53 protein-coding genes, 1 tRNA gene and 3 pseudogenes are annotated in these 55,088 nt (G+C 37.3%); 27 read left to right on the forward strand and 30 right to left on the reverse strand.

From position 1 onward, the window contains the following. Positions 1 to 78: 78 nt before the first annotated feature. Positions 79 to 1,707, reverse strand: coding sequence for a peptide chain release factor 3 (locus FJR06_RS03725; protein ID WP_015078671.1), 1,629 nt, complete (start codon positions 1,705 to 1,707; stop codon positions 79 to 81). 515 nt (positions 1,708 to 2,222) lie between these two features. Between FJR06_RS03725 and FJR06_RS03730 the strand changes: the two genes are divergently transcribed. The 3 genes from FJR06_RS03730 to FJR06_RS03740 all read left to right on the forward strand — a co-directional run bounded on the left by FJR06_RS03730 (position 2,223) and on the right by FJR06_RS03740 (position 8,089). Then, complete coding sequence (locus FJR06_RS03730) at positions 2,223 to 2,855, forward strand: DUF1361 domain-containing protein (RefSeq protein ID WP_015078670.1); 633 nt, start codon at positions 2,223 to 2,225, stop codon at positions 2,853 to 2,855. A gap of 163 nt (positions 2,856 to 3,018) precedes the next feature. Next, positions 3,019 to 3,837, forward strand: a complete 819-nt coding sequence (locus FJR06_RS03735) for a TlyA family RNA methyltransferase (protein ID WP_041458218.1) — start codon at positions 3,019 to 3,021, stop codon at positions 3,835 to 3,837. Positions 3,838 to 4,051: 214 nt separating this feature from the next. Next, a complete protein-coding gene (locus FJR06_RS03740) occupies positions 4,052 to 8,089 on the forward strand; it encodes a hypothetical protein (protein WP_254434386.1) in 4,038 nt (1,345 codons plus the stop codon). 76 nt (positions 8,090 to 8,165) lie between these two features. On the opposite strand, the gene FJR06_RS03745 is transcribed toward FJR06_RS03740, so the two are convergent. The 6 genes from FJR06_RS03745 to FJR06_RS03770 all read right to left on the reverse strand — a co-directional run bounded on the left by FJR06_RS03745 (position 8,166) and on the right by FJR06_RS03770 (position 12,963). Beyond that, positions 8,166 to 8,426 carry a Calvin cycle protein CP12 gene (locus FJR06_RS03745; protein WP_015078667.1) on the reverse strand — a complete coding sequence of 87 codons (261 nt, stop codon included), beginning with the start codon at positions 8,424 to 8,426 and terminating at the stop codon, positions 8,166 to 8,168. 243 nt (positions 8,427 to 8,669) lie between these two features. Then, positions 8,670 to 10,028, reverse strand: coding sequence for a GTP-binding protein (locus FJR06_RS03750; RefSeq protein ID WP_015078666.1), 1,359 nt, complete (start codon positions 10,026 to 10,028; stop codon positions 8,670 to 8,672). A gap of 54 nt (positions 10,029 to 10,082) precedes the next feature. Further along, positions 10,083 to 10,295, reverse strand: coding sequence for a type II toxin-antitoxin system HicB family antitoxin (locus FJR06_RS03755; protein WP_041458216.1), 213 nt, complete (start codon positions 10,293 to 10,295; stop codon positions 10,083 to 10,085). Between the two features lie 34 nt (positions 10,296 to 10,329). Then, positions 10,330 to 11,115 (reverse strand): ABC transporter ATP-binding protein, encoded by a 786-nt coding sequence (locus tag FJR06_RS03760; RefSeq protein ID WP_015078664.1) that lies wholly within the window; start codon positions 11,113 to 11,115, stop codon positions 10,330 to 10,332. A gap of 88 nt (positions 11,116 to 11,203) precedes the next feature. Continuing rightward, positions 11,204 to 11,773, reverse strand: coding sequence for a Uma2 family endonuclease (locus tag FJR06_RS03765; RefSeq protein ID WP_015078663.1), 570 nt, complete (start codon positions 11,771 to 11,773; stop codon positions 11,204 to 11,206). A 56-nt stretch (positions 11,774 to 11,829) separates the two neighbouring features. Continuing rightward, positions 11,830 to 12,963, reverse strand: a complete 1,134-nt coding sequence (locus FJR06_RS03770) for a branched-chain amino acid ABC transporter permease (protein ID WP_015078662.1) — start codon at positions 12,961 to 12,963, stop codon at positions 11,830 to 11,832. 163 nt (positions 12,964 to 13,126) lie between these two features. Between FJR06_RS03770 and FJR06_RS24215 the strand changes: the two are divergent. After that, positions 13,127 to 13,372: pseudogene (locus FJR06_RS24215) on the forward strand (cytotoxic translational repressor of toxin-antitoxin stability system). Here FJR06_RS24215 and FJR06_RS03780 read toward each other — a convergent pair. Next, on the reverse strand, positions 13,369 to 14,634 hold the full coding sequence (locus FJR06_RS03780; RefSeq protein WP_015078660.1) for a nitric oxide synthase oxygenase: 1,266 nt from the start codon (positions 14,632 to 14,634) through the stop codon (positions 13,369 to 13,371). The pseudogene FJR06_RS24215 and the gene FJR06_RS03780 overlap by 4 nt on opposite strands. Positions 14,635 to 15,125: 491 nt before the next feature. Here FJR06_RS03780 and FJR06_RS03785 point away from each other — a divergent pair, with 491 nt between their 5' ends. Continuing rightward, positions 15,126 to 16,712, forward strand: coding sequence for a glucose-6-phosphate isomerase (locus tag FJR06_RS03785; protein ID WP_015078659.1), 1,587 nt, complete (start codon positions 15,126 to 15,128; stop codon positions 16,710 to 16,712). Positions 16,713 to 16,921: 209 nt separating this feature from the next. Further along, the gene (locus tag FJR06_RS03790) at positions 16,922 to 17,710 is read left to right on the forward strand and encodes a peptidylprolyl isomerase (RefSeq protein ID WP_168650834.1); all 789 of its coding nucleotides are present in this window, start codon (positions 16,922 to 16,924) and stop codon (positions 17,708 to 17,710) included. Positions 17,711 to 17,766: 56 nt separating this feature from the next. Here the strand turns inward: FJR06_RS03790 and FJR06_RS03795 are convergent, their stop codons facing one another. From FJR06_RS03795 to FJR06_RS03820, 5 genes are all read right to left on the reverse strand, one after another. Beyond that, positions 17,767 to 18,849: a T3SS effector HopA1 family protein gene (locus tag FJR06_RS03795; protein WP_168650836.1), complete on the reverse strand. Its 1,083-nt coding sequence runs from the start codon at positions 18,847 to 18,849 to the stop codon at positions 17,767 to 17,769. A 15-nt stretch (positions 18,850 to 18,864) separates the two neighbouring features. Continuing rightward, the gene (locus tag FJR06_RS03800; protein ID WP_174783413.1) at positions 18,865 to 20,028 is read right to left on the reverse strand and encodes a phosphotransferase; all 1,164 of its coding nucleotides are present in this window, start codon (positions 20,026 to 20,028) and stop codon (positions 18,865 to 18,867) included. Between the two features lie 460 nt (positions 20,029 to 20,488). Continuing rightward, complete coding sequence (locus FJR06_RS03810) at positions 20,489 to 20,740, reverse strand: hypothetical protein (RefSeq protein ID WP_148763421.1); 252 nt, start codon at positions 20,738 to 20,740, stop codon at positions 20,489 to 20,491. 271 nt (positions 20,741 to 21,011) lie between these two features. Next, positions 21,012 to 21,263, reverse strand: a complete 252-nt coding sequence (locus FJR06_RS03815) for a hypothetical protein (protein WP_015078653.1) — start codon at positions 21,261 to 21,263, stop codon at positions 21,012 to 21,014. A 252-nt stretch (positions 21,264 to 21,515) separates the two neighbouring features. After that, a complete protein-coding gene (locus tag FJR06_RS03820) occupies positions 21,516 to 22,088 on the reverse strand; it encodes a peroxiredoxin (protein WP_015078652.1) in 573 nt (190 codons plus the stop codon). Between the two features lie 213 nt (positions 22,089 to 22,301). Between FJR06_RS03820 and FJR06_RS03825 the strand changes: the two genes are divergently transcribed. The 11 genes from FJR06_RS03825 to FJR06_RS03870 all read left to right on the forward strand — a co-directional run bounded on the left by FJR06_RS03825 (position 22,302) and on the right by FJR06_RS03870 (position 27,122). Then, positions 22,302 to 22,727, forward strand: coding sequence for a Fur family transcriptional regulator (locus tag FJR06_RS03825; protein ID WP_015078651.1), 426 nt, complete (start codon positions 22,302 to 22,304; stop codon positions 22,725 to 22,727). Between the two features lie 35 nt (positions 22,728 to 22,762). Then, on the forward strand, positions 22,763 to 23,122 hold the full coding sequence (locus FJR06_RS03830; RefSeq protein ID WP_168650840.1) for a DUF4870 domain-containing protein: 360 nt from the start codon (positions 22,763 to 22,765) through the stop codon (positions 23,120 to 23,122). A gap of 281 nt (positions 23,123 to 23,403) precedes the next feature. Further along, positions 23,404 to 24,381 (forward strand): porphobilinogen synthase, encoded by a 978-nt coding sequence (gene hemB, locus FJR06_RS03835; RefSeq protein WP_015078649.1) that lies wholly within the window; start codon positions 23,404 to 23,406, stop codon positions 24,379 to 24,381. A 110-nt stretch (positions 24,382 to 24,491) separates the two neighbouring features. Next, complete coding sequence (locus FJR06_RS24650; RefSeq protein ID WP_256369479.1) at positions 24,492 to 24,623, forward strand: hypothetical protein; 132 nt, start codon at positions 24,492 to 24,494, stop codon at positions 24,621 to 24,623. Positions 24,624 to 24,834: 211 nt separating this feature from the next. Then, positions 24,835 to 25,122, forward strand: coding sequence for a type II toxin-antitoxin system Phd/YefM family antitoxin (locus FJR06_RS03840; RefSeq protein ID WP_041457626.1), 288 nt, complete (start codon positions 24,835 to 24,837; stop codon positions 25,120 to 25,122). Next, a complete protein-coding gene (locus FJR06_RS03845) occupies positions 25,106 to 25,456 on the forward strand; it encodes a type II toxin-antitoxin system RelE/ParE family toxin (RefSeq protein ID WP_015078646.1) in 351 nt (116 codons plus the stop codon). The genes FJR06_RS03840 and FJR06_RS03845 overlap by 17 nt, the downstream gene beginning before the upstream one ends. A 113-nt stretch (positions 25,457 to 25,569) precedes the next feature. After that, entirely contained in the window at positions 25,570 to 25,791 is a 222-nt protein-coding gene (locus FJR06_RS03850) for a hypothetical protein (RefSeq protein WP_015078645.1), read from the forward strand. Further along, the gene (locus FJR06_RS03855; protein WP_015078644.1) at positions 25,779 to 26,222 is read left to right on the forward strand and encodes a PIN domain-containing protein; all 444 of its coding nucleotides are present in this window, start codon (positions 25,779 to 25,781) and stop codon (positions 26,220 to 26,222) included. Before FJR06_RS03850 ends, FJR06_RS03855 begins: the two co-directional genes overlap by 13 nt. A gap of 99 nt (positions 26,223 to 26,321) precedes the next feature. Beyond that, a complete protein-coding gene (locus tag FJR06_RS03860; RefSeq protein ID WP_041458214.1) occupies positions 26,322 to 26,537 on the forward strand; it encodes a hypothetical protein in 216 nt (71 codons plus the stop codon). Further along, entirely contained in the window at positions 26,538 to 26,795 is a 258-nt protein-coding gene (locus FJR06_RS03865) for a type II toxin-antitoxin system RelE/ParE family toxin (RefSeq protein ID WP_015078642.1), read from the forward strand. A 108-nt stretch (positions 26,796 to 26,903) separates the two neighbouring features. After that, entirely contained in the window at positions 26,904 to 27,122 is a 219-nt protein-coding gene (locus tag FJR06_RS03870; RefSeq protein WP_015078641.1) for a hypothetical protein, read from the forward strand. Between the two features lie 339 nt (positions 27,123 to 27,461). Here FJR06_RS03870 and FJR06_RS03875 read toward each other — a convergent pair whose 3' ends face one another. The 4 genes and pseudogenes from FJR06_RS03875 to FJR06_RS03890 form a co-directional block, all read right to left on the reverse strand. Continuing rightward, a complete protein-coding gene (locus tag FJR06_RS03875) occupies positions 27,462 to 28,037 on the reverse strand; it encodes a Uma2 family endonuclease (protein WP_015078639.1) in 576 nt (191 codons plus the stop codon). A 295-nt stretch (positions 28,038 to 28,332) separates the two neighbouring features. Continuing rightward, entirely contained in the window at positions 28,333 to 28,518 is a 186-nt protein-coding gene (locus tag FJR06_RS03880; RefSeq protein ID WP_015078638.1) for a hypothetical protein, read from the reverse strand. Positions 28,519 to 28,521: 3 nt separating this feature from the next. Continuing rightward, positions 28,522 to 28,857, reverse strand: a complete 336-nt coding sequence (locus tag FJR06_RS03885; RefSeq protein WP_015078637.1) for a type II toxin-antitoxin system VapC family toxin — start codon at positions 28,855 to 28,857, stop codon at positions 28,522 to 28,524. A 37-nt stretch (positions 28,858 to 28,894) separates the two neighbouring features. Beyond that, positions 28,895 to 29,241, reverse strand: a pseudogene (locus FJR06_RS03890) (papain fold toxin domain-containing protein). A gap of 26 nt (positions 29,242 to 29,267) precedes the next feature. Between FJR06_RS03890 and FJR06_RS03895 the strand changes: the two are divergent. After that, positions 29,268 to 31,649, forward strand: a complete 2,382-nt coding sequence (locus FJR06_RS03895) for an N-6 DNA methylase (protein WP_015078636.1) — start codon at positions 29,268 to 29,270, stop codon at positions 31,647 to 31,649. Between the two features lie 17 nt (positions 31,650 to 31,666). Here the strand turns inward: FJR06_RS03895 and FJR06_RS03900 are convergent, their stop codons facing one another. From FJR06_RS03900 to FJR06_RS03910, 3 genes are all read right to left on the reverse strand, one after another. Further along, positions 31,667 to 32,809, reverse strand: a complete 1,143-nt coding sequence (locus tag FJR06_RS03900) for a hypothetical protein (RefSeq protein ID WP_015078635.1) — start codon at positions 32,807 to 32,809, stop codon at positions 31,667 to 31,669. Then, positions 32,802 to 33,044: a helix-turn-helix domain-containing protein gene (locus FJR06_RS03905; protein ID WP_015078634.1), complete on the reverse strand. Its 243-nt coding sequence runs from the start codon at positions 33,042 to 33,044 to the stop codon at positions 32,802 to 32,804. The genes FJR06_RS03900 and FJR06_RS03905 overlap by 8 nt, the downstream gene beginning before the upstream one ends. Positions 33,045 to 33,198: 154 nt before the next feature. After that, a complete protein-coding gene (locus FJR06_RS03910) occupies positions 33,199 to 37,185 on the reverse strand; it encodes a magnesium chelatase subunit H (protein ID WP_168650842.1) in 3,987 nt (1,328 codons plus the stop codon). A gap of 403 nt (positions 37,186 to 37,588) precedes the next feature. Here FJR06_RS03910 and FJR06_RS03915 point away from each other — a divergent pair, with 403 nt between their 5' ends. The 6 genes and pseudogenes from FJR06_RS03915 to FJR06_RS24220 all read left to right on the forward strand — a co-directional run bounded on the left by FJR06_RS03915 (position 37,589) and on the right by FJR06_RS24220 (position 40,987). Further along, the gene (locus tag FJR06_RS03915) at positions 37,589 to 38,155 is read left to right on the forward strand and encodes a TIR domain-containing protein (protein WP_168650844.1); all 567 of its coding nucleotides are present in this window, start codon (positions 37,589 to 37,591) and stop codon (positions 38,153 to 38,155) included. Positions 38,156 to 38,201: 46 nt separating this feature from the next. Further along, positions 38,202 to 39,044 carry a macro domain-containing protein gene (locus FJR06_RS03920; protein ID WP_371723372.1) on the forward strand — a complete coding sequence of 281 codons (843 nt, stop codon included), beginning with the start codon at positions 38,202 to 38,204 and terminating at the stop codon, positions 39,042 to 39,044. 603 nt (positions 39,045 to 39,647) lie between these two features. After that, complete coding sequence (locus FJR06_RS03925) at positions 39,648 to 39,944, forward strand: hypothetical protein (RefSeq protein ID WP_127055268.1); 297 nt, start codon at positions 39,648 to 39,650, stop codon at positions 39,942 to 39,944. A 4-nt stretch (positions 39,945 to 39,948) separates the two neighbouring features. Further along, positions 39,949 to 40,348: pseudogene (locus FJR06_RS03930) on the forward strand (type II toxin-antitoxin system VapC family toxin). A gap of 339 nt (positions 40,349 to 40,687) precedes the next feature. Beyond that, entirely contained in the window at positions 40,688 to 40,891 is a 204-nt protein-coding gene (locus FJR06_RS03935; RefSeq protein WP_027402758.1) for a type II toxin-antitoxin system HicB family antitoxin, read from the forward strand. 15 nt (positions 40,892 to 40,906) lie between these two features. After that, positions 40,907 to 40,987 carry a type II toxin-antitoxin system HicA family toxin gene (locus FJR06_RS24220; protein ID WP_228036483.1) on the forward strand — a complete coding sequence of 27 codons (81 nt, stop codon included), beginning with the start codon at positions 40,907 to 40,909 and terminating at the stop codon, positions 40,985 to 40,987. A 155-nt stretch (positions 40,988 to 41,142) separates the two neighbouring features. On the opposite strand, the gene FJR06_RS03945 is transcribed toward FJR06_RS24220, so the two are convergent. Beyond that, positions 41,143 to 41,301, reverse strand: coding sequence for a hypothetical protein (locus tag FJR06_RS03945; protein WP_168650848.1), 159 nt, complete (start codon positions 41,299 to 41,301; stop codon positions 41,143 to 41,145). A gap of 131 nt (positions 41,302 to 41,432) precedes the next feature. On the opposite strand from FJR06_RS03945, the gene FJR06_RS03950 reads away from it, so the two are divergent. Continuing rightward, positions 41,433 to 41,723 (forward strand): BrnT family toxin, encoded by a 291-nt coding sequence (locus FJR06_RS03950; RefSeq protein WP_015078625.1) that lies wholly within the window; start codon positions 41,433 to 41,435, stop codon positions 41,721 to 41,723. Then, positions 41,720 to 41,935, forward strand: coding sequence for a hypothetical protein (locus FJR06_RS03955; RefSeq protein ID WP_015078624.1), 216 nt, complete (start codon positions 41,720 to 41,722; stop codon positions 41,933 to 41,935). The genes FJR06_RS03950 and FJR06_RS03955 overlap by 4 nt, the downstream gene beginning before the upstream one ends. Before the next feature lie 244 nt (positions 41,936 to 42,179). Here FJR06_RS03955 and FJR06_RS03960 read toward each other — a convergent pair whose 3' ends face one another. From FJR06_RS03960 to FJR06_RS03970, 3 genes are all read right to left on the reverse strand, one after another. After that, on the reverse strand, positions 42,180 to 43,121 hold the full coding sequence (locus tag FJR06_RS03960; protein WP_148761471.1) for a LysR family transcriptional regulator: 942 nt from the start codon (positions 43,119 to 43,121) through the stop codon (positions 42,180 to 42,182). 142 nt (positions 43,122 to 43,263) lie between these two features. Further along, complete coding sequence (locus FJR06_RS03965) at positions 43,264 to 44,046, reverse strand: RNA methyltransferase (protein WP_168650850.1); 783 nt, start codon at positions 44,044 to 44,046, stop codon at positions 43,264 to 43,266. A 55-nt stretch (positions 44,047 to 44,101) separates the two neighbouring features. Next, a tRNA-Leu gene (locus tag FJR06_RS03970) sits at positions 44,102 to 44,185 on the reverse strand. 255 nt (positions 44,186 to 44,440) lie between these two features. Here FJR06_RS03970 and murA point away from each other — a divergent pair. Further along, the gene (gene murA / locus FJR06_RS03975; protein ID WP_168650860.1) at positions 44,441 to 45,820 is read left to right on the forward strand and encodes a UDP-N-acetylglucosamine 1-carboxyvinyltransferase; all 1,380 of its coding nucleotides are present in this window, start codon (positions 44,441 to 44,443) and stop codon (positions 45,818 to 45,820) included. A 160-nt stretch (positions 45,821 to 45,980) separates the two neighbouring features. Here the strand turns inward: murA and recN are convergent, their stop codons facing one another. The 6 genes from recN to FJR06_RS04005 form a co-directional block, all read right to left on the reverse strand. After that, a complete protein-coding gene (gene recN / locus FJR06_RS03980) occupies positions 45,981 to 47,711 on the reverse strand; it encodes a DNA repair protein RecN (protein WP_168650852.1) in 1,731 nt (576 codons plus the stop codon). A 192-nt stretch (positions 47,712 to 47,903) separates the two neighbouring features. Beyond that, on the reverse strand, positions 47,904 to 50,015 hold the full coding sequence (locus FJR06_RS03985; protein WP_168650854.1) for a WD40 repeat domain-containing protein: 2,112 nt from the start codon (positions 50,013 to 50,015) through the stop codon (positions 47,904 to 47,906). A 605-nt stretch (positions 50,016 to 50,620) separates the two neighbouring features. Next, positions 50,621 to 51,727 carry a Gfo/Idh/MocA family protein gene (locus FJR06_RS03990; RefSeq protein ID WP_015078618.1) on the reverse strand — a complete coding sequence of 369 codons (1,107 nt, stop codon included), beginning with the start codon at positions 51,725 to 51,727 and terminating at the stop codon, positions 50,621 to 50,623. 60 nt (positions 51,728 to 51,787) lie between these two features. Next, positions 51,788 to 52,669, reverse strand: a complete 882-nt coding sequence (locus FJR06_RS03995; protein ID WP_041457620.1) for an ABC transporter permease — start codon at positions 52,667 to 52,669, stop codon at positions 51,788 to 51,790. Between the two features lie 152 nt (positions 52,670 to 52,821). After that, positions 52,822 to 53,904, reverse strand: a complete 1,083-nt coding sequence (locus FJR06_RS04000; RefSeq protein ID WP_168650856.1) for a spermidine/putrescine ABC transporter substrate-binding protein — start codon at positions 53,902 to 53,904, stop codon at positions 52,822 to 52,824. Continuing rightward, positions 53,905 to 55,041: an ABC transporter ATP-binding protein gene (locus tag FJR06_RS04005; protein WP_015078615.1), complete on the reverse strand. Its 1,137-nt coding sequence runs from the start codon at positions 55,039 to 55,041 to the stop codon at positions 53,905 to 53,907. Positions 55,042 to 55,088 lie beyond the last annotated feature (47 nt).

Here is a 55,088-nt window from a genome sequence, read left to right on the forward strand (position 1 = left end):
ATCTTCCAAATGCTTCGCCCCTACTGACAACGGACAACGGACAACGGACAACTGACCACTGACCACTGACCACTGCGTCTAACTTTCTGCTGATTGTTGATGGGAAAAGACGGGAGCGATGGCACTTAATTTCAACTCTGGATGATCACCCTCCAACTGTTGACAATTCCATTCATTGCGGAATAACAATACTGGTCGTCCCATGCTATCTTTAACAGTAGTGGTATTGAATAAACGTCCCACCTGCTTTAAAGCTTCCCAACCACCTTCAACCCAACGGGCGACACTATAAGGTAATAAATCGAGAATAGTTTCCACACCATACTCATTTTCTAAGCGGAACTGGACTACTTCAAACTGCAATTGACCAACCGCTGCTAAAATTGGCTCCCGCTTGGCTTCATCGGTGGAGTACATAATTTGGACAGCACCTTCTTCTCGCAATTCGGAAACGCCTTTTTGAAACTGCTTAAATTTCGATGGGTTGGGGTTTCTCAACGTGGCAAAAAGTTCAGGTGAGAAATAAGGAATTCCCTCATATTCTAATTTTTGTCCTGTGTAAATTGTATCACCAATTGCGAAAACACCTGGATTATTTAAACCAATCACGTCCCCTGGATAAGCGACATCAATAGATTCTCTTTCCTGGGCAAATAGTTTTTGCGGACGTGATAGACGGACAATTTTGCCCGTTCGAGCGTGATTTACTGTCATATCTTTTTCAAACTTGCCTGTGCAAACCCGGACGAAAGCCACCCTATCTCGATGTTTTGGGTCCATGTTGGCTTGCAGTTTGAAAATAAATCCGGTAAATTCTGGATAGGTAGGAGGAATATCGCCGACAGTGCTGCTATGTGTACCTGGTTTGAGGGCAAAGTCCAGGAAGTTCTTGAGGAATAATTCCACCCCAAAGTTAGTCATGGCACTACCAAAAAATACTGGGGTCATTTTGCCGGCGTGTACTAAGTCTAAATCTAGTTCTGGACAAACTCCTTCTAAGAGTTCTAACTCGTCTTTAAGTTGGTGGTATAGTTCTTTTTCTAGTAATTCTTCAAGTCGCTGATCACCTATATTGAGGATAGTTTCCTTTGCTTCTTTACTACCATGAGAACTGCGCTCAAATAAATGAATTTGCTGCTGTTGGCGGTCAAATACGCCTTTAAAGCGATCGCCCATGCCAATAGGCCAATTCACTGCATAAGTCTGTAATCCCAATTCTTTCTCAATTTCATCTAACAAATCTATGGGTTCTCTGCCCGGACGGTCGAGTTTATTCACAAAGGTAAAAATTGGGATACCCCGCATTTTACAGACTTCAAAGAGTTTCCGAGTTTGGGGTTCTAAACCTTTAGCCGCGTCTATTAGCATCACCGCATTATCGGCTGCTGCCAAAGTCCGATAGGTGTCCTCACTAAAATCTTGGTGTCCAGGAGTGTCGAGTAAATTAATTTGACAGTGACGATAGGCAAATTGTAATACCGTAGAAGTTACGGAAATTCCCCGTTGTTGTTCCATTGCCATCCAGTCAGAAGTGACTTTGCGCTGGTCTCTGCGGGCTTTTACTGCTCCAGCTTCGTGAATAGCACCCCCGTATAATAATAGTTTTTCTGTCAGTGTGGTTTTACCAGCATCAGGGTGAGAAATAATCGCAAAGTTGCGACGCTGTTCCACCGCTTGACCTAATTCTGCTTGCAGTTCAATGGACATATCTGTAATTTCTTTGTAACTTCACTAAATGTAATCTTTTTCAGGACGGGGGAACAAATTTATAAATTCTCTAGCAGCTTTCAGTAAAACCCTTTGAATATAACGCTCTGGGATTAAAATTAGGATCTGATTCAAGTGCATACTGCTATATTAATTCTTACCGTTAATTCAATCTTAATCTGGTTTATGTCAGACGACGCTATCAGAAATTTATGGGTGAGATAGTTGACAAATGCCGGACTTTCCTCTATTATAAGAGTATAGTGGAAATCTGTGCGCCCATATATATAGGGGTTGAATTTTTCCGAAAGTATTAATTTCTAAATTCACCGAACATCGGCAAAAACCTTGTGAATATGAACTGCTCCATGATAGAAATGTTGATAAATAACCATTTCATGCAGCAGTGATCTAAAATAGAGTTTCACAAACAATGTCTTGAGATTTTTAACAAATCTACAACTGCAAATTTTGTGTAACCAAAAGAACAAATTTATTCTAGCTATTGCAATTCCATGAAAGCAGAAGTGATTGAATTAATAACAACGGTTTTCCATGTTTTACAAGTTAATCTGCGGTGGATGACTTGGAATTTATTTTTGGCTTTTATTCCTTTAGCTTTGAGTGTTTGGCTATTTCGCCGTCAGCGCAGTGGTTCATGGGTTTGGTGGCTAGGATTTTTGAGTTTCTATGCTTTTTTACCAAATGCGCCTTATTTATTAACTGATGTCATTCATTTGATAGATGATATCCGGCGAGTTCAGTCAATATGGATGATTACATTAGTCTTAATTCCTGTGTATTTTGTCGTCATTTTTGGCGGATTTGAAGCTTATGTTATATCTTTAATAAATTTGGGTTACTATTTACATCGAACGGGTAAAAGTCAATGGATTTTTCCTGTTGAGTTAATCACTCACGCTCTTTCTGCTGTGGGTATTTATTGGGGACGATTTTTGAGATTTAACAGTTGGGATTTTATTACTCAACCAGATGCCATAATCACAAAAGGTGTAGAAGAAATTCTTGGTAAACAACCCTTGATAATTATTACTCTCACTTTTATAATCCTTTGGGGTTTGTATTGGTTTATGAAACGAATTACTTTGGGTTTTCTGAATAAGGGTGTTAATTCACAAATAAAATAAATGATCATCATATTCACAATATTAACTAATGACATTAAATTAAAATCAAATATCCCCGACTTTTCAAAGAAGTCGGGGATCTATTTTTTGAATATTTAAGATTAATCGTATAATTTAGGATTTAGAATAGGAAAGCAAATATAAACAGCTATAAAAAGTGAAATTGGTTAAACAGCGATTAGATACATTATTAGTAGATTTGGGATTATGTCCCTCCCGTCAGCAAGCACAACGGCTAATTCAAGCTGGAGAAGTGACTGTAAATCAACATAAGGTTGATAAAGTCGGGACTGAAGTTGATATTACCGCAGAAATTCAAGTTAAAGAACGTCCTCCTTTTGTTTCTCGTGGTGGTGAAAAACTGGCTAAGGCTTTAAAATTTTTTGAGATTTCTGTAACTGACAGGATTTGTTTAGACGGGGGAATTTCTACTGGTGGCTTTACTGATTGTTTATTACAAGCCGGTGCAAAACAAGTTTATGGTGTAGATGTTGGTTATGGACAAGTTGACTGGAAAATCAGAAATGATCAACGGGTAATTTTAAAAGAACGGACGAATTTACGTCAACTACAACCAGAGGAATTGTATGCTGAAAATGCCATATTTCCTAATTTGATAGTTGTGGATGTTTCCTTTATTTCTTTAACCAAAATTTTGCCGGCGGTATGGCAATTAACACAAGCTCCCAGAGAGGCTGTATTGCTGGTAAAACCACAATTTGAGGTTGGCAAGTCTCGGATAGGTAAAAAAGGCGTTGTCCGCGATTCTGATGACCAAGGAGATGCAATTTTTAATGTGATGAAAGGGGCGTTAGAATTAGGATGGAAATATAAAGGTTTAACTTGGTCGCCAATCACAGGACCTGCGGGAAATATTGAATATCTTTTATGGTTGGGAATGGACAGCGAAATTATCCCTCCAACTTTAGCAGCAATTCAAGAAATTACTAAACAAGTCATGCAGGAGTTTGGGAAAAAATGATGATTAATCAAGGTTATACTCAACACGGCTTAATAATTTGATTTTGTGGGTAGGGGTTTAGCAGTGCTAAACCCCTACAAATCTAGGTTTTTCGTAATTTTGTAAAAGTCCATGTCTCAACCGTGTTTAGTATAAAAGTGATTTTTTAGCAGCTTGACAGATAAATGTGTTTGATGGTATAAACAGTAAGGATTCGTTATACCAGATTTTGTTTATGCTTGATAAGGTTATTGACGCATTAATTGGGGAAACAGTACATGAATTCTTGGATGAATTAAAGTATAGTGAAATACGATTACAATTGTTAAATAAATTTGGTTTAAAACCAGATACACCACCAAATGATTTTGAGGGAGTTTATGTTTATACTTTAATTGAGTATGGAGTCGGGAAACCAAAAATTATTTTACAGTTATTTAAAGAAAAAGAAATTAAAGAAGAGTTTCAGAAAGCATTTACTCAAAATAAAAGTTTTAATATTCAAACATTAGATGGTTTTATTCAAAGTTCTGATATTGGCGATAAAATCACAGAGCAAAATATTGATTATCGTCGAGAATTGGCTGAATTTGCCCGGTTATTTGTGGAAATTGCCAAACGAGCTAGAACAGCAACGGAAATTTTACAAGACCATAAATTAGAGAGTTTACAAAATAGTTTAAATCCTTTACCAGAAATTCAAAAACAAATTACCCAATTAGCACAAAGTCAACAGCAATTATTATCACCTGGGGAAATTCCCAGAGAAACAGAATTAGCTAAACAATTAAAAAAATGGTTTGAAACACTGGGTTATAAATTTGAAAATTACGAAGTCTTAGAAAAAGAATATTTTGAATGGATTATTAATATTCCCCATCCACTAGGAGGATATTACCGCATTTTAATTCACGGAGTAGAAGCAGAAGCAGGAATTAATGATATTAATGCAGTTAAAACAATCGTAGAAACTCAAAAAGTTGATCAAGGTTGGATTGTTGCACCGCGTCGAGTTAGTAAAGCAGCTAGAGAGACAGTTGAAAAATCAGAAAAAAAACAGATTTTTTGTTATACCTTTGATGAATTAATCGAAAAAAATGCTGATTTTAATGGTTATTTTAATTGGTTAGAAACAGAAGTTAAAAGCCGAGGAATTGATAAATATTATGTTCCCTTGGCTTGTACTAAAGAAGAAATTGATTTAGTAACTAAACGTCATATTGGCGTTAGTCATTATGGTAAAGAAGACGATTGGATTGAGGGTTATATTAATCAATGGTTAGATGACCCAGTTAAAGAACATTTATCGGTTTTAGGGGAATTCGGTACAGGTAAAACTTGGGTTGCTTTCCATTATGCTTGGTTGGCTTTACAGGAATATTTAAAAGCAAAAAAGAAAGGTACTCAAAGACCGCGTATTCCTTTAGTGATTCCTTTAAGAGATTATGCTAAAGCCGTGAGTATTGAATCTCTATTTTCTGAGTTCTTTTTTCGTAAACATCAAATCGGTTTACCTGGATATTCTGCCTTTGAACAACTTAACCGCATGGGGAAATTATTATTAATTTTTGATGGCTTTGACGAAATGGCCGCACGGGTAGACCGTCAAGCAATGATTAATAATTTCTGGGAATTAGCAAAAGTTGTGGGAACACCAGGAACAAAAGCAATTTTAACCTGTCGGACAGAACATTTCCCCGAAGCATTAGAAGGACGCAGCCTGTTAAATGCAGAATTACAAGCATCTACTTCTAATCTCACAGGAGAACCACCCCAATTTGAAGTTTTAGAATTAGAAAAATTTGATGATCAACAAATCAAACAGGTACTTAATTTTAAAGCCACACCAGAAACCGTTGATAGTATCATTAATAATGAACAATTATTAGATTTGGCACGTCGTCCGGTAATGATTGATTTAATTATCGAAGCATTACCGGATATTGAAGCTGGTAAACCTGTGGATATTTCCCGTGTTTATCTCTATGCAGTGCGTCAGAAAATGGCACGGGATATTAAAGCTGACCGCACTTTTACCTCAATGGCAGATAAATTATATTTCTTGTGTGAATTATCCTGGGAAATGCTGTCAAATGATAAAATGAGTTTAAATTATAAAGAATTTCCAGATTTAATTCGTAGTTATTTTGGTGAAACTGTACAGGAACAAAAAGATTTAGACCATTGGCATCATGACATGATGGGGCAAACCATGTTAATTAGAAATGCTGATGGTGATTATTATCCTGCCCATCGGTCATTATTGGAGTTTTTTGTATCCTATAAATTGGGACGAGAATTAGGCATTTTAGCAGCAGATTTTCAGGAAGTTGTGGAGGTTCTTCCCTACGACCAAGGAAAAATAGATTTAAGTCAAACTTTTGGGAAAACTCTGTTAGCCAAAGCCGTGTTAGATTTGATGTTTCCTATGTTGTCAACAACAGCAAATCAACGGTTATTAGCAGAGGTTAAAGCCACGAAAGGTAAAACTGAAACAATCACAGGTTACTGTGGTAGTAATGCGGTGCAGTTGTTACTTAAAGGGAGTCGGTTGGCTTTAGAAAAACAGGATTTAAGTGAGACAGTTATACCTGGTGTGAATTTTGGGTTGGCTAGTTTGTATAATGTCAACCTAAATGGGGCAAATTTAACAGAGACTTTTTTTGCTAAGGCATTAGGATCAGTTTATTCCATTGCTTTTAGTCCAGATGGGAAATACCTGGTTACAGGAGATAGTGACGGTAGAGTTCAAATTTGGAATGCTGTAACAGGACGGGAAATATTGGCACTTTTAGGTCATAGTGATTGGGTTTACTCAGTAGCCTGGAGTGGAGATGGTCTGACCCTGGCTAGTAGTAGTCATGATAAGACGGTGAAACTGTGGGATGTGCAGACTGGGGACTGTGTGCGAACCCTAGAGGGTCATAGCCATTTTGTTGTGTCAGTAGCCTGGAGTGGAGATGGTCTGACCTTGGCTAGTGGTAGTGGTGATAATACGGTGAAACTGTGGGATGTGCAGACTGGGGACTGTGTGCGATCTCTAGAGGGTCATAGCGATTGGGTTTACTCGGTAGCCTGGAGTAGAGATGGTCTGACCTTGGCTAGTGGTAGTGATGATAATACGGTGAAATTGTGGGATGTCCAGTCTGGGGACTGTATCGCTACCTTTGAAGGTCATAGCAGTGGGGTTATCTCAGTAGTGTGGAGTGGAGATGGTCTAACCTTGGCTAGTGGTAGTTATGATAATACGGTGAAATTGTGGGATGTGCAGACTGGGGACTGTGTGCGATCTCTAGAGGGTCATAGCAGTGAGGTTAGGTCAGTAGCCTGGAGTGGAAATGGTCTAACCTTGGCTAGTGGTAGTCGTGATAATACCGTGAAACTGTGGGATGTGCAAACCGGAGAATATATCGCCACTTTTGAGGGTCATAGCAATTGGGTAAACTCAGTAGCCTGGAGTGGAGATGGTTTGACCTTGGCTAGTGGTAGTCATGATAAGACGGTGAAACTGTGGGATGTGCAAACTGGGGAATATATCGCCACCTTTGAGGGTCATAGCAATTGGGTTTACTCAGTAGCCTGGAGTGGAGATGGTCTGATGTTGGCTAGTGGTAGTCATGATAAGACGGTGAAACTGTGGGATGTGCAGACAGGAGACTGTGTGCGAACCCTAGAAGGTCATAGCAGTGAGGTTAACTCAGTAGCCTGGAGTGAAGGTGGTCTGACCTTGGCTAGTGGTAGTAAAGATAAAACGGTAAAACTGTGGAATGTGCAGACTGGGGACTGTGTGCAAACCCTAGAGGGTCATAGCGATTGGGTTCGCTCAGTAGCCTGGAGTGGAGATGGTCTGACCTTGGCTAGTGGTAGTAATGATAATACGGTGAAACTGTGGGATGTGCAGACTGGGGACTGTGGGCGAACCCTAGAGGGTCATAGCGATTGGGTTAACTCAGTAGCCTGGAGTGGAGATGGTCTGACCTTGGCTAGTGGTAGTAATGATAATACGGTGAAACTGTGGAATGTGCAGTCTGGGGACTGTGTGCGAACCCTAGAGGGTCATAGCCATTTTGTTAGGTCAGTAGCCTGGAGTGGAGATGGTCTGATCTTGGCTAGTGGTAGTAATGATAATACGGTGAAACTGTGGGATGTCCAGTCTGGGGACTGTATCGCTACCTTTAACCATCAGTTATATGCAGGGTTGAAGATTCAGGGGGTGAAGGGGTTAAGCCGGGCGGAAATATTAACTTTGAAGGCGTTGGGGGCTGTGGAGTAGGGGGTTTTATATTTTTTGATCATAAATTGGGTAGGGGTAAAGCACAATGCTAAACCCTGATCTAAATTAAAGATAATTAAAGATCGTAAATCAAACACTCCAAAGCATCTGGATACATTTCACAGTAATCTTCCAAGGCTGTTTTGCGGTGTTTTGCTTGTTTTTGATGGGCTTTTTCTGCTTGCAATTCTTCGACAATATCCCAAGCTACTGCACAATTGGCGGAATTATTGCCATTTTCTGTACAGGTTGTCCGCGCTTCTGTAATGGCTTCAAGAATTGCTTCTTCAATGGGTTTTTTACCATTGATAACTTCGTTTAGGGATACCATGATCATGTTACCTTTGTTGAGGAAAATAAAGGTTAATTAGGAATTTTAAGGATTGCTAATGAAGAGAATTACTCATAGTTGGTAAACTCTTTTTCAGAGTAACAATTCAAATAATTATTTTTAGTTAATTTATATACTTTTTGATTCTATGATGGGATAACCATGACATGATACGTCAGGAGTCAGAAGTTAGGAGTTAGAAAGAAGGAAGGGTTTAGCAATGCTTTACCCCTACAATCTTGTGTAATTTCAAAATTCACCAAAAGTACTGCCTAATTCTTGCTGTAAGCGATACAAAATAGTATTTTTATCAACTTGTGACAAAATTTCCTGAATGACGGTGTTAGCACCCAATTGTCCCCAAGTACAGCCTTTTTCTAGATATAACTGGGCGGCTTTACCGACTGTATAAGCACCATAACCGGCAATTCCACCTTGGGCTAATGCACTCCCGAAAAAAGTAGTAATATTAAAGGGATTATCACCACTAGCTATGGCTGCGGCACTTTTACCTAAACCTAATATAAAACTACTGCCAATTTCACTTAATAATAAACCACCAGAACTAAATAAAATTGTTTTTAATAATTCACTAGCTTCATAGCTAGTCATGGGTAAACCATACAATTTAGCTAATGCCCGAATTAAGGCTAAATCGGTAATTAAACCACCTATTATATCTAAGAAAGCAATGGGATTTAAGCCAATGGCTAGGGCTTTATATTGGCTAAACCTCCAAATTATATCTTCTGCTTCTTTTTCGCGGATATGAACGGTTTTTTGGGCGATATTTTCTTCGGATTCTCTAGCTTGAATTAGTGCATTTAAAGCTAAAAGAGATCGTCCTTCTCGATTTAATATATTTAAGATTGTTTGCTTTAATTCATCTACTTGCGGTGGCGGTGTTTCCCATTCAGAAGTAACGCTTCCATCTGCATATTCTACTCTCACTTCCATTGGTGCAGGTTCAGCCGATATCATCACAATTTCATCAGGTAATAATGGCTGATTTTGGATATTTCCTGCCCCTAATTGTTGCAGATTTTTATAAATTGCATTTTTATCTGTATCGGGATATAAATCAATTTTATTAAATACCAAAATTAAAGGTTTTTGTGCTTGACGTAATTCTAATAATCCTTGATATTCAGTTCTCGTAATATCCCCAGAAACCACAAACAAGATTAAATCAGCTTGACGCGCTACGTCTCGTGCCATTTGCGCCCGTGAATCGCCTTCAATTTCATCTAAACCGGGAGTATCAATTAATTCGACTAATACCTTATCTCCTGGTTTCCAAGGTACAGAACGCGGCCATTGAGTGACACCATTTAGGGGTCCGGTTTGCAGAATTTTTTCTCCCAATAAAGAATTTAATACTGCTGATTTTCCCCGACTGACTAAACCAAAAGCGGCAATTCTGATAACATTGGCATCTAATTTATTGAGTGTGGCATTTAAGGTTTCTATTTCTGGTTTTAGCAAACTTGCTAACTCTGGATTTGCTGCCATTTGTCCCGATTTACGGAGATATCCATACCAAGATAATGCTTGTCTGAGACTAGCACGGGCGCGATTTAAATGAGTTTCTTGTAGGTTACGATTCATAGGATTTTTGATTGTGGATTTTCAGATCCCCGACTTCTTAAAGAAGTCGGGGATCTAATTAATGCCGATAATTTGCGGTTCGGGTATTGGTTGTCCGTCTTCTAAATAAGATGAAATCAGCATTTCTAAAACTTCTTGGGCATTTTTCAAAGCCTCTTCATAAGTGTCTCCATGAGTACAAGGTTGCATAATATCTGTAAAATCTGGTAATGAGACTACATAACATTTATCTTCATTTGACCATTGAATAACAATTGTATATTTCAGTTCTCTAATTTTTTTGGGCATATCTAATATAATATCATTGTCCTAAATATGCTTCTAAAACTTTGGTATTATTTTGGATTTCTGTAGGGCTACCAACGGCTAGATTTTGTCCTTCAGCTAATACCCAAACTCGATCACATAAGGACATAATTACGTCCATGTTATGTTCAATAATCAAAAATGTCATACCGTCGTGACGATTCCACGCTAGAATGCGATCGCATATGTCATCAATTAATCTGGGATTTACGCCAGCAGCAGGTTCATCTAGCAATATTAACTTAGGATTAGTCATCAATGCCCGACCGATTTCTAAAAGTTTCCGCTGTCCCCCAGATAAACCACCGGCATAATCAGCGGCTTTTTTTTCTAAACCTACTGACTCTAATAAAAACATTGCCCGTTCTTTTAGTTGCTTTTCTTCCTTAGCAACAATGTGGGGTTGAAATTGTACTTGCCAAAAGTTCTCCCCGGTTTGTTTTTGCGCTCCCAAAAGCATATTTTCTAATACTGATAACTTCGATAAAACCCGGGCAACTTGAAAGGTTCTCACTAATCCCTGTTGGGCAATTTGGTATGGTTGTAATTGATGAATGGGTTCACCATCAAAAATCACTCTACCCTTATCGGGACGAATAAAATTAGAGAGTAAATTAAATAAAGTGGTTTTACCAGCCCCATTTGGACCAATTAACCCAGTAATGCTACCTTTGATTACTTCAATATTAGCTTCCTGAACTGCTTTAATGCCGCCAAAATTTTTAGAAAGTCCAGTTGCAGCTAAAAGAGGTAGTTGGGGTGATGCGATATTATTTACCATTATAATTTTCTTCTCAACTTCATTTTTAGGTTTTTTGTTGGTTTTTAATTATTGTTATGAAATAAAAATTGTCGGAGTTCATCAAATTTTATCCCTGGAAAACCTCAGCCACAGTTAACTTTAAATCACTAAATAGAGGCGAACAAATCATATCATCTCCCCTATAAACCTGCTCCTCATAAAAACCCTCCACCCATTCTAAAACCGTCACTTTTTGCCCAATTGGATCAACAATCCAATACTCAGTAATTCCCCGCGCTGCATACTCAGAACGCTTATAACGATAATCACGATTTTCCTGATTTGGACTCACTACCTCAACCACCAACAGAGGCGGCGGCATATCCATTAAAATCAGCGAGCGTGTAGCCCCCTGCATCACCTGAGCTAATTCTTCAGAAAACACCACCAAATCAGGAACACGCACCCCCACTTGGCGACTATTCACAGCAATTTCTGTTTTCATACTCAAGCGGTAATAGGGAATACCCAATTTAGAAAAATAGATTAATAAAAATGTAGCTATTCGCCGATTTAGCTCACTTTCTAAAGGCATAGGAATTAATTCTCCATTATCTAATTCATATAAATTATCCGTCCCATCGTCAAACTGAAGAAATTCTTCCAAAGTCATCTTGTTAGCAGTTGCAACTATCATGGCTATTCCTCCCATAAACGGCTTGTATCAACTATTTTAACATCACAAATGCCCAATTATTTACCAAGAGTCAGTTCCTCCTTTTTCCCTAAAATCCCTTGAGGTCGCCAAATCATCAATACCATTAAAAGTAACCCAATAAACATGATCCGAAACGCACCAATCCGTTCTACATCTAGGGGAACAATTTTGGGTAAAAATTCTCTAGTGAGGGCATCATAGGTAAAGAAAATGACTGCACCTAAAATAGTTCCCAGATTGTTGCCAGAACCACCTAAAATTACCATAATCCAGGCATCAAAGGTAAGTTGGGGTTGGAAGTTATCGGGGTAAATTGCGCCTAGTTGCCAAGCAAAAAATGCTCCAGCAATGCCCGCAATTGCCCCACCTAACATTAATGATTGTAGTTTATAGGAGAAAACGTTTTTGCCTAAGGCTTTGGGAATTTCTTCATCTTCACGAATAGATTTTAGCACTCTTCCCCAAGGCGATCGCACTAAAATTTCTAACCGCCAAAAGACAAAAGCTAAAATTAACAATATGAACAACATTAACCCGGCTTTGGGATTATAATTATAGAGTCCAATCACACCAGAAATATAAATTGCAACAGCTAATAACCCTAAAGCAATTCCGACTATTAACCGAGAGGTAAATTCTTGTTTAAGACTACTATTTCTAACTATACTATTACTTGCAGAAATTTGAGCAGTCCGTACCCAACGCCATAGGGAAAATAATGTAATTCCTGCTAATAAAGTTAATACTCCAATCATTACCAAACGGAAAAATAAATTGGGAGTTGTTGATAAAGGGATAACATAACTTTGCACACCGAAAGATCCCGATATCCACGTATTACCTACAGGTAAATCCTGATTATTGACTATTAATCGAATTAATTCACCTGTACCAATGGTGACAATTGAAAGATAATCTTCGCGTAACCGCAAAGTTGCAAAGCCAATTACTAAACCTAGCATTGCGGCAACAATTGCCCCAATTCCCGCCGATAGCAGTAATGGTACGCCCTTGAGACTTAATAAAACCGTCGTATACGCACCCAAAGTCATAAAAGCAATATGACCAAAGTTAATTAAACCGGTAAAACCCCATTGGAGATTGAGTCCTAGTCCGAACAGGGCGAAGGTGGCGGTAGAAATAGCGAGAAAAATCAGGTATTCGATCATAAGCTGTCACGCATTTAAATTACTGGTTGGGAACAGGGAACAGAGAAGAGTTTGATGGCTTATTTTCTAACTTCACTAAATCAAATTTAGATGCGTTATAGCTTAATTTAGTTAGTTGTCAGTAATAATTATTTATTTGCTGCCCTGCTTCTTAGTGCCATAAATTGTAGTGTATTTTGAATCTTTTTTAGTGGACTTCAAAAGTTTAGAACCCACGTGCTATGAACGGGTGTATAATTTTGTCCTTATTGAATTAGCGGAAAAGTTACAATTCCATTACCTGCCAGAATTACGACAGTTGGACGAGGAGGGGATTTTCTTCCGCTTTAGATAATTATTTGATAGGTGTATAGAAATTAGGGGAGAAATAGTTAGGTTTCTGCGTGTTGTGCCAATGCCGGATGTTTAGGTAACGGGACACTTTAATTTGAGGTAAACATCAGATTGTTGCCAAGGGTCAGGTTGATAAAAGAAATTAGGTTTTAGCTCAATATTTTCATAAGTGCGATGAAAAACTGGAGTTGCAGACCCAGACATCGGAGGCACAATCCAAGACCAGTCTGCATAAGCACATCTTTTATTTAATTTTTCTTTATTTTCAAACTGGATAAAATGACGACTTTCTGTATGATGATCAACGATAGTTACGCCAGCTTTTTGAAATGAGTAAAGAACAGCGACATTTAATTCTACTAAAGCACGATCTCGCCATAATGTGTAGCTAGATCGAGGATTCAAACCTAATTTTTGTGCGACGATAAATAACAAGTTATAACGAGATTCATCTCCAAAATTACGAGATCCAATTTCAGTTCCCATATACCAACCATTAAAGGGAGCAGATGTATATTTAAGTCCACCAATATCTAACATCATATTGCTAATTAATGGTACTGCGTGCCACCTCAAACCCAATTCAGCAAACCAAGGATATTCAGGATGTTGAATTGATACTTCAAGAACTACATCAGGAGGTAACTCGAATAAATGAGGTTGCTGGTTAGGCATTTGAATGACAATTGGTAAAATATCAAAAGGAGTGCCTTTACTTCCTTTCCATCCCATTTGATGAACAATTTTTGTGAACTCTACATATTTTGGATCACCAATAATAGAACCATCAGATTGTTTATAACCTGCATAGCGAATAAGTTGTTCATTCCAGATTCGGATTCCTGGTTGATTGGGTTCTTGCGGTGCAAAAACAGTGATCAAAGGTTTAATTCGACCTTCATTAGTAGCCAACCTTAAATGTTCTACTAAAGCATCAAATATTTCATCTGGTTTATTTAAACTGCGGTAATCACTAACTGCCAATAAATCCCAATAGTTACGACCTATACATCTAGTGCTATTACGCCATGCCAATTTAGCACCATAAGCTAACTCATCATAAGTTTGCCAATATGTTCCTGTTGCTTTTATTTCATTTTTTATATCTGTGAATCTTTGAGTTTCAGATAAATATAACTGACATTCTTTTTGTAATAAAAATAAGAACTCTTGAACTTCACAAATTATTTGATCTGTTTGGTTACTTTTAGTTTTTGATGGATGGGATTTTAAGTTGATTTTTGGGAATTTAATATTTATTTTTTTAATTAAAGATAGCAAGTATTTTACTGTGTCTTTTTTGAAGCCTATCAACAAAAATAATATCTTATTTAGCATTTTATTAATCCTTAATCTTAGAGGATGTTTGAAAAGTATCAGAATTAATCGAGATCCCCCCAACCCCCCTTACAAAGGGGGGCTAAATTCCTCAAAGTCCCCCTTTTTAAGGGGGATTTAGGGGGATCTGCGGGTGTCAGATCCCACACGAGAAAGTTTTCAAACATCCTCTTAGATAAAAGTCGGGGGACTATTACAAAACAGCGGACACAGTGCTAATACGGTTAGATATTAGCACTGTGTTAGAGAATGAGTTAAGTGATTAAAGCTTTTAAGATTCACGTAGTTCACGTAGTGAAGAGTTGAACTGAAGCACAAAATTCCGAACTTCTTAGAGAAATCAGGGATCTGAATAATTACTGATGATATATTATATAGCACATTTTCCCTATGTTTCGGCAGATGATTACAAACTGTATAAGACAAAGCAGGGATCGCCAAAACCATACATTAAACTGGAGTTTGATCAATATATTTGAGAATTCCCTCTTATGGATGCTCAGGCACTTTGGCAACGATACCAAGATTGGTTATATTTACACGAGGGATTAGGACTGTATTTAGATATCAGTCGAATGCGTTTTGATGATGGGTTTGTGGCATCGTTACAACCTAAGTTCGAGAAAGCGTTTGCGGATATGGCAGAATTGGAAAAAGGGGCGATCGCCAATCCCGACGAAAACCGCATGGTAGGACATTACTGGTTGCGGAATCCAGATTTAGCCCCCACCCCCGAACTCACCCAAGAAATAGTTCAAACCTTAGAACAAATCGAAGCATTTGCCGACCAGGTACACACCGGGGCAATTCATCCCCCCAAGGAATGCCGCTTTACAGATATCATTTCCATTGGTATTGGTGGTTCAGCCTTGGGTCCACAATTTGTCACCCAAGCCCTATCCCCCGACCTACCACCCCTACAAATTCACTTTATAGACAATTCCGACCCCACCGGAATTGACCGGGTTCTTGCCCAACTTGGCGATAAACTAGCCACCACTTTGGTATTAGTCATTTCCAAATCTGGAGGCACACCCGAACCTCGCAACGGCATGATTGAGGTTAAACAAGCCTACACAGCCAAAAAATTAGACTTTGCTAAATATGCAGTTGCGATTACCGGACAAGATAGCAACCTGGATCAAGTCGCCAAAGCTGAAAATTGGTTAGCCCGGTTTTCCATGTACGATTGGGTAGGTGGACGTACCTCAGAAATGTCCGCTGTAGGGCTAGTACCTGCGGCATTACAGGGCATTGATATCCGTGCCATGCTGGATGGTGCAAAAGAAATGGATGATGCCACCCGCGTCCCCAATCTCAAAAACAACCCAGCCGCTTTATTAGCCCTTGCTTGGTATTTCTCAGGAAATGGCAAAGGTGAAAAAGATATGGTAGTCCTCCCGTACAAAGACAGCCTGTTGCTATTTAGCCGCTATTTGCAACAACTGATCATGGAATCCTTGGGTAAAGAAAAAGATTTAGATGGGAAGACTGTATTTCAAGGGATTGCAGTTTATGGTAACAAAGGTTCTACCGACCAACACGCCTATGTGCAACAGTTGCGCGAAGGTGTCCCCAATTTCTTTGCTACCTTAATTGAAGTTTTGGAAGATCGTCAAGGAAAATCCGTAGAAGTTGATCCTGGAGTCACTTCCGGTGATTATCTTTGTGGTTTCTTGTTAGGAACTCGTCAAGCATTGTATGAGAATCACCGCGATTCGATTACAGTCACTATTCCTCAAGTTAATGCTCGCACAGTTGGCGCGTTAATTGCATTGTATGAACGGGCTGTGAGTTTATATGCCAGTTTAATAAATGTCAATGCTTATCACCAACCAGGTGTGGAAGCTGGTAAAAAAGCCGCTGCTGTGATTCTGGATTTACAAAACCGAGTCTTAGAAGTGTTAAAAACTCAGAAAAAAGCACTTTCTATTTCTGAACTTGCAGATATGTCCGGCGCTGCTGAGGAAGTGGAAGCAATTTACAAAATTCTCCGTCATTTACACACCAATAATCGGGGTGTGGTGTTAACTGGTGATTTAGCTAAACCTGGAAGTTTAACTGTTTCTCTCGGTTAAAAATTTAGATCCCCTTAATTTAGATCCCCGACTTCTTTAAGAAGTCGGGGATCTTGTTTTGTGGCTATAAATTATCAAAAATATTAAAAGTATCATTAGATAGAGATAAAAAAATAACATATTAGGTAAATATGATAGATACGCTAATAACTTATTTAAGCCAGAAAAAAGAATTTTTAATAAATTCAGTAAATTCAGGAGATTAAATTATGTCCAATATTGTAAAAATATCCAAAGAAGATATTATTTATCACCTCAAAATATCTTGTCAAATCCCTAGTTTGTTAGAAGCGATCGCCACCAGAACAATTATTACAGAAACTGCTAAAAAAGAAAATATTACCATCGAAATAGCAGAATTACAACAATCCGCAGATAGTTTACGATTAGTTAATAATCTACTTAAAGCAGAGGACACATGGCAATGGTTACAAAAACATTATCTTTCCTTAGATAACTTTGAAGAAGTAGCAAATCTCAATCTCCTATCAGCAAAATTAGCTCATCATTTATTCGCTGAAAAAGTTGAACCATTCTTTTATGCTCACCAACTTGATTACAGCGGAGCAGTTACCTATGAAGTCATATTAGATGATGAAGATCTAGCTTTAGAAATATTTTATGCTCTTCAAGAAGGAGAAATTAGTTTTCAAGAAGTAGCTCGTCAATATATCGAAAATCCCGAAATTCGTCGCGCTGGAGGATATCAAGGTATCCGCAAACGTAGTGATTTTCGACCAGAAATTGCTGCCGCAGTTTTTGCAGCTAATCCCCCAGAAATTATTAAACCAGTCATTACACCTAAAGGAGTCCATATCATTATAGTTGAAGAAATTATTGCCCCCGAATTGAATGAACAAATGCGCGTAGCAATTCTCGGAGATTTATTTACCAATTGGTTAAAAGAGCAAATTAATAAATTAGAAATTTTTGCTACATTAGGAGATGAAATAAATTCTCCTCCTTCTCCCATAGAAATGTTTAGTGAAGCTAGTTAAAATTGAAAATAGTTAGATCCCCGACTTCTTAAAGAAGTCGGGGATCTGAGTGAGTATCATCCATCTAAAGTAGTATAAATATCTTTTGAATCGGGATTAAGATAAGGATATTGTAAATTAATTTTGTGCAATGCAAATTGTTCCAAAATAGCTTTCATACGACTTTCAGGATGATTATTCCCCCCTTGCCAAGCAGCAATTAAACCATTAGCAATCATTTGACAACGATTAGTCCCAAAACTTTCTTTTTCTGCCAGTTTATTAGTTGGTTCTTCAGCACAACCTAATCCCGGTGCTAGTTGCTTAGTAAATAACGGTACTTCTTGAGAAAAACTAGCTTGATTTTCTAAATATATCTTTTGTAAAATTGGGTAAATAGTTTTATATTCATGTTTACTAAAATAAAGCACTGCTGAATCATAACGTCTATATTCATCAGGAGCATATAGAGCTTTAAATGAGAAAGCAATGTGCATATTATTGAGTTCTCTAGTCACATTATCCATCACTGATACCGCCCCATCAGGTGATACATTAAAGTAGATTCTAACAATATCTTGATTATCTTGAGTGCCTAGATTAGATACTGCCATATAAAACCCATTTTGGACTAGATTTTTAGGCATTTTGATTGCCACCAAATCACCAACATTAGCTGATTTATCAATTTCTGATAAATATAGATCTCGCTCAATATGCAAAGTCAACCCATTTTTTTGGACTGCTAAACAACCATCTTCTTCTTCATTAACTACTAACCAATTTTTACTCCAATAACCTCCACCTGTATTACTCGTATGGAGTCTTTCATAAAATGCCAAATCCATGCCAAATAAGCTATTATTACTGAGGTTATTTATTTGATTGTCATCACCAAGAGAATCATGCCAAGAACCATTGTAATAAGCACTATAGAGAAAATTACGTAAGTGAATACGCAAATGCTTCTCTTGAATATCTAAGGATAGATTTTTAAACCGAGCGATTACTGATTCTGGCAATTCTAATAATTTGTAATCTGGATGCTTAATAGAATAAAATGATTTAATTTCCAGATGATCAACAATATTTTGCAGTGCTATTTGTAATTCTTTTTGAAGTTGAAAAAGTTGATTATAGATAGAATCTAATACTTGCATATAAGCCTTCCTTCTCTAAACAAGAGATAAATTTTTAGAAGTTATTGTTGAAAATTCCATTCCCAAAATTGTGGGAATAGATGCTTGAGGACGACATAATAAACTTTTAGCAACTTGGAGCATACAAATACCTGAATTATCAAAGGTTTTTTCATGTTGAAGTCTAGCTTGAATAGCTCTAATTAAAGCTAAACCGCTAAACTGCATCACTAATTGTAAGAAATCTGGACGCAATTCTAAAATCTCTGGAAAAGTAGTTAAATAAGCAGTAACTAATGTTGATAAAGAAGGTTGAATCATTGATAAGGGAATCGCAGCTAAACGCAAACATTCCTCAATTGGTATGGTTTTACTAGAGACTATGCTATATAACCAAACTTGCAGATAACTAGCAATTATTGTGCCTAAATCATTAGCAGGATCTCCCCAATTACCTTTTTCCCAATCAATTAGTCGGATGATATTTTTATTTTCAGGTAATTTATCTTCTATTTCTATTTCCCAGTTCAAAGATACAAGAATATTATTAAGTTTGAGATCATTATGGGTGAGACAAGCAGGAGTAAAAGCCTGATTTAATTGTGTAATTGCTTTTCCTAAATTATCGTAACGTTGATAGAGAGTAAAAAACTTTAAACCATCAGCCGGAAGTTGACCAAATATTTCTGGTGTAATTCTATCTAATCCTTTGTTAATATTTTGAGATTTTAAAGAATTTTCAAAGAACTTTTGATAGTTATTATTGTCTATTGTCATGCGATGAATAGCTGCAATAGTTGTGCCAACTACCTGAGCAATTTCCTCCGGAAATTCCTGATCTTTGGCGTAAAATTCAGCTAAGTCTTGATATTGATTTAGATAGTTAAAAACAATGATAGAGTTTTCTAAATCAAAATGAATTGCTTCTGACAAAGATGATCGTAAATGAGTTATTTCTGGGAATTTTTGCCAAAAATCATGAACTCTCCACTCATCTATAAATTCACCTAAAGTTTTACCATTTCGATCATAACGCTCTTGTTTTACTAATAGTTGACGACCATCTGATAAAGTGATTAATAGGTTAAAGTTTTTAGCAGATTTTAATTCGATTTTACTTAGGGACTCCTCTTGTGGCTGACAAATTTTGTTTTCAACAAGGTAATTGAAAACATTTGCAAAACTTATTAAGAATGGCATGATTTCAAATGATAATAATATATGTGTGTGAAATTGCTATTGCTGAGTTAATTTCAGTTTTAGTAAAATCATTAACTTGATAGGTTGGAAATTATTTATTTTCTAAATGTCTTCGTTAATAGTGAAATGGCATCTATAGCATAAATTACTAAGACAAATTCTAGAGCCTTAACGCCATAATTAAGTATTTGATTAGCATTATTATATTCACCTCCAAATACAGATACTGCGTCCAAATTACTTAAATTAATAATAAACTTTTTTTCATCAGTATTCTCTAGATTAGAAATCCTAATGTTTGCCATTTCTTACCTCTAGAAAGATTCGATTTTTGTGGATGCAATTTTATTAACTATCCAGGATTATTGGTAATCAATCTCATGCAAATAACATAGATTAGTTTTTACTTTTACTCCTGGATAGTTATATCGGCTTTGTAGTTAACTACAAAGCCAAGTAATTAGTGTCCGTAGTGAGAATCATTGCTGAAGGATTTAGCGATATGCTTAATACTAGCAATCGCATAGCCATCAACTAAGAATTCTAGATATTTAACACCAAAGTCACCATAAGCACTAAAACCGCTGAAATCGCCACCACCACCATTGATTGATACGGAAGCTGCATCATTCAATTCATTAAGATAGCTTTCAGAATCTGCAAATAATTCAGAACCAGTTGTATTTAGTTGAGAAAGGGTAATAGTTGCCATAATTTCCTCCAAGAAGATTTGTTTTTGTAAGTTAGAATTTGTGAGTCGGTTAAGTTGGTGTTTCCTTAACCGTTACTCCTATTTTTATTCATAAAAAATAGAAAAATCAAGGCTTTGAACCTAGTAAAAAAGACACAAATATCTGAATTCTGTCTTTTATAAAAACTGCAAACTATGGAATTAACCTCCATAAAAAATCGTGTATCTTCAGGTTAATAAATCTGAAAACACACGAAAATAAGTAAAATATTGAATTTTTTCACAGCAGATATTAAAAATCGAATTTGCTTCTTAGGCTATCTGTTGTATCTTTGAGGCTGATTTTCCACTTTTCCATACTACTGTCTAGTTCTTTGAATACTGTTGAAAGATCAGTTGTATTGGTTATATTGGTTGTTGGCGGATTTATTCTGTCTTTTCTCATCACGTAACCACCTTTAAGAGTCTTCATTTCCCAAGGTGTTAGTTGATCCAGAATCGGTTCTGCAAGCCTAATTTCTAATTCAGAAATTGTAATTCTCATTGTTGATTCACCTCCTTGAATGCTCCATTTATATGGAATCAGGCTATAAATTTATCCTGCTCTTATATTCTGGAATAGTATCTGACAAAATAAATGATTTGAAACTAATTTATTAGACAGAATCAAGGGTATTTTGTCTATCAAAACAAAAAAAGCAAAGGAAGTTTCATAAAAGTAACTTCCCTTGCCTTAGATGAATTAAAAACTATCTACCTCTATCAAAAGGTGGAAGTTTCTTTCTAGCTTTAGTAATTAACCAACAAATGCTAACCGAGGTGCAACCGCAGCAGGACGTTCTACACCTTTGAGGTAAGCAAGAACGGTATCAGCATCAGATACTTCAAAAGGATCACTACCACAGTTATCTTCAAAACCTGGTTCAATGAACATTTTTTCAATTTCGCCGTTATTAACAACCATTGCATAACGCCAAGAACGCATTCCAAAACCGATGTTAGATTTATCAACTAACATTCCCATTTTGCGGCTAAATTCTCCACTACCATCTGGTAACAAGAAAACATTTTTAGCGCCTTGTTGTTTGCCCCATTGGAACATTACAAATGCGTCATTAACTGACAAACAAATGATTTGATCAACACCTTGCGCTTTGAATTCTTCAAACAGTTCTTCATAGCGAGGCAAATGAGTAGAAGAACAGGTAGGAGTGAAAGCACCAGGAAGCGCAAATAATACTACTTTCTTACCGGCAAAAATTTCTTGTGTGGTGACATCTTTCCAAGTGTAAGGATTTGGTCCACCGATAGATTCATCCCGCACACGAGTCTTGAATACTACATTTGGAACGTGAGTAATAGCAGTCATAAATACCTCTTTTTTAGATGGAAGATTTTAACTCGTGTTGCTGCTTTTGCTTAGAGCATCAGTAGCTTATCTCATAAATCAGAATAATTCTGATTTAGGAATTAGTCAATAGTCATAAATACTTATTTTATAATGTATTTATTAAAAAATATTAGTTCTTAAAAATGAACGTTATAATAAGAGATTATATTTTTATATAGCTAAGTAAATCCTATGCAGCAAAAAGCTAATGATATTGTCAAAACCTTGAAAACTAGAGGGTTGCGAGTCACACCCCAGAGATTTGGCGTTTATGCCAACCTATTAGCCAGACGAGATCACCCGACGGTTGATCAAATTATGAGAGACTTGAATCATGAAGCACCCACTTCTTCTCAGGCAACCGTATATGCGGCACTTCAGGCACTGCGAGAGGTGGGTTTGGTGCGAGAAGTGCTATTAGAGGAAGGTGTCTCCCGTTATGATGCTAACGTTGCCCCCCACCATCATTTTCGCTGTAACTGCTGTGGTGCAATTGAAGATATCAACTGGAATACTTTCCCGGATATTGATGTCAGTCAATTGCGACAGGGGTTAAAAGTGGAACGGTATGAAGTGACAGTTGAGGGAGTGTGCGATGTTTGCAGCACCCATGTTTGATATAATAATTAACTAGAATTGCATAGGAGTAGACAATGTACGACAGCGATAAACGGAAACTCTTATCAGCATTGTGTCATGGAGCAATTTTTTTTAGTACCACAATTGTCTCCGTTGGCTTACCCATAGCCATACTATTTGTATCAGATGATCCTGTTGTCAAAGACAATGCCAAAGAATCTATCAATTTCCATTTTAACGTTTGGTTATATGGAGCAATTCTGGGAGCATTGTTTTTTCTGTTTGGTTGGTTGATTTTACCATTATTCATCTTGTTTCCACTCGCAGGTTTAGGTTATATCCTCCACTGGGGATTGACAATTTGGGCGCTAATTGGCGTTTTTAGTGATCCTAATCAACCTTGCCGTTATCCGTTTATTTTTCGAGTTTTTTAGCTCATATCAGGAAAGACATGGTAGGTTAATTAATCATAGACCTTTGATTAAACAACTTACCAAAATTAATTCCATGATTTTTTAAGATTGTTTTTTGCAAATTTGTTATAAGCAAATGTCTATCAAGTTGTAAAATATAAAATTGCCCCACAGCTTCATCAACAGTAGGGCAAAAGACAGTTACGCACTGCTTGTAGTTTGTCTGAATAGAGCAAGTTGAAAACTTGCTTTTGTGACGCTTTATTCTGTGTCCATTGTATTATTTTGTCTGCACAAAATTTATGTTTCCTATACATCGCCCTCGTCGTCTGCGTAGCCATACCCAATTGCGTCGGATGGTACGTGAAACCGTTTTAACTACTAACGATTTGATTTATCCATTGTTTGCAGTACCAGGAGAAGGTATTGCCAAGGAAGTCAAATCTATGCCCGGTGTTTATCAACTTTCAGTAGATAAGATTGTTGAAGAAGCTAAGGAAGTTTATGATTTAGGAATTCCGGCAATTATCTTATTTGGAATTCCGGCAGATAAAGACATAGATGCTACCGGGGCGTGGCATGATTGTGGCATTGTTCAAAAAGCAGCAACCGCAGTTAAAAATGCTGTTCCTGATTTAATTGTTATGGCTGATACTTGTTTATGTGAATATACAAGTCATGGTCATTGTGGTTATTTACAAGTTGGTGATTTAACTGGAAGGGTTTTAAATGATCCAACTTTGGAATTATTAAAGAAAACCGCAGTTTCTCAAGCTCAAGCTGGTGCAGATATTATCGCACCTTCGGGGATGATGGATGGTTTTGTGCAAGCTATTCGCGCAGGTTTGGATGAGGCGGGATTTGAAGATATTCCCATTATGTCCTATGCTGCTAAATATGCTTCGGCTTATTATGGGCCATTTAGAGATGCGGCGGACTCAACACCACAATTCGGGGATAGACGCACTTACCAAATGGACCCGGGTAACGCTAGGGAAGCGCTAAAAGAAATTGAGTTGGATATTGCTGAAGGTGCTGATATGCTCATGGTAAAACCAGCTTTGGCATATATGGATATTATTTGGCGCGTCAAGGAAGCTACTAATTTACCTGTGGCGGCTTACAATGTCTCTGGTGAGTATGCGATGGTGAAGGCTGCGGCTTTAAATGGTTGGATTGATGAGCAGCGCGTTGTTATGGAAACTCTGACTGGCTTTAAACGGGCTGGTGCTGATTTGATTTTGACTTACCACGCTAAGGATGCGGCTCGGTGGTTGTAAGTTAGGATATTATCTCACCCTCCAGGCGCAAAGAGTGTTTTTGTGTTTGGGCGTGAGATTTTTTGGTATATTTTAAACTAAACCCTTACTTTACAGCACATTCCATCTGCGTGAGTTACAGCATTAGCGAGCAAGATGCTCGCACTAAGGATTTTATTAATGACCCTAAAGGTGAAATTGTACGGTTATTGACGTGCGATAAAAGTATAACTGCTTCGGCTTTGGTTGCTATTGTTTGGTAGTTTGTAAATGAAGTCTATTTTAGCGATTCCTAGGTCGCGCACTGCTTGCAGCAGCGCAACGCTTACGCACATCCCTAAACCCCTAAACAGCGATTACTAGGTCGCGTTTCGCTATTGCTATCTCACACATCCCAAAACAGCTATATCTTCCCTTGACAAAATATTTTCATACAATTAACATGAAATTATCAAATAATTTGTTGAAATTATCATGTTTAGCCTAAGCGATATTCACCCCTTATCAGAATTTCAGCGTGGAGCAAAGATGTTTCTGGATAAGTTAAAAGAAACTAAATCTCCCATTGTGCTGACTGTGAATGGTAAAGCTGCTGCTGTGGTTCAAGATGCTGAAAGTTATCAAAAACTTATTGATAGACTGGAATTACTGGAATCTGTTGCTAAGATCCGTCAAAGTATAAATGAGTTTAAGCAAGGTGAGGGTATGCCCTTAAATCAAGCATTTGCAGAATTTAAGGAAAAATATGGCATACCGGATTGAGATTTCACCTAGTGCTATTGCTGATATTGAGAGTATTTTCCTGTGGATAAAAGAGGAGTCACAGGAACGAGCTTTTCGTTGGGTGCGGGGATGTTATGAAATTATGCTGACGTTGGAAAATTTTCCCCAACGTTGTTCTTTAGCTATAGAAAGTAGGTATATGGGAATTGATGTTCGACAACTTCTTTACCAAAAACAATTTTTGATTTTATTTACGGTTCAAAACCTTGGGGAAGAGGAAGGAGAGGAAGGAGTTGTATATATTCATCGTGTTCGTCATGGTTCTCAGCAGAGATTGGAAAATATACAGGATTTATTAGGAGATGAGTTATAAAATTTGAGACTCAAAAGCGATTCCTAGGTCGCGCTTCGCTATCGCACTCCTACACATCCCCAAAACAGCGTATAGTTAAATTAGGCTTAAAACTATAAATAAGCAAAAAATGTATGTCTAACTATCAAGAATTGTTACAACAGGCTAAAAATCTGACTCCAGAAGAACAACTTAAATTAGTCGAAAATTTATCTATCTTAATTCGTCAACAATTGAAAATGACATCAAAACCAAAACGTAGTATTTTAGAATTGCGTGGTTTAGGTAAGGAAATTTGGGGAAATATTGACGCTCAGAAATATGTTAATCAGGAGCGTGATTCATGGAATGGTTAAATAAATTACAGGGTAAAATTATAGGTTTAGATACTGCACCGCTAATTTATTTTATAGAAGAAAATCCTATTTATTTAGAAGTTACAGATACTTTTTTTACAGCCATGTATAGAGGTGATTTTAGTGTTGTTACGTCAGTTTTAACTATATCAGAAGTATTAGTTTATCCTTTACGTGCAGGAAATACAATATTGGCTCAACAATATCGTGATATTCTCTTCAATTCTCAAGGTTTAACAACTATTGAAGTTTTACCAGATATTGCTGAAAATGCAGCCAAATTAAGAGCAGATTACAATTTAAGAACACCGGATGCTATTCAAATGGCCACTGCTATTTATGGTGGTGCGTCTTTTTTCTTAACAAATGATATTCGTTTACCTTCTTTACCAGGGTTAACGGTTTTGGTTTTAAATCAGTTGATGAGTTGAGTGTTTTTGAATACAGCGATTCCTAGATCGCGCTTCGCTATCGCAATATTTTCTCTTAACTGGTATAATCATTCCTATAGTTCACTGTTTAAAGAAACTATGCAAATTAAAGAAATGACGGCGGAACAGTTACAAAACCTAATCCGTACTACTGTAGATGAAATGCTAGATGAATACTTCGGTGATCCTGATGAGGATAAGGAAATTAAAGAATCATTCAAGCAAAGTTTATTGGAAATCCGGCGTAAACGTCAAGAAGGAAGACCTACTATTCCTCTAGCCGAAGTTTATAAAAGGTACGGGATAGAACGTTAAATGAGTTATTCTGTAAGTTTTGAATCAGAGTCTATCACTGATTTAGATAATTTAGATCAGGTTGTGCGTCTGCGGATTCTGAATAAAATTCAATGGTTAAGTGTCAATTTTGAGCAGATAACTCCTCTATCTCTTACAGGTCAATGGTCAGGTTTTTATAAGTTAAGAGTGGGTGATTATCGAGTTATTTATGAGTTAGATATAGAAGAACAATTAATCATTATCATTAGAATTGGTCATCGTAGAGAAATTTATTAGATCAACATCCCCAAAAAGCGAACTGCTTGCAGCAGCGCAACGCTTACGCACACTGTCAAAATATAAAATTATGATATAATTCAGTGGTACTATTAAGCAAAAAAATGTATGTCTAATTATCAAGAATTGCTACAGCAAGCTAAAAATTTAACTGCTGAAGAACAACTTAAATTAGTAGCTGAATTAATATCAGTGGTTCGTAATCGCGTTATAGATAAATCAAAAAAGCGTAGTATCCTAGATTTAGAAGGTTTAGGTAAGGAAATTTGGCAAGGTATTGATGCTCAAGAATATGTTAATCAGGAACGTGGAAAATGCAATGGATAGAACAATTACAGGGACAAACTGTGGCTTTAGATACTGCACCTTTTGAATTTATCCAAACATTAAAACTAACAGAATATTTTTTAAAAGAGGTTTTACTACTATAGCCTGGATAACCTTCTTCTAGCTTTTTAACAGAAGTTAAAGGTGGAATTTTTGCATGATTTTGAGACCATTTAATTACTGTTTTTATACTTTGTTCTGGCAGTGCATAAGCTGGTAAGATTTTACAATTTAGCACAGCTAAACTTAAACTAAATGTTAATGCTAAGTAATGTTTTGATTTCATAATTATAGACACTATCTACATCTTAAAAATTTACTCTTGTTCTACGTGATAAACTACCAAATCATCCCCAAATTCAAAACAAAACCCTTTAAAACATCTTCCCCCGAAACCGTAACAGGAGAATCCAAAACCTCAACCTCTTTTCCTGGTCTATAAATCTCCACTTGACGAGATTTACGATTAATTAATATACCCAAACCCACTCCATTATCTATATATTCCCTCATCTTTTCCTGTGTAGTTTTCAAACTATCACTAGGAGAAAGTAACTCAATTACAAAATCAGGACAAATCGGGGGGAACTTTTGTTTTTCCTCATCAGTTAAAGCATCCCATCTTTCCAACTTTATCCAACAAGCATCAGGAGAACGATCTGCACCATTAGGTAACTTAAAACAAGTGGAAGAATCAAAAGCTATCCCAGTACCATCAACATCAGTCCAATTCATTACTTGTTGAGTAATTCTCGCATTTTTATTTCCCGTTTCTCCTCCCGTTGGTGGCATAATAATTAATTCCCCATTTGCAGTTCTTTCAAATCTCAATTCCCGGTTATTTTGACATAGCTGAAAAAACTGATCATCAGTCATATCTATCACTGATTTTAAACTCACAGTTAAAGCATTCATAGCCATATCCCACAATTACAAAAATTATCACTTTACTCAAATCATAAACCAATCTCTCTCTTTCTCCGCGCCTCTGCGCCTCTGCGTGCAAAAAAATCAAAAATAGGCAGGTTTTATACCTGCCTATATAACCCACATTCCGCACCCTCAATCCGATTTTCCACCTCCTGATACAACTCACGTAACCGGTCTAAATTCTCCTCGCTAGTCTCCCAATAACCGCGTCCATTCATTTCCAACAAAGTAGAAACAATCTTGCGGAAAGAATTAGGTTAGTTTTCGCTATCGCATTTATTTATGATTTTGTACCTTCCAATAATTTGTTAGACCTTAGTTTTGGTTGTAGTGTAACAACTTTATGTCCGCTTGAATTTTGCTTTTTTTGTAAGTCCAAAAATATGGCACGCAAATCATAGTTAAAGGACTTAGCGTAGGCTTCTCGAACGTGATGAATTTCTTCTACAATTTCATCTTCCCACATAATTTATCGCTCCATTAATTCGTAAGGTGTACAAATAGTTGGCATTTCATAGCCAAAGTCTAAACTGACTTGAGCCAATTTTTTCTGAATTTGTGCGTTAGCAATATGTTTACAATTCCATGTTAACAGATAATCGATACCATGAATTGTAGCTAGTGCAATATGTATTGCATCTGTGGCAGCTTTAGAAGGTAGGTTACTTTTATTAATAAATTGTTCTGCAAGATTTATAACAGTTTCGTTTATTGATAAAAGTTCAAAGTTTTCCAGCAATTCTAGCCGTTTATTAGCTATTTCTATATCTCCTGCGGCAACTTCATCTAAAACAGCTTGAGAAATGTTTTAACACCTAAAAAGTTTCTTCTGTGGTTTGGAACTACTGCCCGTTATACAGTTTATTATAAAACAGTAAGTTGGCTAACCATTGATTTCTAGTAATTCCATCAGGATGATGATTATCAAATATCATTTCTACTCCATCTATTATAATCATAATCCCTTGATGACGACCATTAATAGAGATTGCATCCCCAGAAACACTTTCATCATAGATATAACTATCGCGTCCTATTCCTGAACCTGTATAAAGTTTTAGCCGCTTTCCCGAAATTCTCTGTGATACCAAGTTTGGATAGCTTGAGCGCATTCAACACATTCCAGATTCTTATATTTGGCAATAATTTCTTTAACTTTGTAGATTTGCTTAATACTAACTGGAATCAAGTTTTCTCCTAAAGAGTCAAAGATAAGTGGTTATTTTATCACTAAAGCGATCGCTGCGGAGCATTTCGCTACACCCACAAAAAGCGAACTACTTGCAGCAGCACAACGCTTACGCACTCACACACATCCACAGCAGTGAACTGCTTGCAACAGCGCAACGCTTACGCACTCCCACACCCCCAAAAAGCGATTCCTACGGAGCGCAACGCTTACGCACTCCCACATCCCAAAAAGCGATTCCTACGGAGCGCAACGCTTACGCACTCCCACATCCACAACAGCGATTCCTACGGAGCGCAACGCTTACGCACTCCCCACATTCCCAAAAGCGATCGCACTCCCAACATCCCAAAAGCGATGACTATCATACAAACTCCTCCGTGTATCAAGAAAGTGAAAGAAAGGTGCTATGCTGGAAAAACGTCAAAAATAAAAACTTAAATTGTATGAAACAGAAAGTTAAACAAACTCATCAAAATGTTGCACAACTTTCTCTGGTATTAGATTACAAAGATGCACTACACCAAATCCGTAACTATTTAGCAGGCCAAATGATAGGCGCTACCCGTGATGAAACTTTACTAGAGGAAGTTATTAAGTGTTTATTTTGCAAGATTTATCTAAAAAAACACCAAAATATAGTAATTAACCCCGATACTAGATTAAGTATTCAACAACAATATCAAAAAACTTTTAGCGAAATTCAGATTCTATTACCTAACTTATTTAATTCTCAAGATAAATTACAGCTAGATAAAAATAGTTTAGAATTTGTTGATCAAAAATTAGAAATACTTGATATTCATCAATGGAGTTATGATCCTTTCGGAGATGCTTATGAAGTTTTTACTAGCTCTATTGTTAAGGGAAAAGAAGGACAGTTTTTTACCCCTCAAAATGCTATTGATTTATTAGTTGAATTAATTAATCCACAACCCGGTGAAACAATTATAGATCCTGCTTGTGGTGCTGGAGGTTTTTTAAACTCAGCAGCACGTCATCTTATTAATTTAGGAATTACATCTGAAGAGGTAAATCAATATGTTTTTGGTATAGATAAAGATAATTATTTAGTTCGGCTTGCCTCAGCTAGATTATCATTATTTACTAAAACATCAGCTAATATATTTTGTGGTGATTCTTTGGCTTGGGATGTAGATAAATCATTACAGGATAAACTTGGTACTTTTGATATTGTTTTAGCAAATCCACCTTTTGGGACTCGAATTGTTGCCGCTTCTAGTAACACTCAAAGAACTTTTGAATTAGGTTATAAATGGCATTTAGATAAAAAATCAGATAATTTTATTAAATCCAATGAACTGCAATCCTCTGTACCTCCACAAGTATTATTTATTGAAAGATGTCTTTCTTTAGTTAAACCTGGAGGACGTTTAGGTATAGTAGTTCCAGAAAGTCTAATTTCTAGTAAAACTTATCGCTATGTTATTAATTATATTGAAGAAAAAGCAGATATCAAAGCGGTTATAGGAATGCCAGAAGAATTATTTAAGGTTTCAGGAAAAAGTGGTACTCATACAAAAACTTGTTTATTAGTCTTACATAAGAAAAAAGAAGCAAATATACAGCAGAAGAATAATATTTTTATGGCTGATGCTAAATTATGTGGACATGATAGCAGAGGACGGAAAAATAGTAGGGACGATCTGCCAACTATTGCCTTAAATTATCATAAATATAGACAGAATAATCTAGTTAATTCTAGTTTAGGGTACGAGGTAGAATTTAGTAAAATTACAGATTACATTCTTGCCCCTCGTTATTATAACCCAGAAATAATTAATGAATTGCAAAGATTGCATAATACCCATGATTTGATTCCCATATCTGAATTAATCTCTCAGGGTTTACTAGATGTAACAACAGGTGATGAAGTAGGTAAAGAAAATTATGGAACTGGTGATATTCCATTTGTAAGAACTTCAGATATTTCTAACTGGGAAATAAAAAGAAATCCTAAACATTGTTTAAGTGAAGAAATTTATCGTTCTCTTGCTGCTAAACAAGATGTCAGAGAAGGTGATATTCTTATGGTGAGAGACGGAACATATTTAGTAGGACACTGTGCTTATATTACGAAATATGATAAGAGAATAGTATTTCAAAGTCACATTTATAAATTGAGAATAAAAGATAATTCTAAATTATCTGCATATTTATTAATAGCAGCTTTAAGTTCCGAACCTGTAATTATGCAGATCAAGGCTAAAAGATTCACTCAAGATATTATTGATTCATTGGGTGATAGACTAGGTGAAATTATTTTACCTATTCCTAAAGACTGTGAATTAAAGGAAAAAATTACACAAATAGTAAAAAGATCCATAGATGATAGAATTGAAGCACGTGAACTCGCTAGACAAGCCTGTGTTGAATTAGTTAGTTAAAAGCGAAAATTTAGTATTTATAAAAGATTGTTGTCTTTATAGTTATTAAAAATCTTTTTTAATAAATTTCTAGTTTCATTTACTGAGCGATTTTGCTGGATTTCATTACCTTCTGAACTAATCCAGCAAATATTTTCTCCACTTTGTATTTGAAGATCAATTACACCTTTAGCTTTTCTAGGAACTATATGACCTACTTGAAACTTAGATTCCCCATGAGTACGATTTAATAATTCATTTTGAAAATCAGTAAACAACAAATTTTCCATTGTTATGGGACATTTGCAAGATTCGGGAATAATTTCCCCTTGTTCAATTATTTTTTCTTTTTCAAGACTCTGAATAATATCTACCGGAAATCCTTTAAATTCTAAAATTTGTGTAATTAATTTGTATTCTATTTCTTGACAATCTCGAACAAAAGCAAACTCTATAGACTCTGGATGTACTTCCCATCTTATTTCACGATTAGTTGGATAGTCTCCTGTTTGACTGCGATCTGTTAAATAGGCTTTAGTTCTTACTTTATTATAAATTTCTTTAAAGAGTTTATAATAATCTGGATTTTTAGTTCCATTTATTAAAAATTTTTCTAAATTAAAGATTTTCAATATCAATTGATGTCTACTGAAATTAATAACTTTTATATTATCAACTTTGTGAATACTATCATCATTTATTTTGTGTTGATAGTCAATCCAATAAAATTTTGTCCAATTTTGGAGTTGAATAAAATTTGTTGTATTTTCCTCTATTTCTAAAAAATTTACTAAATCACTTAATATTCTAATAAATATATCTACACAATTTTCATATTTACTGTATCGTGGATCTTCTAATTTCAAATGTTCAGACCATCTTCTAGTGTAATTAGCAGACCCTCCTTTTTCTCTGACAATTTGAATAAAAAAAGAAAATCTGAATATATCAGTTAAACTGCTAAATATCTGTTGTTCTGTTAAAAATTTCTCAAGTTGCAAACATCTTTTATCTATCTCAGGTTCTTGTTGTAAGATAGGCAAAACTTTGTTACAGAGTGAAATAAGTTTAAACTGTTTTTTCTTAATGCTTGTGTCTAATTTACTTTGTTCCTTGCTCAAATCAATTGCTTTTAGTTCTTCGTCCAGAATAATCTTTACTTGCTCAATAATACTATTCATTGTTTTCAATATTATATTCTGAGAAAAGATCAGAAATAGAAATACCTAAAGCTTTAGCCAGCTTTTCTATATTTTTTAAGGAAGGGTTACGAGTACCTGATTCAATCCCCGAAATATAGTTACGATGAAGACCAGCTTTTTCAGCAAGCTGTTCTTGCGACAAATCTAGTTCTCGCCGTCTTCTCCGAATTGCTTTTCCAAAACGGTATTCAATTTCGTCTTTTATTTTTTCCACATCAACATCTTTAAATACTCAGCAGGGAAAGTCTATACATTATTAGTGGAGTTTTGCACACTATAAGTTTATGTAGTATAATTTTTTATAAAAAAAAGGAGCTATCTAAGCTCCTTTCTATTAGTGATAATTTTTTAAGTCTGAGTGATAGATTCTACTCAATTCCCTCAATCCGGTTTTCTACCTCCTGATACAACTCACGTAACCGGTCTAAATTCTCCTCACTCGTCTCCCAATAACCGCGACCATTCATTTCCAACAAAGTAGAAACAATCTTGCGGAAAGAATGAGGATTGAGATTCATCAAACGCTTTTGCATTTCCTCATCTTTGATGAAAGTTTCATTCGTGTCCTCATAAACCCAGTTATCCACAGCGCCAGCAGTCGCACTCCAACCAGTCGTATTAACCAACCGTTTAGAAAGTTCCCGCACACCTTCGTAACCGTGAGACAACATTCCCTCATACCATTTGGGATTTAACAACTTAGTCCGCGCATCTAAACGCACAGTTTCTGATAAACTTCTCACCTGTGCATTCGCAGTAGTTGTATCTGCAATGTAAGATGCAGGTTTCTTGCCATCTGCACGCAGACTTGCTACTAACTTAGTCGGATCAGAGTCAAAATAATGGGAAACATCTGTTAAACTGATTTCCGAAGAATCGAGATTCTGGAAAGTTGCATCAGCAGTTTTCAAAGTAGTTTCAAAAATCTCCCGTGACTCATCCATAACCCCAGGATTATCAGAATTGAAAGAGAAAGATTTGCGCTTCAAATACATTTCTTGCAACTCAGCTTCACTATCCCAAGTGCTATTCTCCACCGCAAGGTTAATATTAGAAGAATAAGAACCGGAAGCATTAGAGAAAACGCGAGTTGCAGCTTGACGCAGATTTATCCCCATTTCCTCCGCTTGTTTCAAAGCGTGCTTGCGGACAAAGTTCATTTCCAAAGGTTCATCAGCTTCAGCAGCCATTTTCACACCTTGGTCAAGTAAGTTCATTTGGTTAATGAACAAGTCGCGGAATACACCAGAACAGTTAATTACCACGTCAATTCTAGGACGACCCAACTCTGATAAAGGTATCAATTCCAACTTATTCACCCGTCCCAAAGCATCGGGAACTGGACGCACACCAATCATCCACATAATTTGGGCGAGGGATTCACCGTAGGTTTTGATGTTATCTGTACCCCAGAGGACACAGGCAATGGTTTCTGGCCAGTTTCCTTCATTTTCTGACTTGTTCCGTTCCAACAACCGATCCACGACGATTTTCGCAGATTGAACGGCGGCAGATGTGGGGATAGATTGGGGATCTAAAGCGTGAATATTTTTACCAGTGGGTAATACGTCAGGATTACGGATAGGATCTCCACCGGGACCAGGGAGAATATATTCACCGGCTAAACCTTGGAGAAGTCCACCCAGTTCGTTATCTGCACAAACTTGTTTTAAGCAGAATTCCAAATATTCAAACAGGGGTTTTAACGCAGAGGTATCAACTTTGGTGTAACCTGATTGATGCAGTGATGCTACCCAAGGTTCTTTTCTACCCATGTACAAGAAATTCAACTTGGAAACCGCGATAACTCGACCTTCTGCGTCAATTTGTTCTTGAACTAAGGCTGTAACGGCCGCACGGGTAGCGAGGGTGATATCTTGTAATAGTTGCACGTCTGCCAAAATGCCGGCATCGTTGTTTCTGTAGATATCTTCAATGGTGCGTCCCAGACTTCTGGCAATAATTCCGGGTAAACCTTGAATTTCTTCCTCTTGTCGGTCTAAACTAGCTATATTGACCAAAGTGGCGATCGCTTCTTCAGCACTAGGAGGCTTACCAATCACGTGCAGTCCACAAGGTAACAAGCGTGATTCAATTTCCATCAACCTGCGATAAACGCTACCAACAATGTTATCCCGTTCTTCCGAGGACATATCCTTAGAATCGGTTTCTGGTAACTCAATATCCTTGTCTAAGTTGACAATGCGGCATTTATCCATGATGGAATTGACAATGGAAACACCGCGTCCCGTGTCTTTCAAAGTTTGGTAAGAAGCAATTAACTCGCTGAGTTCCTTCAAACCCTTGTATAAACCAGCATTTTCCGCAGGTGGTGTCAGGTAAGAAATTGTTTCCGCGTAACTGCGACGTTTGGCAATTGTGGCTTCACTGGGGTTATTAGCTGCGTAATAATACAGGTTAGGAATTGAGCCAATTAGTTGATCTGGGTAACAATCACCAGACATTCCCATTTGCTTACCGGGCATAAATTCCAACGAGCCATGAGTCCCAAAGTGTAACACAGCATCAGCGCCCCAAATCCGTTCTAGATAGGTGTAATATGCTGCAAAACCGTGATGGGGACTTGCGGAACGGGAGAATAACAACCGCATGGGGTCGCCTTCATAACCAAATGTCGGCTGGACTCCAATGAAGACATTACCAAATTGTTTCCCATAAATCAACAGATTTTGTCCATCGCTGTTGAGGTTTCCGGGAGGTGGTCCCCAGTTTTCTTCTAAGCGTTGGGAGTAGGGTGTCAGTGCTTCATATTCTGGCACGGACATTTTGTAAGCGACGTTAAGTTCAGGGCTGTTGTATTGTGCTTGTGCGTCGTGGATGACTTGTTCTAGCAATTCTTGGGCGTTTGCAGGAATGTCTTGCACGTCGTAACCGTTGTTTCTGAGTCCTTGTAAAACCTCGAAGATAGAACCGAATACGTCTAAATATGCGGCTGTACCTACGTTACCTTTGTCGGGAGGGAAGCTGAAAACGGTGATGGCAACTTTCTTGTCTAATTTGGGTTTGCGGCGGAGATTTGCCCATTTTAAAGCCCGTTGAGCAACTATTTCAACTCGATCTTGGAGTGCGATCGCTCTGCCGGTTGCCCCATCTTTACCTGATAGGATGATCGGCTCAATTGCGCCGTCTAGTTCGGGTATAGCAATCTGTAAAGCCACTTGAATGGGATGTAACCCCAAATCGCTATCTAGCCATTCTTCCGTAGTCTGGAAGACCAAAGGCAAGGCAACCATGTAAGGACGATTTAACTGTTTTAAGGCTTCAATAGCTTTAGGATGATCTTGTCTAGCGGGTCCGCCGACTAAAGCGAAACCAGTTAAAGATACCACCGCATCTATTAACTGCATTTTTGTAATTGGTTCATAGAAGTAAGCTTCTATTGGTTTAGAGAAATCCAAACCACCTGCAAAAACAGGGAGAACTCTTGCCCCTAAAGATTCCAATTCCTGCACAATTGCCACATAATGGGCATCATCGCCGGTAACGAGGTGAGTCCGTTGTAAAACCAAACCTACACAGGGTGCAAGGGGGTCTTTCAGGTTACTAGAAATGTCCTTGCGAGCAGAATACCAGTTCAGATATTCTCGCACATCCTCAAACATAGTTGGCGCTAAAGGATGCCAAATTCCCATGTCGGGATAAACAACTGGCGCTTCATACTTAGCAGCAGCAAAGCTTTCTTTTTCTACGCCTTTCAATACGTATTTATCAGCCAGCATCAGCAAGAAGTTTTCCAGGTTTTCGGCTGAACCACCTAGCCAATACTGAAAACTGAGCATGAAGTTTCTCGCGTCTTGTGCTTTTTCCATGGGGAGGAATTTCAGCACTTGGGGGAGTGTCCGCAACAACTTCAACATTCCGTCTTGGAAACCAGCGCCAGATTTTTCTTTGCGCTTCTTCATGAAGTTAGCAATGACGCTCTTGGATTGTCCTAACTGCGCCAAAGAGAAGCTACCCATTTTATTGAGGCGCATAACTTCGGGCATGGAGGGGAAGACAACGGATACATCTAGGTTATCACGATGGGGTTCAACTGCGGCAACTACTTTCTGTGCTAAGTCTTCAATAAAAATTAGAGAAGCAATGAATATATTAGCACTGGCTATATCGCGTTTCAACTCCTCATAGTTTTCAGAGTTGCGTAGTTCTTCAATCAAGTATCCACTGATTTCTATGGCAACGCTGGGATGATTAGCGTTAATTTCCCGTACCGCTTGCGATAATGCACTTTGGTATTGGGATTCTAGCACGACATAGACAACCTTGATTAATTTACGTCCCCGTAAATCGTCAGGTGCAATATGTCGAATCGTGGACTTGACTTGGGTAAACATTCAAATAAGCTCCTTTAAGGCGTGTTCTCATGAAGTTAGTCGCGGCTAATATGGCCGTTTGTAACTGCAATTATTTTCGGCAATAAGAGTTTTTTAGCAGAAAACTCGGATTCTGTGGGGGTTTTGTCCTATATCTGACACAAAATGATATAGAAAACAACATATTTATTCATGAATCTTAACAAAGAATACAGGTTCTCTCACCTGTTTTTAAATTTTGTTTACATAACTGTATAGAAGAGTATAAATATATAAAAAATTTGTAATCAAGTATTGATACTGGTAAGTATTGTGATATTTTATTTTTTAGTTGGGCGATAGCGAAGCACTCAGTAGGAATCGCTCCTAGAGCAGCCATAGCTATATTGGTCGTCCATTACCGAATAAAATTTATGGGGTAATCATGTCGTACAGAAACGGAAATTACTGTGCTTTCTATGTTGCTGAACCGTTCAGCGAAAGTATGTTAGGCGCTCATGCAACCCCGGATTTTGTTTACTACAATTTGCTGAGAACATGGAAAGGAAAGGATGAATCATTTCCTTTCAACAACTCACATGACAAAACCTATAGCGTTCGTGATGGTAGTGACTGGGAGTCAACTTTAAAGCCAAGACTTCAAGAGCGCCTCCGAAACTCAAAGAATATTATTCTGTTTCTCAGCGAAAGAACAGTAAACTCTCGCGCTCTGAGAGAAGAGATAGATTACGGAATAAATAAGCAGGGGCTACCAGTAATTGTTATCTACCCTGACTATGACAGCAAGGAAAGCCTCTTGCTCAACGGCTCACTAATAAAGCAAGAGATTAAGAATTTATGGGATAAGCTGCCTGTATTCAGAGACTCAATGAATAAAGTTCCAACTTTACATATTCCGATGAAAAAAGATCTTATCTCTACATCACTGAAAGATAGTGACTTCATGGTAAACACAAAAAGAGAGCCGGATGTGTATATCTTCACTAATTAACTCTTGATCGACAAGATGTTAGGAAAAAAATTAAAAGTTATGGGGGGTGTTCTTGGCAAAAGTTAATATTTTTGATAACAGAATTATCAAAACATTTTTAGAATATACGTCGGGAATAGGTACATTTCTTTCTCTTGTTTTGATATTTCTTGATATACCCGCTGAAAAAAAGCTGGGGCTGGGTGGCATTTTTGTACTGCTATTGATGCTCATATATGCCTTACTCTGGTTTAGATCCAATAATTTGGAAGAAGTGGAGCTAAACATTGAGGGAACTACTGTCACTATAAAAACAGGTGATATATTTAAGCAATTGGGTTTCAAGGTCATTGCATTTAATGAGTATTTCGATACCCAGGTCGATAATAAAATAATATCTGAACAGTCACTTAATGGTATATTTATTAATAAGCATCTTTCTATCTCTACAGTCGAGCTTGATAGGTACATAGAAAAATATCCGTTTGATTATGATGAAGTTCTAGGGGAGAACAAAACCAGGAAATTTGGCAAGAAAATGAAATATAGTATTGGAACCATCTGCGTTCACAAAGACTATATTTTGACAGCGTTCTCAAAATTTGACGAAAAAAATAGAGCATGGCTAACCATGCCAGAATATCTAGGATTTTTAATTACCTTCTGGGATAATGTTAATAAGGTCTACGCCCAGAAAAGTGTTTCAGTTCCTGTTTTTGGATCAGGAATAACGCGCATCAAGGAACACAGAAATATCAGTGATGAAGATTTGCTTAAGATAATGCTCTGGACATTCAGAATTAGTGAAATGCGATTTAAGTATCCAGCAAAACTTACTATTGTCATACACAAGGATAAGATAAAGAAAATAAGCTTGTTGGATATAAAATCGGCTAGAAATGGATTGTAATTACAATAAATATTAATACGCAAAAAGGTGGTAGCTATATTTTCAGTGCGATCGTTTAAAATGGGGGTTGTGTGCGATCGCTGTTTGGGGATGTGGGGTACGATTTTTTAAAGTTAGGGTTGTGTGCGATCACCGTTTGGGGAATGTTGGGGTGCGATTATGATTTTTTTGTCAGAATCAGGATAACCAGGATTAAAGGATTCACAGGATGTTATTTAATAATTGTTGGTGAAAATTTGGGGATGATTTTGTTTATTCTGATATGGCTAACGCCACGCTACGCTATCAGACAATTACAACATTAACTACCAACAAACAAATGAGCAATTACATCCTGTACATCCTCAAATCCTGGACATCCTGATTCAGACAAAAAATCCGCGTTTATCTGCGTTTATCAGCGTTCACTCCTGAATCAAGAAAAATAGGCGATCGCTGTTTGGGGATGTGGGGTGCGATTGTTTAAAATTAGGGGGTTGTGTGCGATAGCGAAGCACGACCTAAGAATCGCTGTTTGGTAATGAGTATTAAAAAATTAATTTATTGAACGATATAATATAAATAAGAATTAGATTTTTCCAAAGCACAAACAGAGTAAACATCATGCAAGAACAATTAACCGACTATCAACAAGAACTAACAGAACGCATTTCTCATGTTGTAGATAAACTATTTCGTGGTAGTAGTTTCTACATGGTGAAATTAGATCAATATGAAATGACTGAAATGTTGATAGAATTATTTAGCAGATTTTCCCCAGAAGAAATGAGAGCAATTAAAGAACATGATTTAACCAGAAGGATTGGTAAAATCTTAACATTAGAAGCTGTTGCCGGGACATTAAACGATTTAACACCAGAAGAAATAGCAATTTTTGATGCAGCAGTAGCGAGAAAATAAACCCATGAATTTTTTACTTGATTCAAATATTGTTAGTTATGCGTTAAAGAAAAATATAACTATAAATAATAAATTGAAAGAGTTAAGCTTTCTCGGTGCAGAAATATTTATTAGTTGTATAACCTACTATGAAATTAAAAGAGGTTTGATATCTCTCAATGCTACTAAACAATTAGTAGATTTTCATGGATTTTGTAATGATTATCCTGTATTATTGTTAGAGGATGTTTGAAATTATTGAAAAATCCTGTGAAATTCATGCAAAATTAAAATCCAAAGGTACTCCTATCCAAGATGCTGACATTTTAATAGCAGCTACAGCAATTGTCCGGGATTTAATTCTCGTTTCTAATGATTCTGATTTATTAAGAATTGAAGAACTTAAATTAGAAAATTGGTTATGATAAAAATTCAGGAATAAGTTGGGAGAGCGATAGCGTTCGCGGAGCGTCCCGGAGGGAACTAGCGCTGCTGCAAGCAGTTCGTTTAAAATTGGGATGTTGGGGTGCGATCGCCATTTAGGAATAAGTTGGGAGTGCGATAGCGTAAGCGCTGCTGCAAGCAGTTCGTTTAAAATTGGGGTTGTGTGCGATAGCGAAGCGCGACCTAGGAATCGCTATTTGGGGATGTTGGGGTGCGATCGCGTACAGCGCGACCAAGGAATCGCCAATCTTGTAGTGCCAGGATACTACGAAGAACCGTTTGCTATGATTGAGATTAATTCTACAAATATTATAGTAACTATGAAGTGGCGAGTCATACTTGAACCTGATCCAGAAACAAGCGAATGGGCAATTTGGTGTCCAGAACTCCCTGGATGCACCTCTGCCGGTGTTACACAAGAAGAAGCCCTTAATAATATAAGAGAAGCGATCGAGCTTTATTTACAGCCCGATACTATTCAACTTCTTCCTGGAGCAGTAATCCGTGAGGTTATGCTCGGATGACTCGACTCAGGAGTAATGAAGGCTGATGATGTTGAACGCATATTACGTAAACATGGCTTTGAACTGATATCTCAGAAAGGTAGTCATAGAAAATAGCGTAGTCAAGCTCAAGACACCCAAGTTATTGTGCCTTTTCATCAAGGCAGAGACTTGCCCACTGGAACATTACGTAACATTATGGTTACAGCTATGATCCCAGAGGAAGAGTGGAAATCTCCTTAGAAGTCAACCAGAGGGGGCAATAGTGCAAGCTATAACTTGTCAGTTCGCCGTTTAGGATGTTGGTTGGGAGTGCGTAAGCGTTGCGCTGCTGCAAGCAGTTCGTTTAAAATTAGGAGTAGTTGTAAGCGATAGCGAAGCGCTCCGTAGGAATCGCTGTTTGGGAGAGCGTAAGCGTTGCGCTGCTGCAAGCAGTTCGTTTAAAATTAGGGTGGTTGTGTGCGATAGGAAGCGCGACCTAGGAATCGTCTGAATAATCTATAACTTGTGGCATAATCATAATGTAAATTTTAGGAATAGAAATTTAAAATTTAGTATAATAATGAATAAGTTGGAATTTACTTGGGATTCACAAAAAGCCGAGAGTAATATTCAAAAACATGGGATTTCTTTTGAAGAAGCAAAATCTGCCTTTATTGATGATAATGCTCGTTTAATTTATGATCCCGATCATTCTCAAGATGAAGATAGATTTATTTTATTAGGAATCAGTGTTTATTATCGCCTTTTAGTTGTTTGTCATTGTTATCGAGAAAATGATGCAATAATTCGGATTATTTCAGCCAGAAAAGCAAATAAACTAGAACACAAACAATATCAGGAGTTCCTATGAGAGAAAATTATGATTTTTCTAAATCCGTTAAAAATCCCTATTCTAAACAATTAAAAGAACAAGTTACAATTGATTTAGAAAAGGATATAATTCAATACTTTGAAGAAATAGCTCAAGAAACAGGTATTTCTTATTTGAATTTAATTAATCTTTATTTGCGTGAATGTATGGAAAATAAACGTAGGTTATCGTTGATAGAAAGCAACAATTAAATCTGTATAGTGCGATCGCTGTTTGGGGATGTTGGGGTGCGTAAGCGTTGCGCTGCTGCAAGCAGTTCGTTTAAAATTAAGGGGTTGTGAGCGATAGCGAACGCATTGCGTCCCGGAGGGAACTAGCGCGACCTAGGAATCTTTTAGAGTAATTTTTCATACATTAATTTACCTATATTTACGTTTAGCTACTGGTAATTTTTAGATACATAGCCATGTGATTATGTATCTACAGCAGCTTGATCTAAAGATTAGTTTCCACCAAATTATGATCTAAGATTAAACCACCTTGCTCTGTAATTTTTTTCGCTGCATCTAAAAGATACTCATAATAGGTATGAGCAATAATGGATAATTGCTTACCAGCAGGATAAACCATATACCAAGTGCGTTTAATGGGAAAGTGCTGGACATCTAAAATGCTAAATTCCGCAATATCCGTGAGTAAAGTATGACGAGATAATACGGATATACCTAGACCACCAGCGATCGCTTGCTTAATCGCTTCATTACTCCCCAATTCCAACTTCACCTTCACTTTTACCCCATGTTCCTCAAATAGACTTTGGACAGCGCTGCGAGTTCCTGAACCCGGTTCACGCATAATAAACAGTTCATCACCTAAACGTTCAATAGGAATATTTTTTTCCTTCGCTAAGGGATGATTAGCTGGTGCAAAAACTACTAAAGGATTTTCTAAAAATGGCTGAAAACTGACATCGAAATGATCGGGAATCTGACTCATAATATACAAGTCATCTAAATTACTCATCATCCGATCTAAAATCAGTTCATGATTTGTGACTTGGAGAGAAATATCAATCCCAGGGTAAAGCTGACAAAAAGGCCCCAACAATCTGGGAATAATATACTTTGCTGTGGTAATTGCTGCCAGCCTTAATTGTCCTTGCTTTAGTCCTTTTAAATCTGCAATCGTCATTTGAAACTTGTCCATAGTCTCAAAAATTTGCCGACAAGTAGCAAATAATTCCCGTCCTGCTTGTGTCAAATATAAACGCTTTCCTACCTGTTCAAATAATGGCAAACCTACGGATTTCGTCAACTGTTTAATTTGCATGGATATGGTAGGTTGAGTCAAAAACAACTCTTCCGCAGCGCGTGTAAAACTACCATGCCGGGCAGCAGCCTCGAACACCTTCAACTGGTGCAATGTCGCTTGGTTCAAGCCGATTCTCCTCTGATAACAATTTTTATATATAATAATATAGTATTCTGTAACACTAATAAAATTTTGAGTGTTATTTATACAAAGTTCTCAAGTCCAATCTTAAATCTCTCACATAAAAACAAAAATCTATAACTGAAGATTATCCAGAAATTTTCTGTCTTTGGGCTTCATATAACATTAAAGCAGCAGTGATTCCTACATTCAAGGATTCCACCCCAGGATTAAGAGGAATTTTTACTTGAATATCTGCCAACGCGGCTAAATCCGCTGATAATCCTGCCCCTTCGTTACCCAATAATATTAAACTAGGTTTACACCAATCTACCTGCCAATAAGTTAAATCGGCATGAGGTAAGGTAGCTACTACCTGCATTCCTGCTTGCTGACTTTGTTGAACTGTGGCTTTCAAATCTGCACTTACAGCCATATTCAAACGAAACCATTGCCCAGCAGAAGCGCGTAAAACCTTGGGATTATCTAAGTCTACACTATCTTCACTTAACCACAAACCTGATGCACTTGCCGCTGCGGCTGTGCGAATCATCGTTCCCAAATTACCAGGATCTTGGACAGTTTCCAAAGCCAGAACTAAACCAGTAAACGGAATTTGTCTTGCTTGTGCTTCTCGTTGAGCTATCGCCACTATACCATCAGGATTGACAGTTGTTGCCATTGCTGCTAAAACTTCTGGACTAACAATTTCAACACGATAGCATTGACCACAAATAATTTCCCACAATTGGGGATGGGTTTCCTGCCATTGAGGAGTGCAACATACCGCATCTAAAGGATAGCTAACCGCACAAGCTTCTTCTAATAAATGCGTTCCTTCCAATAAAAAAAGCTGTTGCTTATTTCTCTCCTTGGTGGAGTGCAACTTGCGGATTTGTTTAACTAGGGAATTTCGTAAACTTGTTAACACAATCTTAGATTTGAAATTTCGGATTTGAGATCAATCCAAAATTGATATACTGGTATGCGGAACCCGGGACTTGAACCCGGAAGCCCGTGAAGGCACTAGAACCTGAATCTAGCGCGTCTACCAATTCCGCCAGTTCCGCTGGAATTGAATCTTATTTACAATTTATCATTATGTCCTAATCATTTTCATTTGTCAAGAAAAAATTTGCCAGAATAGACATCTAGCTAATCCCGATTTTTCCAATCAAACTGGCATACCGCATGATAGAATCTAACGACTTTATGGCATTTGACAACTTCAAGAAAAATCTTCCCGCTTTTAGCTAGATGATTGTCGAGATAGAATCAAAACCAACATCAAACCTTTATAATTACTTACTTTTGGAGGTAGGCTTATTAATTCTTCTAGCAGCTTACCAGATGCCAAATCTTCACTAGAAGCAGACTCCTCAGTCTTGCAAATCAGTGGAGGGCATTCTTTGGGCGGTCATGTAAACATTAGCGGGGCTAAGAATTCCGCACTGGTAATCATGGCGGGAACGTTCCTCTGTTCCGGCGATTGTCGCATTCGCAACGTTCCTTTATTGGCGGATGTAGCGCGAATGGGACAAGTTCTATCAGCTTTAGGATTACGTTTAAATAGAGAAGGGGACATTTTAGATGTTGATGCGCGGGAAATTACCACATCTAAAGCCCCTTATGAACTCGTTACCCAACTGCGAGCCAGTTTTTTTGCCATTGGTCCAATTTTAGCCCGACTAGGAGTTGCACAAATGCCCTTGCCGGGTGGTTGTGCCATAGGGGCTAGACCGGTAGATTTGCACGTCAGAGGACTGCAAGCAATGGGCGCAGAGGTGCAAATTGAACATGGTATTTGTAATGCTCATGTTCCCGGAAATAATGGTAGGTTAAGAGGCGCGAAAATCTACTTAGATACTCCCAGTGTCGGTGCGACGGAAACCTTGATGATGGCTGCTACTTTAGCAGATGGAGAAACCATCCTTGATAATGCTGCCAGAGAGCCAGAAGTAGTTGATTTAGCTAACTTCTGCAACTCAATGGGAGCAAAAATTCAAGGTGCGGGAACAAGTACAATTACTGTAGTTGGCGTACCTAAATTACACTCAACCGACTATACTATTATTCCTGATCGCATTGAAGCAGGGACTTTGTTAATCGCTGGGGCAATTACCCGTTCTGAAATACTTCTATCCCCAATTGTACCGGATCATTTAATCCCAGTTATTGCTAAATTGCAAGAGATTGGCGTGTCAATTATTGAGGAAGGAAAAGATTGCTTACGGATTTTACCAGCGAAAACTCTCAAGGCTATAAATATTGATACCTTGCCTCATCCTGGGTTTCCCACGGATATGCAAGCACCTTTTATGGCTTTACTAGCTGTAGCAGAAGGTGACAGTATCATTAATGAATCAGTCTTTGAAAATCGCTTGCGTCATGCTTCCGAATTGAATCGTTTGGGTGCAGATATCCGTGTTAAAGGTAATACTGCTTTTGTGCGGGGAGTGCCAATGTTATCAGGCGCACCAGTTATAGGTACAGATTTAAGAGCTTCCGCAGCCTTAGTTATCGCCGGATTAGCAGCATCTGGAACAACAACAGTGCAAGGATTACACCATTTAGATCGGGGTTATGATCGTCTGGATCTGAAGTTGCAGCAATTAGGAGCAAAAATTATTCGTGTAAATGAAGCGTCAAAAGATGCAGATTTACTTGTTAATAACATTAATCCCCCAGCCTCAGTTTCTATCTAAGGTTTGAGTATTTTGTTGTTGTAAACTTAATGGCGATCGCTCTCCGTATTGTGCGAAGTGCGATCGCTTTTGGCTATTGATTAAATTTGACAAAGTTGCTAAAATCCTGGACATCCTGATCCGGCTTGCACCACGCTAGGCTATCAGACAATTTCACCATCTATTTCCCCCTTTCCCGATGATTAGCAGCTTGTAATAATAAAGATTCAGCAAAAGAAATTGCCTCATTTGCCGATTTACCACCAGCTAACTGAGCCAATTCTTCCCGACGAGTAGTTAAATTATCCAAACTTGTCACCCTCACCACAGTCCGCTGTTCATCATTACTATTTCTGGCTTTATTAATAACTAATTTATCAACGCGAAAATGACGATCTGCCATTGCGGCAATTAAAGGTTGATGAGTTACACATAATACTTGATGTCCTTGACTAAGTTGGTGCAATTTTTCCGCTATAGCTTGGGCAACTCTACCAGAAACTCCCACATCAATTTCATCAAATATCATTGTTCCCACTTCATTTCCTTGATGGAAACAAGCTTTTAAAGCTAGTAAAAAACGGCTCATTTCTCCACCAGAAGCAATTTCTGTTAATGGTTGAATAGGTTCACCGGGGTTAGGACTAAACATAAAAGTAATTTTATCTGCACCTGTAGCTGCGGGAGAAATGGGGACAATTTCTACTTTAAATTTCACCTTATCCATCGCTAACGGCTTGAGTTCAGCTAATAACCGAGATTCTAAATTAGCCGCAGTTTGCCGCCGTAATTGGCTTAATTGGTGACTAATTTGTTGGAGTTCTTGTAAAGATAATTGTTCTTGTTGTTCTAAAGTTTCGATAGATTGTTCACTATTATTTAATTCAGCTAATTCAGTTTGAATACGTTCATAATAAGAAATAGCTTCTGTCAGAGTCGGTCCATATTTGCGACAGATTTGTTTTAATTCCCGTATCCGTTCATCCACCTCTTCCAACCGTTGCGGATCTGCTTCTAACCCTTCTCCATAAATACTAATTTGTCTCCCCACTTCCATTACCGCTGCAACGGCATCTCGCACCAATTCCAACAAAGATTGTAATTGAGAATCATACTCCACCATGTGAGTTAATGTCATCTCTCCATCGGCTAATAAATCAGCAGCAGTCCGAGTTTCCTGATCATCTTGATACAAAGCCTGATAAACTTTGTAACTCATTTGTTGTAAATCCACAACATGATTCAGGCGTTCCCGTTCTTGATTTAATTGTTCCATTTCCTGGGCATCATCAAGATTAGCAGCGCCCAATTCTTGGACTTGATATGTTAATAAATCCAATTGTTGCAGCCGTTCCCGTTCCGATGTCCGGCGTTTTTCCAGCGCTTGCCGGGCTTGTTGATATACAATGAAAGCAGCAGCGACATTTTGGCGTTTGTGCAACAAAGCATCACCACCATATAAATCTAACCAATCTCGAACTTGGGCAGATTGTCCCACCTGTACGGTTTGCCCTTGTGCCGTAATTTCTACCAAACTATCCCGTAATCCTGCCATTAAGGGGCGATTTACCAGTACCCCATTCACCCGTGACCGACTGCGGATATTACTGGTAGTAGTGGCAATTTCTCGACTAATGATCACAGCATGATCATCGGTTAAATCAATTTCTTGTTCACTCAACCAAGCTGCTAGGGGCGGAGTAACGCTAAAAGTCGCCTCCACTATAGCGCGATTTGTGCCAGTTCTAATCACCCGACTAGAGACTTTACCACCTAAAACCGCATCAATAGCATCTAATATAATTGATTTTCCTGCGCCGGTTTCTCCCGTCAACACATTCAAACCCGCACCAAAATCCAATTCCAAATGATCAATTAAGGCGAAATTTTCAATTCTTAAATATAGCAGCATTTAAATAATCCTTACTATTGCAGATTTCCCCGGTTTCAAATTATGTTTCGCGCAAAGGCACAAAGAAGCAAAGGCGCAAAGGTGAAGATTTTTAATTTTCCTTTTTTCTACTTCAATATGGCTATCAGCAACGCTCAAAACTTAGAGGTGTAAGGGTTTAGTTCAGGCTTTACCCTACCTGTAGAATCAAACTTAGGCTATGGGAAACATAGTAATGGTTGTATCTCCACTCCCAGCCGCTAATATTTTACCATCTGGACTAAAAGCAATTGAGTAAATTACAGAATCGGTACATTTTACGCTGGAAATTTCTTCTCCACTAGCGACTGACCATAATTTCACTGTTTTATCTTTACTAGCGCTCGCTAAAATTTGTCCATTGGGACTATATGCAACGGAACAAATATGATCAGAATGTCCTGATAAGGTTTTAATTTCTTGACTAGTTTCTAGATTCCAAAGTTTAATAGTTTTGTCTTGACTACCACTAATTAAAGTTTTTCCGTCGGGACTAAATGCTAGAGAAGTAATCCCTCCAAACCAATCAGAATGTCCTGTTAATGTTTTCACTTTATTTTCAGCTAATTGTAAAATCTTGATAGTTTTATCATTACCACCTGCACTACTAGCTAATAGTTTACCGTCGGGACTAAAAGTTACAGATAAAACATCATCGGTATGACTTTTGAAAGAGTAAACTTCTTTTCCTGTTTCTAATGACCACAGTTTAACTGTTTTGTCTTTACTCCCACTTGCTAAAATTTTTCCCAAGGGACTAAATGAGACAGCATTAACTCTTTCTTGATGTCCTGTAAAAGTGAAAATTTCTATTCCTAGATTTACATCCCACAATTTAATAGTTTTATCATCACTGCCACTTACTAAAAATTTACCATCTGGACTAAAACCTAGGGAATTAATCCCTCTAGACCAAGAATATTCCCCATGTCCTGCAAAGGTGCGATGTTGCTGAGTTGCTAAATCCCACAATTTAATTATTGTATCATCACTTCCACTTGCTAAAAATCTACCATCAGGACTAAAAGCGACAGAGAGAACTTTATGTTTATGTCCTTTGAGATTACTGAAAAATACTAATTTTCCTGTTTTGTCATCTGTTATAGATGTGGTAGGAATTACTTCTAGTGTTTCTTGATAATTATCTGATTCTTTTATACTTGATTCATTTGCTAACTGTGACGGGTTAAACCAAGGATTTAATTCCGTTAATACATCTAATGTTTTCAACGATTTGTTAATAGAATTGCTAATAGAATTTAAGTTATTAGTTGTGGAAATTTCTGCTTTTTCTTGACTTGCTGTTTCTGGTATTGGATTTGTTTGGGAATTTGATTTATTTTCTACCTGTAACGGTTGTACCAAAGCTGTGAATAAACTATCTAATTCTGTTAATCCATCTGTCAACCGTTGGTTAATAGAATCAAGGATATCATTATTTTTACAACTTTCACTTTCTTGCTTTTCTTTAATTTCACCTATCGCTTGTCTTTGTTCTAAAATTGTCTGATGTAATTTTTGTGTTGAATTATCAATTTCTGCAAATCGAGAATTAACAACTTCGATTTGTTGATGAATCTGAGTAAATTCCTGACTTTGATTTTCTTGATTATCCCGTAATTCTGCTAATTGCTGTTGACTGCTTTCATTACCATTTCTGATAGAAGTTTCAATTTCTGCAAATCGAGAACTAAAGACTTGTAGCTGTTGATTAATTTGTGATAATTCAGTTTGCAATTCTGCAATATTTCTCAAATATTCATCTTTATCAACAGTAGAACCTAAACTTTCTAAAGAAATATCTAATTGCTGTACCCGATTATTGATAACTTGCATTTGTTGATGAACTGCATTAAATTCTGTACTTAATTTTTGCATTGATATTTGAATTTTCTGGTCAACAATTTGACTAATTTCCTGTTTGTAAACTTCAAGTTTTCCCAAACGTTCATTAATTGCCATCTCAATTGTTTGGTCAATAATTTGGCTGAGTTGTTGTCTCCAAGCTTCGATTTGTTCCAAACGTTGATTAGAGGTATTCATGGTTTTTTCTACTTGGTGAAATTCTTCAGTAATATTTTGCAAACCTGTCTGTAATTGGTCTATTTGTGATTGTGATTGGGAATAATTAAACTTAGGACGATTGACTAAATTTAAAGCTACACTTAAACTCAGGGGAATAACTGCATAAACCACCTGTTGCGTCACTGTCGCTACTATTGTTCCCAATACTGATAACCCCAAACATACATACTCGCTAACTTCTAGCAACTGACGATTATTCATGTTAACTGGTATTACTTGTCAAGTCGTGATTACTATATCACAAAACATAGTCAATAAAATTCAGCAAATAAAACTTTATACTCTTTGCGCCTCTGCGTCTCTGCGTGCAAAAAATTCTTTCCTTCCGCAACGCTAATTTTTAGATATGAAAACTTCCAGATTGTATATCTTGACAATAGCATAAAATTTCCAGATGTCAATACCCTAGTAAAATCCTTAGCTTATTGATTACATGAGATTCTAAGTAGAGAAAAGACACAAGAGCCGCTATGAATTACCAAAAATGGTATTAAAATCCATTATCAGGAACAAGCGGAAGGTGGGTTTTATTAAGGTAGCATTAGTATTATAATGTATCAGTTACACTAAGACATAAGACCAAGTTCTCATTAAGAGGGAACTAGTAGTCTGTCAATCCAAAAATGACGGGTAAAGGCAAGCAGGGGGAGAAGAGGAGGGAAAAACAGAAGTTTTTTCCGATCATTCGTCAAAATAAATTTGACGAACTACTAGCGCGACCTAGGACATAGGAATCGCTATTAATTTGGATAAAACTTAAAACTTATATACATCAATGGTTCTGGATATATAAAAGGGATATTTAATCACAAGGGGAGCGGTAGAACCAACTCTTCCAAACTTGGCACATTTACCCAACTTCCTGTTTCATGAGATTCATGGGATAAATCCATTAACAATTGCGAATAAACCCCTTCTTTTAAAGAAGGTGTAATTTCTTGATGATTAGTAATTCCTTTTACCCATTCATCAACAACACGAAGAAAAGCACAAATTCGCCCATCATGATAATGTTGAGGAAAGAGAAATTGTTGGGGAATTGCTATTTCTGTTAAAGATTCTCCCGGTTGAGAACCCCAAACCCGAAAACCATGAATATAGTCTTTTTGATTCTTGCTACCTAAAACTAATGTTCCCTTATCACCATAAACTTCTATCCAATGAGTTCTAGCTGCATGAACAACCGCACTAATAGCAACTTGGCAAGGTGTACCATTTGCCAATTCTAGAGATAATAAACAAGTATCATCAGTATCAACTGCTTGTAATTCTCCAGTTACTGGATTAACTCTTTCCGAAATAGCAGTAATTAAATGAGCGTTTAATTTGTGAACTGGACCAAATAACCAATTAATATAATCAAAAGCATGAGAACCTAAAGAACCTAAAGCACCACCACCTTTTTCTTGAGTAGAATACCAATTCCAAGGACGAGAAGTATCAGCGCGAGAAGAACCCAACCAATCAATTTTAATTAATCGGATATTCCCCACATAATTTTCAGCAAGAAGTTGAGCAAAAAATTGCCATTCTGGAACAAACCGAAATTCAAAATCTACAGTGGCAATTACACCTTGATTTTTGGCTAATTGATATAATTCTTGAGATTCATTGACATTTAAAGTTATAGGTTTTTCTAACAAAAGATGTTTACCAGCTTGCAAAACCTGTTTAGCCATTTCATAGTGTAAAAATGGCGGTGTGGAAATGCTGACAGCTTCAACTGTCGGTAAAGCTAGAATTTCGGCTAAATTATCGCTTGCATAAGGGATATTATGAGTTTCTGCAATAGTTTTTGCTTTATTGACATCTCGATGATAAACAGCGACAATCTTAGTATTATGATGTGCTTGAAATGCGGGAATATGGACTTTTTGACCAAATCCCGTGCCAATAACTGCTACCCCAATCATGTTTAGTCTTTGCTAAGTTTACTTAAAAATAATTGTACCTTTGTGAAGATAGAAAATCAATTATTTAGTTTGATCAAATTTAATCACGAAAGCAATTGCAATACTCACCATCAAAATCAATACCATACTCAATGCTGAACCAAACCCCCAATTTTGACTAGCACCTAGAAACTGATTATAAACTAACCGCGCAGCAGTCATACTCGAAGTACCACCCAGTAATTCTGGGTCTATAAAATCTCCTAACCCAGTAATAAAAACTAGTAGCGAACCAGCCGCAATTCCTGGTAAAACTTGAGGTACAGTCACTTTCCAAAAGGTTTGCATGGGATTTGCACCCAAATCAGCAGCAGCTTCTAACAATTGTTTATCTAACTTTTCTAAGGAAGCATATAAAATTAATACCATGTAGGGTAACAGGCTGTAACTCATGCCAATTAATACCGCTAAGTTACTGTTCAAAATATTGATAGCGGGTAAACCAAAACTGGCTAATATACTATTTAATAATCCAGTGGGACGTAAAATTGTAATCCATGCGTAAGAACGCAATAAAGAAGAAGTCCATAAAGGTAAAACAAAAGCTAATACTAATAAAGTTTGCCACCGCTTCGGTGCTATTAAAGCAATCCAATAAGCAACGGGAAAACCTAAAATTAAAGTAATAATAGTAGTACCAAATGCCAAAAGAAGTGAGTTGAATATCACCTTTAAATAAATCGGTTCAAAAATGCGAAGATAGTTACCTAAACCGCTGGGATTTACTAAATCTCCTGGTCGAATATCCGGGACTAAACTTAACTCAAAAATTATTAATGTTGGCAAAACTAGCAACATTAATAACCAAATACCAGATGGTGCTAGTAAGCCCAAAGGAGATAACCAATTTTTCCCAGCAGGTTGTAATTTCTCTATTTTGTTCAGGTCGCTAGAAGATTCCATTTGCAAATTAGTGATTGTATAGCGGTATGCACTTGAATGAGATATTAATATTTACGGTAAAAGCCATAGGACAAAATATTTTCCTCCTTCTTTCTTTCCTCCTTTCCTCCTTCTTTCTTTCTTCTTTCTCCTGACTCCTGACTCCTGACTCCTTAAGTTAGTAATTGAGTCCAATAACGTTCATAAATCTCTTCAAATTTTCCTAAAGGTGTCAGACGTTCACATTTTGCTAAAAGTGATTGAGGAGGAAATAAATTAGTATTCTCTTGAATTGCTTTTGGTAACTGTTCAAATCCTGCCCGACTAGGAGTAGAAATATATAATCTTTCAGAAATTTTTGCTGCTACTTCTGGTTGCAAAATTAAATTAATCCAGGCATAAGCACCAGCTATATTAGGATTAGATTTGGGAATGACAATAGTATCAGTCCATAATGAAGAACCACTACGAGGAATTACAAATTTGAGTTTGGGATTTTCCTGGCAAATTTTGACGGCATCAGCAGAATAACACATAGCGACCGCTAAATCTCCCGCCAGAATTTTATTTTGCCAAGCATCTGTATCAAAAGCCGCAATAGCAGGTTTTAATATCTGCAATTTCTGATATGCTTGTTTAACCTCATTTTCATTTTGGGAATTATAGGAATAGCCCAACATCCGTAATGTTGCACCCATTACCTCTCGCACATCATTGAGTAAGGTAAAGCGTTTATTTAGTTGATCTTGATTTTGCCAAAGATACTCCCAATCTTCAGGGGCATTTGTGAGTTTTTCTGAATTATATAATAAACCCGTTGTTCCCCAATTAAAAGGAATACTGTAACGGTTATTAGGGTCATAACTAGGATTATTAAACTGGGGAAATAAATTATCTAAGCCAATTAAACGGCTATGATCTATTTCTATTAATAACCCTTTTTCCGCCATCTTTTGTACCATATAGTCAGATGGGTAAATGATGCTATAAGTACCACCACCTCCAGCTTGCAATTTAGCTAACATGACATCATTGGATTCATATACATCTGCTATTACTTTCACACCTGTTTGGGTCGTGAAGGTAGTTATTAATTCTTTATCTGTATATTGAGTCCAGGTATAAATATATAGTTTGTCACTTTGATTAGAGCTAATATAGTTTGACCCCACATTAGCTAGTCGCCAACCACAACTACCTAAAGATAAGGTAGAAAATGCCTCCATCTTTTTGAGAAAATTCCGTCTGTTAGTCATCTAATTTACATCTTGACTAATAGCTAAACAGTCAAATTTTTCCCACCAAGCATAAATGGGTGTATTTCTATCTGGTAAGCTACCATAAGTATTGGGTTGTAAAACATTGAGGTTCACACCATTGATTAATTCCACAACATAATTAACATGAGTTCCTAAATACATGACATTAATTAGTCGTCCCTCGAAACAATTTGTGGGTATATTAGGTTGATAAAGGGAAAGTTGAATTTTTTCAGGACGCACACTAACAACAACACTTTGAGCTATTTTTAGAGGAGTTTGTTCATTACGACCAACAATTATGGTTAATCCGGTTTTAGTAGAAATTGTCACAGATTCTGCATCTACTTCCACAATTTCACCGCTAAATAGATTAGTATCACCAATAAAGTCAGCCACAAAAGGTGTTTGCGGACTTTCGTAAATTTGGCTAGGAGTACCAATTTGTTCTATTTTGCCTTGATTCATCACCGCAATGCGATCAGATAAGCATAGTGCTTCTTCCTGATCATGTGTCACCATCACAAAAGTTAACCCTAAATCCTTGTGAAGATTAGATAACTCAACCTGCATCTCCTTGCGAAGTTTTAAGTCTAATGCTCCCAAAGGTTCATCGAGGAGAATGACTGCGGGACGATTAACCAAAGCCCTTGCTAAGGCTACCCGCTGTTGTTGACCACCGGAGAGTTGACTGGGAACACGCGATCGCAAACTTTCCATTTTTACTAGTTTCAAAGCATCTGTAACGCGACTAGCAATTTCCGATTTGGATATTTTTTTTAATCGCAATCCAAAAGCAATGTTTTCCCACACATTCAAGTGATTAAATAAAGCATAACTTTGAAATACAGTATTCACAGGTCGCAGATAAGGAGGAACATCAGTCATTAACTGACCTTGAATGAGTAACTTACCAGCATCCACCCTTTCAAATCCAGCAATTAAGCGGAGTGTCGTTGTTTTTCCACAACCAGATGGACCTAAAATACTAAAGAACTCTCCCTGCCTAACATCCAAATCCACTCCGTGGACTGCGGGTTCTTGGTTGAAAAACTTAAATACATTACGCAATTCAACATCAAGTGGCTGTAATGTTTTTGAACCTCTTTGATTCTGTATCGCAGTTTGAGCCATAATCTTGTCAGTTGTCAGTTGTCAGTAGGGGCGAAGCATTTGGAAGA

This window comes from Dolichospermum sp. UHCC 0352 (genome assembly GCF_009711925.1).
In the GTDB taxonomy this organism is placed as follows: Bacteria; Cyanobacteriota; Cyanobacteriia; order Cyanobacteriales; family Nostocaceae; genus Dolichospermum; species Dolichospermum lemmermannii.

Excerpts from the sequence above, each read along its gene's own strand:
- FJR06_RS03770 (WP_015078662.1), bottom strand. The coding sequence starts at position 12,963 with ATGATCGAATACCTGATTTTTCTCGCTATTTCTACCGCCACCTTCGCC.
- FJR06_RS03785 (WP_015078659.1), top strand. The coding sequence starts at position 15,126 with ATGGATGCTCAGGCACTTTGGCAACGATACCAAGATTGGTTATATTTA.
- FJR06_RS03745 (WP_015078667.1), bottom strand. The coding sequence starts at position 8,426 with ATGATCATGGTATCCCTAAACGAAGTTATCAATGGTAAAAAACCCATT.
- FJR06_RS03850 (WP_015078645.1), top strand. The coding sequence starts at position 25,570 with ATGTCTAACTATCAAGAATTGTTACAACAGGCTAAAAATCTGACTCCA.
- FJR06_RS03995 (WP_041457620.1), bottom strand. The coding sequence starts at position 52,669 with ATGGAATCTTCTAGCGACCTGAACAAAATAGAGAAATTACAACCTGCT.
- FJR06_RS03840 (WP_041457626.1), top strand. The coding sequence starts at position 24,835 with ATGTTTAGCCTAAGCGATATTCACCCCTTATCAGAATTTCAGCGTGGA.
- FJR06_RS03925 (WP_127055268.1), top strand. The coding sequence starts at position 39,648 with ATGCAAGAACAATTAACCGACTATCAACAAGAACTAACAGAACGCATT.
- FJR06_RS24220 (WP_228036483.1), top strand. The coding sequence starts at position 40,907 with ATGAAGGCTGATGATGTTGAACGCATATTACGTAAACATGGCTTTGAA.
- FJR06_RS03880 (WP_015078638.1), bottom strand. The coding sequence starts at position 28,518 with ATGTGGGAAGATGAAATTGTAGAAGAAATTCATCACGTTCGAGAAGCC.
- recN (WP_168650852.1), bottom strand. The coding sequence starts at position 47,711 with ATGCTGCTATATTTAAGAATTGAAAATTTCGCCTTAATTGATCATTTG.
- FJR06_RS03750 (WP_015078666.1), bottom strand. The coding sequence starts at position 10,028 with ATGAATCGTAACCTACAAGAAACTCATTTAAATCGCGCCCGTGCTAGT.
- FJR06_RS04000 (WP_168650856.1), bottom strand. The coding sequence starts at position 53,904 with ATGACTAACAGACGGAATTTTCTCAAAAAGATGGAGGCATTTTCTACC.
- hemB (WP_015078649.1), top strand. The coding sequence starts at position 23,404 with ATGTTTCCTATACATCGCCCTCGTCGTCTGCGTAGCCATACCCAATTG.
- FJR06_RS03915 (WP_168650844.1), top strand. The coding sequence starts at position 37,589 with ATGTCGTACAGAAACGGAAATTACTGTGCTTTCTATGTTGCTGAACCG.
- FJR06_RS03900 (WP_015078635.1), bottom strand. The coding sequence starts at position 32,809 with ATGAATAGTATTATTGAGCAAGTAAAGATTATTCTGGACGAAGAACTA.
- FJR06_RS03910 (WP_168650842.1), bottom strand. The coding sequence starts at position 37,185 with ATGTTTACCCAAGTCAAGTCCACGATTCGACATATTGCACCTGACGAT.
- FJR06_RS03990 (WP_015078618.1), bottom strand. The coding sequence starts at position 51,727 with ATGATTGGGGTAGCAGTTATTGGCACGGGATTTGGTCAAAAAGTCCAT.
- FJR06_RS03860 (WP_041458214.1), top strand. The coding sequence starts at position 26,322 with ATGCAAATTAAAGAAATGACGGCGGAACAGTTACAAAACCTAATCCGT.
- FJR06_RS03725 (WP_015078671.1), bottom strand. The coding sequence starts at position 1,707 with ATGTCCATTGAACTGCAAGCAGAATTAGGTCAAGCGGTGGAACAGCGT.
- FJR06_RS03810 (WP_148763421.1), bottom strand. The coding sequence starts at position 20,740 with ATGGCAACTATTACCCTTTCTCAACTAAATACAACTGGTTCTGAATTA.
- FJR06_RS03985 (WP_168650854.1), bottom strand. The coding sequence starts at position 50,015 with ATGAATAATCGTCAGTTGCTAGAAGTTAGCGAGTATGTATGTTTGGGG.
- FJR06_RS03845 (WP_015078646.1), top strand. The coding sequence starts at position 25,106 with ATGGCATACCGGATTGAGATTTCACCTAGTGCTATTGCTGATATTGAG.
- FJR06_RS03855 (WP_015078644.1), top strand. The coding sequence starts at position 25,779 with ATGGAATGGTTAAATAAATTACAGGGTAAAATTATAGGTTTAGATACT.
- FJR06_RS03825 (WP_015078651.1), top strand. The coding sequence starts at position 22,302 with ATGCAGCAAAAAGCTAATGATATTGTCAAAACCTTGAAAACTAGAGGG.
- FJR06_RS03955 (WP_015078624.1), top strand. The coding sequence starts at position 41,720 with ATGAGAGAAAATTATGATTTTTCTAAATCCGTTAAAAATCCCTATTCT.
- FJR06_RS03740 (WP_254434386.1), top strand. The coding sequence starts at position 4,052 with ATGCTTGATAAGGTTATTGACGCATTAATTGGGGAAACAGTACATGAA.
- FJR06_RS03800 (WP_174783413.1), bottom strand. The coding sequence starts at position 20,028 with ATGCCATTCTTAATAAGTTTTGCAAATGTTTTCAATTACCTTGTTGAA.
- FJR06_RS03830 (WP_168650840.1), top strand. The coding sequence starts at position 22,763 with ATGTACGACAGCGATAAACGGAAACTCTTATCAGCATTGTGTCATGGA.
- FJR06_RS03790 (WP_168650834.1), top strand. The coding sequence starts at position 16,922 with ATGTCCAATATTGTAAAAATATCCAAAGAAGATATTATTTATCACCTC.
- FJR06_RS03865 (WP_015078642.1), top strand. The coding sequence starts at position 26,538 with ATGAGTTATTCTGTAAGTTTTGAATCAGAGTCTATCACTGATTTAGAT.
- FJR06_RS03870 (WP_015078641.1), top strand. The coding sequence starts at position 26,904 with ATGTCTAATTATCAAGAATTGCTACAGCAAGCTAAAAATTTAACTGCT.
- FJR06_RS03875 (WP_015078639.1), bottom strand. The coding sequence starts at position 28,037 with ATGAATGCTTTAACTGTGAGTTTAAAATCAGTGATAGATATGACTGAT.
- FJR06_RS03760 (WP_015078664.1), bottom strand. The coding sequence starts at position 11,115 with ATGGTAAATAATATCGCATCACCCCAACTACCTCTTTTAGCTGCAACT.
- FJR06_RS03820 (WP_015078652.1), bottom strand. The coding sequence starts at position 22,088 with ATGACTGCTATTACTCACGTTCCAAATGTAGTATTCAAGACTCGTGTG.
- FJR06_RS04005 (WP_015078615.1), bottom strand. The coding sequence starts at position 55,041 with ATGGCTCAAACTGCGATACAGAATCAAAGAGGTTCAAAAACATTACAG.
- FJR06_RS03935 (WP_027402758.1), top strand. The coding sequence starts at position 40,688 with ATGAAGTGGCGAGTCATACTTGAACCTGATCCAGAAACAAGCGAATGG.
- FJR06_RS03780 (WP_015078660.1), bottom strand. The coding sequence starts at position 14,634 with ATGCTAAATAAGATATTATTTTTGTTGATAGGCTTCAAAAAAGACACA.
- FJR06_RS03815 (WP_015078653.1), bottom strand. The coding sequence starts at position 21,263 with ATGAGAATTACAATTTCTGAATTAGAAATTAGGCTTGCAGAACCGATT.
- FJR06_RS03765 (WP_015078663.1), bottom strand. The coding sequence starts at position 11,773 with ATGATAGTTGCAACTGCTAACAAGATGACTTTGGAAGAATTTCTTCAG.
- FJR06_RS03795 (WP_168650836.1), bottom strand. The coding sequence starts at position 18,849 with ATGCAAGTATTAGATTCTATCTATAATCAACTTTTTCAACTTCAAAAA.
- FJR06_RS03730 (WP_015078670.1), top strand. The coding sequence starts at position 2,223 with ATGAAAGCAGAAGTGATTGAATTAATAACAACGGTTTTCCATGTTTTA.
- FJR06_RS03950 (WP_015078625.1), top strand. The coding sequence starts at position 41,433 with ATGAATAAGTTGGAATTTACTTGGGATTCACAAAAAGCCGAGAGTAAT.